A 57,019-nucleotide genomic window follows, 5' to 3' on the forward strand; every position below is an offset into this window, starting at 1 on the left:
AGCGGACAACGGGACGGCGGCGCTCCGGGGTGCGGCCGGGCCGGTCGGTCGCCGTGCGGTGCGTTGTCGGCGCGGCCCGTTACGCTCGCGGGCATGGCTGTCAACACGTCCGCGGACACTCCGCTCCCCGTCGGGGAGGTCTCGCGGCTCATCGGCGGATGGATCGACCGGCTGGGCGCGGTGTGGGTCGAGGGACAGATCACGCAGCTGTCGCGGCGGCCGGGCGCGGGGGTCGTGTTCCTGACGCTGCGGGATCCGTCCTACGACATCTCGGTCGGGGTCACCTGCTACCGGCAGGTGTTCGACGCCGTCGCGGACGTCGTCGGCGAGGGCGCCCGGGTCGTCGTCCACGCGAAGCCGGAGTGGTACGCCCCGCGCGGGCAGCTGTCGCTGCGGGCCGCCGAGATCCGGCCGGTGGGGGTCGGCGAGCTGCTGGCGCGCCTGGAGCAGCTGAAGAAGACACTGGCCGCGGAGGGGCTGTTCGCGCCGGAGCGCAAGAAGCCGCTGCCGTTCCTGCCGCAGCTGATCGGGCTGGTGTGCGGGCGGGCCTCGGCGGCCGAGCGGGACGTGCTGGAGAACGCGCGGCACCGCTGGCCCCACGTCCGCTTCGAGGTGCGCAACGTGGCCGTGCAGGGCGTGCACGCGGTGCCGCAGGTGGTGCAGGCCGTCAAGGAGCTGGACGAGATCCCCGAGGTCGACGTCATCGTCGTCGCGCGTGGCGGCGGCAGCGTGGAGGACCTGCTGCCGTTCTCCGACGAGCAGCTGGTCCGGGCGGTCGCCGCCTGCCGGACGCCGGTGGTGTCCGCGATCGGCCACGAGCCGGACAACCCGCTCCTCGACCACGTCGCCGATCTGCGGGCCTCGACGCCGACCGACGCGGCCAAGAAGGTCGTGCCGGACGTCGGTGAGGAGCTGGCGCGGGTGCGGATGCTGCGCGACCGGGCGCGGCGGTGCGTGGAGGGGTTCGTGGAGCGGGAGGAGCGCGGACTCGCCCACGCGCTGGCCCGGCCGGCGCTCCAGGATCCGCACCGCATGATCGACGAGCGGGCGGAGCAGGTGGCGTCCCTGACCGACCGCTCCCGGCGCTGTCTCGGACATCTGCTGGACCGCGCCGACTCGGAGCTGACGCACACGCACGCGCGCGTGGTGGCGCTGTCCCCCGCGGCGACGCTCCAGCGCGGGTACGCGGTGCTGCAGCGGGCGGACGGGCACGTGGTGCGGGCTCCGGGCGAGGTCGCGCCGGACGAGGCGCTGCGCGCGCGGGTCGCCGAGGGTGAGTTCACGGTCCGGGCCGACGGCCCGGCCGGACGTTGACGAATCGATGCATGGGTTGGGTGGATGACCGGCAAGGTGGACGAGGCGCTCGGGTACGAGCAGGCGCGCGACGAGCTGATCGAGGTGGTGCGGCGCCTGGAGGCGGGCGGTACGACGCTGGAGGAGTCGCTCGCGCTGTGGGAGCGCGGGGAGGAACTGGCGCGGGTGTGCCGGCGCTGGCTGGAGGGCGCGCGGGCGCGGCTCGATGCGGCGCTGGCCCGGGAGGAGGACGCGGCACGCGGCGAGGACGAGCCGGAGAAGGCCGGGTAGCACCAAGAACATCCCAGGTCAGGCGAGGTGTGACGACCCCCAGGGGCCTGGCGCCACCGGGGCACGGCGGCGGCACGAGGGGCACGGCGGCGAGGGCGCGGACGTCACGATGCGCGGGCATACCGCCGTCACGACATCGCCGTGCCACGGGGCACGGCGTCATCGCGTCGCCGGGGGACGGCGCCTCGCCGCCCGGGCACCCGGGCCGAGGTCGGCGTCACGCCGTCTTCAGCGCCGCGGCCATCTTCGTCAGCTGGCCGAACGAGGCCGTGCCCGTGACCACCGTCGTCGAGCCGTCGCCGTCGTCCTTCAGCACCAGGGCGTCGTACCGGCCGCCGGTGTAGCGGATCCAGGTACGGCCGGCGATCTCCTGGGTGACCTCGGTCTCCTCGGCGCCCTGGCTCGCGGTGTCGATGAACTCCGAGCGCTTCTTGGTGGACTGCTCGACCGCCACGTACTCCCCATCGGGTGCCTGGAAACCGAGGTGCCAGGCGTCGGAGTCGCTCCCCTTGAAGCGGACCGAGGTCGCCTTCCAGCTCTGCGGCAGGCCGTCAGGGGCGGCCACCGGGTAGGAGGCGGCGCGGCGCGCCGTGAGCAGTTCGACGCGGTAGTCGACCCGCTTGATGTCCGGTGCGTGATCGTCGTGCGGGATGAAGAGGTAGACCACCGCCGCCGCGATCATGATGAGGCCCAGGGAGAGGACCATGTCCCGGACCGTCTTCTGCTTGCCGTTCGAACCTGCCACGCCCCTATCGTCGCAGGTGCCCGGTGCGCTCATCCGTGGGGTCCCCTGCTCATTTTGTCGGACTGACGATAGAGTCATGGCCATTACCCTCATCCGGCCGTCGTCGTATCAGAAAGGTGCGCTCCGATGACCGAACATCACCATTTGCCGTCAGAGCTGGACGTCCCCTCCGAGGCCCCCGACCGCAACCTCGCCATGGAGCTCGTCCGGGTGACCGAAGCCGCGGCGATGGCTGCCGGCCGCTGGGTCGGACGAGGCGACAAGAACGGCGCCGACGGTGCCGCGGTGCGCGCCATGCGGACCCTCGTCCACACCGTGTCGATGAACGGCGTCGTCGTCATCGGCGAGGGGGAGAAGGACGAAGCGCCGATGCTCTTCAACGGGGAGCGGATCGGCGACGGCACCGGCCCCGAGTGCGACATCGCCGTCGACCCGATCGACGGCACCACGCTGACAGCCAAGGGCATGCCCAACGCGATCGCGGTCCTGGCCGCGACCGAGCGCGGGTCGATGTTCGACCCGTCGGCCGTCTTCTACATGGACAAGCTGGTCACCGGCCCCGAGGCCGCGGACTTCGTCGACATCGACGCGCCCGTCGCCGTCAACATCCGGCGCATCGCGAAGGCCAAGCGGTCCACGCCCGAGGACGTCACCGTCGTGATCCTCGACCGGCCGCGCCACGAGGACCTGATCAAGGAGGTCCGGGACGCGGGCGCCCGGATCAAGCTGATCTCCGACGGCGACGTCGCCGGCTCCATCTACGCGCTGCGCGAGGGCACGGGCGTCGACCTGCTGCTCGGCATCGGCGGCACCCCCGAGGGCATCATCTCTGCCTGCGCGGTCAAGTGCCTCGGCGGCACGATCCAGGGCAAGCTGTGGCCCAAGGACGACGAGGAGCGGCAGCGGGCGATCGACGCCGGGCACGACCTGGACCGGGTGCTGACCACCGACGACCTGGTCTCCGGCGACAACGTCTTCTTCGCGGCGACCGGCATCACCGACGGTGAGCTGCTGCGCGGGGTGCGGTACCGGTCCGAGACGGCGCTGACGTCGTCCATCGTGATGCGGTCGAGGTCGGGCACGGTACGGCGGATCGACTCCGAGCACCGGCTGAGCAAGCTGCGGGCGTACAGCGCGATCGACTTCGACCGGGCGAAGTGACGCCCGGAGGAGACATCTGACGCTGTGAGGGTGCGGATCGCCGGCGGTTGCCCGAACGCCGGCGGTCCGGACCTCGCCGCCACGGGGCCGTCCGTCGCAGGTGACACCCCTTTCCGGGGCCGTCTGTCGCCGGGCCGCCCGCCACGGGGGCCGTTCGTCGCCGGGGAACACCCTCGGTCGGCGGCTCTCCCCGCCGGATCGCCGGCCCCTGCGGGCTGCCGACCGCCGTCGGGCGGCAGCCCGGCACGGATCGCGCCTCCGCCACGGCACACCCCTGCGGGACCGCACCCCATCCGCGGGCCCCGTCCTGCGCCGATGCGTCGGCCGCCACGAGTGCCCCGTGGCGGAGCGCGCGGCTGCGAGCGCCCCCCCCTTGCGGCGCCGTCCCTCCGGCGTCGCACCGGCGGCGCCCCCGGTGCGGAGGGGGCGCCCCGGGGCCGGGGAAGGGAATCAGCCAGCGGCGGCTATCCGGCCTGCGGTACGGGCCGTCTTCTTCAGCTCCATCTCGCGCCGGCGGCGCCGGGCCAGGACCACGCGGCGTTCCGCCGCCGTCAGCCCGCCCCAGACGCCGTACGGCTCGGGCTGGAGCAGGGCGTGCTCCCGGCACTCCACCATGACCGGGCAGCGGGCGCAGACCCGCTTGGCAGCCTCCTCCCGGGACAGGCGAGCCGCGGTGGGCTCCTTGGAAGGTGCGAAGAACAGGCCCGCCTCGTCGCGCCGGCATACGGCCTCGGTGTGCCAAGGGGCGTCTTGGTCCCTGTCGCGCGCTGGCACCCGCTGGGCCGGAACGGCGGCTACCTGCAGGGACGAATGCGGCGGTTGCAGCACGGTCTACTCCTGACGACGGCTTCGCGAGCGAGCGACGATGCACCAAGGCCTACCCGCTGTACGCGCGCCTATGCACAGAGTTCCGAACCGGCATACCCACGCTTCACAACCGTCAACGGTCCAGGTGTTTGCGCAGCTTCCTGTCGACCTTGGCCTGCACCCGGTCCAGGATGTCCGCGACACGCCTGCCCCGCCGGGGCCGCGCCTCGACATTGCCCAGCACGGCCCACCCGTCGACGTACACCACGGGCGCGTCGGGTTCGCCGGAGTCGAGCGCGTCCACCTCGAAGTTGCCGAGGACGCCACCGCCGGTGCCGTGCAGCGAGACGTTCTCCGGGACGCGGATCTCGACGTCGCCGAAGACCGAGACCGCCTTGATCATGACCTGCTGGTACTCGAAGAGCGCCTCGCTGAGGTCGATCTCGACACTGCCGAAGACCGCGTACGCGTGGATGCGGCGCCCCGCCCGCCAGCGGCCCTTGCGGGAGGCGGAACTGAAGACGGCGACCACGTTGTCGTCGGGATCGACCGGGACCGCGCCCGCGGCCGGACGACCGGGGGTGGCACGGGCCGGGCCGGGCCGGTGCGCGGCGGGCAGGTCCCGGACGAAGACCTCCAACTCGCCGACGGTCTTGGCGGCGAGCACGCCCTCGACGCGATCGGCGTGCTCCTCCGCCGTCAGGCGGCCCTCGGCGAGAGCCTCGCGCAGGATGTCGGCGATGCGGTCGCGGTCGGCATCGGAGGCGCGGAGTTCGTCAACCGGCGCGGTCTGCTTCTGAAGGTCCACGGAAGCAGCGTAGCGAAACACGATAGATCGCGACAGTCCCCCGACCGGGGGATCCGGGCGGGGTCCGCCGGGCCTCCCCCCGCCACCACCGGCACCGGGCCTCGCCTCCGGGGCACTGAGCCTCACCTCACAGGCTCCGCGTCCGCCGCAGGTTCTACGCTGGAGGACGCTGCCGATGGAGGCCAGCCGCAGGCGAGTGCGCCTCGAAGATGCTGCCGAGTTGAGGAATGGGCGAGATGCCGCATAGTTCCCCCCCTGCCCGCCCCGCCGCCCCCGGGTTCGAGTACACCGAGCTGCTCCCCCAGGGCGAGGACACCACTCCCTACCGGCTGGTGACCGCCGAGGGCGTGTCCACCGTCGAGGGACCGGACGGCCGCACGTTCCTCAAGGTGGAGCCGGAGGCGCTGCGCAAGCTGGCCGAGGAGGCCGTCCACGACATCCAGCACTACCTGCGCCCCGCGCACCTGGCGCAGCTGCGCCGCATCGTCGACGACCCGGAGGCGAGCGCGAACGACAAGTTCGTCGCCCTGGACCTGCTGAAGAACGCGAACATCGCGGCGGCGGGCGTGCTGCCGATGTGCCAGGACACCGGCACCGCGATCGTCATGGGCAAGCGCGGGCAGAACGTCCTCACCGAGGGCGCCGACGACGAGCACCTCGCGCACGGCATCTTCGACGCCTACACCCGGCTCAACCTGCGCTACTCGCAGATGGCGCCGCTGACCATGTGGGAGGAGAGGAACACCGGCTCCAACCTCCCCGCGCAGATCGAGCTGTACGCCACCGACGGCGGCGCGTACAAGTTCCTGTTCATGGCGAAGGGCGGCGGCTCGGCCAACAAGAGCTTCCTCTACCAGGAGACGAAGGCCGTCCTGAACGAGGCCTCCATGATGAGGTTCCTGGAGGAGAAGATCCGGTCCCTGGGCACGGCCGCCTGCCCGCCGTACCACCTGGCGATCGTGGTCGGCGGCACCTCCGCCGAGTACGCGCTGAAGACCGCGAAGTACGCCTCGGCGCACTACCTGGACAACATGCCGACCGAGGGCTCGCCGCTCGGGCACGGCTTCCGGGACAAGGAGCTGGAGGAGAAGGTCTTCGAGCTCACGCAGAAGATCGGCATCGGCGCGCAGTTCGGCGGCAAGTACTTCTGCCACGACGTCCGCGTGGTCCGCCTGCCGCGGCACGGCGCGTCCTGCCCGGTCGCGATCGCGGTGTCGTGTTCCGCCGACCGCCAGGCACTGGCCAAGATCACGCCGGAGGGCGTCTTCCTGGAGCAGTTGGAGAAGGATCCGGCCCGCTTCCTGCCGGACACGACGGACGAGCACCTCCAGGCCGACGGCGACGTCGTCCGCATCGACCTCAACCAGCCGATGGACACGATCCTCGCCGAGCTGACCAAGTACCCGGTCAAGACGCGCCTGTCGCTGACCGGCCCGCTCGTCGTCGCCCGCGACATCGCGCACGCGAAGATCAAGGAGCGGCTGGACGCGGGCGAGGAGATGCCGCAGTACCTCAAGGACCACCCCGTCTACTACGCCGGGCCGGCCAAGACGCCCGAGGGGTACGCGTCCGGCTCGTTCGGCCCGACGACGGCCGGGCGCATGGACTCCTACGTCGAGCAGTTCCAGGCGGCGGGCGGCTCCAAGGTGATGCTGGCCAAGGGCAACCGCAGCAAGCAGGTCACCGACGCGTGCGGCACGCACGGCGGCTTCTACCTCGGCTCCATCGGCGGGCCCGCGGCCCGCCTGGCCCAGGACTGCATCAAGAAGGTCGAGGTGCTCGAGTACGAGGAACTCGGCATGGAGGCCGTCTGGAAGATCGAGGTCGAGGACTTCCCCGCCTTCGTCGTCGTCGACGACAAGGGCAACGACTTCTTCCAGGACCCGGCCCCCCAGCCGACGTTCACCTCGATCCCGGTCCGCGGCCCCGGCCTCGGCCGACCCCGTCACGGCACGTGACACGGAGCCCCCGGCGCGAGCCGGGGGCTCCGCGCGTCGGCCCCGCGTTCCCGCGACGGCTCGGGGCCGGGACCGGCTTGTCGGCGTCGGCTTCGGCCGTCGAGGCGACGGGCACGGCCGCGTCACACCTGCCCTCCTCAAGGTCTGCCCGCTCCCCGGCGGCTCGGAGAAGCGCACCGGTGGCCCGGACATCACCGCCTCCGGCCGTGCGGCGAGTTCGCGGGGGAACACGCGCCGGATCCCGGATGCTGTGACACACGGAGGTGATCGGCAGTGGCCGACGAGGAGCAGAGGTTTCGCATCGAGCAGGACTCCATGGGCGACGTCCGGGTGCCGGCCGAGGCGAAGTGGAGGGCCCAGACGCAGCGGGCGGTGGAGAACTTCCCGGTGTCCGGGCAGCGGATCGAGCGCGCGCACATCGAGGCGCTGGCGCGGATCAAGGGGGCCGCGGCCGGGGTCAACGCGCGGCTCGGCGTGATCGGCGAGGACGTCGCCGAGGCGATCCGGGAGGCGGCCGACGAGGTCGCCCGGGGGCGATGGGACGAGCACTTCCCCGTCGACGTGTTCCAGACGGGGTCGGGGACCTCGTCCAACATGAACGCCAACGAGGTGATCGCGACGCTCGCGAGCGAGCGCCTCGGGCGGGACGTGCACCCCAACGACCACGTCAACGCCTCGCAGTCCTCCAACGACGTCTTCCCGTCGTCCATCCACATCGCCGCCACCTCGGCCGTGCTGCGGGACCTGATCCCGGCGCTCGACCACCTGGCCGGTTCCCTGAGCCGCAAGGCCGAGGAGTTCGCGGACGTGGTCAAGTCGGGGCGGACGCACCTGATGGACGCCACGCCGGTCACGCTCGGGCAGGAGTTCGCCGGGTACGCGGCGCAGATCCGCCACGGGGTGGAACGGCTGAACGCCTCGCTGCCCCGGCTGGCCGAACTGCCGCTGGGCGGCACGGCGGTCGGCACCGGGATCAACACGCCGCCCGGTTTCTCCGCCGCCGTCATCGAAGAGGTGGCGCGGGCCACGGGACTGCCGCTGACCGAGGCGCGGGACCACTTCGAGGCGCAGGGCGCCCGGGACGGGATCGTGGAGACGAGCGGGCAGCTGCGGACGATCGCCGTCTCCCTCACCAAGATCGCCAATGATCTGCGGTGGATGTCGTCCGGCCCGCGCACCGGCCTCGCCGAGATCTCCCTGCCCGACCTCCAGCCCGGCTCCTCGATCATGCCCGGCAAGGTCAACCCGGTCGTGCCCGAGGCGGTTCTGATGGTTGCCGCGCAGGTCGTCGGCAACGACGCGGCGGTGGCCACCGCCGGCGCCGCGGGCAACTTCGAGCTGAACGTGATGCTGCCGGTCATCGCGAAGAACGTGCTGGAGTCGATCAGGCTGCTGGCGAACGCCTCGCGGTTGCTGGCCGACCGCACGGTCGACGGGATCACCGCCCACCGGGAACGCGCCCGCGAGTACGCCGAGTCGTCGCCGTCCGTGGTGACGCCGCTCAACCGGTACATCGGGTACGAGGAGGCCGCCAAGGTCGCCAAGCGGGCGCTGGCGGAGCGGAAGACCATCCGGCAGGCGGTGATCGAGGCCGGCTACGTCGAGCGCGGCGACCTGACGGCCGAGGAACTGGACGAGGCGCTGGATGTCCTGCGGATGACGCGCCCGTGACATCGGGCGGCGCGCGTCGCACCGGGGTGTGAACCGTGATGCGCGCCGCAGCGTCGTACACCCGTGACGCCTAATATCTGTGCATGGCGGACGGTGATGCGGTGACGGCCGATGCGGGCAAGGGCGGTGCGGGCAAGGGCGGTGCGACGGGGTTCTGGGCTCCCGGGAGCCGGATCCTGTGGCGGTACCGCGAGAACGCCGGTGCGCGCTTCCACATCGCGCGGCCGGTCACCGTCGTCCGCGACGACCCGGAGGTCCTCGCCGTCTGGATGGCGCCCGGCACCGAGTGCGTCAGGCCGGTGCTCGCCGACGGCACCCCGGTGCATCTGGAGCCGCTCGCCTCGCGCTACACCAGGCCGCGGACCGTGCAGCGCGACCGCTGGTTCGGCACCGGGGTGCTGAAACTGGCCAGGCCCGGCGAGCCGTGGTCGGTGTGGCTGTTCTGGGAGCCGGGCTGGCGTTTCAAGAACTGGTACGTGAATCTGGAGGAACCGCTGGCGCGTTGGGCGGGCGGTGTCGACTCCGAGGACCATTTTCTGGACATCTCGGTGCACCCCGACCGCAGTTGGCACTGGCGTGACGAGGACGAGTTCGCGCAGGCGCAGCTGGACGGGCTGGTCGGTGTCGAGTTGGCCGAGCGGGTCGGGCAGGCCGGGCAGCGGGCCGTGGAGGCGATCCGCGCCTGGGGCTCGCCGTTCTCGGACGGCTGGGAGCGCTGGCGGCCGGATCCGTCCTGGACGGTTCCGCCGCTGCCGGAGGACTGGGACCGTACGCCCGCGCGCATGTCCTCATGAGACCCTTGATGCGCCCCCGGGCGTGAAACGTAGGATCGTCCTCCGCAAGGGCGCACAGCAGCAACTCCCGGCGCATGCGCCGAGTCTGACCTAACGTCACCGAGGGGCGGCAGGACGTGAGCGAGGGGTACGAGGGCACCACCGGCCGGTACGAGCGCGGCCGGCCCACCGGTGACACGGGAACACCCCCTGTTCACGCCGGAATCCCGTTCCCCGGGCACGGATTGCGGGTATCGGCACTTCGGCGGGACGAACTGCACACGCGGCGCGCAGTCGCTGACGGATGGATTCGACACGCGTGACGGAGCACCCCACCTCCTACGAGCGTCCCCAGCCGGGCGTCGACCCCGCGGATCCCCGCGGGGCGCTTCTGCGTACCTCCACACCCGCGCACCCTCCGGGCACGGCGGCACTGCCGGCGCAGGCCCGGGGCGGCGACCACCAGCCGGGCGCGGCGGCCCCCTGCGCGCAGGGCCCGGGGTCCGACGGCGGCACCGGCCCCGAGCACTCCCAGCCGACGGCCGCCGAGGCGATGGGGGCGCCTCCCGCGCGGGCGAAGCCGAGCGAGGGCGACCACCGCCCGCGTCCCGCGCCCGAGGGGATTCCCGCGCAGCCGGACGCCGCCCAGGCGCGCCCCCCGGGCGGCGCCGTGCCCGCGGGGCAGGAGCGGCGCACCGGGCAGGGCCCGGCTCCGGGGCAGCCGACGCCGATGCGGAGGGACGGGGACCGGCTGCGGTTCGTGGGCGCCGCGACCCGGCGGATCGCCCGGGGGCTGGACCTCGACGAGATCGTGATGGGCCTGTGCCGGGCGACCGTGCCGACGTTCTCCGACGCCATCCTCGTCTACCTGCGCGATCCGCTGCCGGTCGGCGACGAGCGGCCCACCGGCCCGCTGGTGCTGCGGCTGCGCCGTACCGACCGGATACCGGTGGACCGGGACACCGACGCCGGTTTCGCGCCGCTGCCGCAGCCGGCGGGGCAGCCCGAGCCGTGGGAGCTGGCGGAGCTGTCCTCGGTGGCCGCGGAGCTGTGCGAGGTGCGCGGCGGCGGAGCGCTGGCCGAGGTGCTGCGCGGGGTGCGCCCGGTCTTCGCGGACGCCCCGGCGGCCCGCGCCGCCCTGCCCGAGCTGCTGGGCGCGGGCGGTGACCTGGTCGTGCCCAGCGGGCAGCGGGCGATCCTCGCGCCGCTGCGCGGCCGGCGCCGGGTGATCGGCGCCGCGGTGTTCCTGCGCCGTCCCGAGCGCATCGCCTTCGAGGCCGACGACCTGCTGGTCGCCGCCCAGTTGGCCACGCACAGCGCGCTGGGCATAGACAAGGCCGTGCTGTACGACCGCGAGGCGTACATCGCCGACGAGCTCCAGCGCACGATGCTGCCGGAGACGCTGCCCCGACCGACCGGGGTGCGGCTGGCCTCCCGCTATCTGCCGGCCGCGGAGACCGCGCGGGTCGGCGGGGACTGGTACGACGCCATTCCGCTGCCCGGCAGCCGGGTCGCGCTGGTCGTCGGCGACGTCATGGGGCATTCCATGACGTCGGCGGCGATCATGGGTCAGCTGCGGACGACGGCGCAGACCCTCGCCGGACTGGACCTGCCGCCCCAGGAGGTGCTGCACCACCTGGACGAGCAGGCGCAGCGGCTCGGCACCGACCGGATGGCGACCTGTCTGTACGCGGTGTACGACCCGGTGGCGCACCGCATCACCATCGCCAACGCCGGCCATCCGCCGCCGGTCCTGCTGCACCTGGGCGGCCGGGCCGAGGTGCTGCGGGTGCCGCCGGGCGCGCCGATCGGCGTCGGCGGTGTGGACTTCGAGGCCGTGGAGCTGGACGCGCCCGCCGGGGCGACGCTGCTGCTGTACACCGACGGGCTGGTCGAGTCGCGGTTGCGGGACGTGTGGACCGGGATAGAGCAGCTGCGCGAGAAGCTGGCCGCGACGGCGCAGTTGACGGGGCCGGACCATCCGCCGCCCCTGGAGGCCCTGTGCGACGAGGTGCTGGACATGCTCGGGCCGGGTGACCGGGACGACGACATCGCGCTGCTCGCCGCCCGCTTCGACGGGATCGCGCCCAGCGATGTGGCGTACTGGTTCCTGGAGCCGGAGGACGCCGCGCCCGGCAAGGCGCGCCGGCTGGCGCGGCGGGCGCTGGCCCGCTGGGGGCTGGAGGACCTGACCGACTCGGTGGAGCTGCTGGTCAGTGAGGTCGTCACGAATGCCGTGCGGTACGCCTCCCGGCCGGTCACGCTGCGCCTGCTGCGTACCGATGTGCTGCGCTGCGAGGTGGGCGACGACGTGCCGCAACTGCCGCGGCTGCGGCAGGCACGCGCCACGGACGAGGGCGGGCGCGGGCTGTACCTGGTGAACCGGCTGGCCCGGCGGTGGGGCGCGACGCGGCTGAGCACCGGGAAGGTGGTCTGGTTCGAGCTGAACCGGTCGCTGCACTGACGCCACAACAGGCGATGCTCGCCCCGTCGCGGCGCCCGGCACGCTCCCCCACCGCCCCGAGGGCGCGGGCGGTGCCCCCACCCACCGCACCGGCCGGAAGCCCGAGTACGCCCAGTACGAGGACTTCCGGCCGGCACGCCGGGAGCACGCACCGGACGCAGCTCCTCGACGGGCGAACGTTGCCTGCCGCGGCACCAGCGCCCGCGGCCGTACGTGCGAGGAGGGCGCCCCGTGTTCACGGGGCGCCCTCCTCGTGCCGTCACTGCCCTGGGGGGACCCTAGGGGTTCTGGTCGCGGATCTGCGGGTCGACCGGGGTGTCCGGGGTCTGGCTCGTGCTCTGTGACGGCGGCGGCGAGGACGAGGGCGGTGTCTCGCTGGGTGTCTCCGTGGGCGCCTCGGTGGTCGGCGTCTCGGTCGGCGTCTGCGTGGTCGGCGTCTCGGTGGGTTCCTCGGTCGTCGGGGACTCCGAGGGCTCCTCGGACTCCGTCGGCGACTCGGACGGCGTCTGGCTCACCGGCGGCTCGACCGCCGCGCCCTGGTCGGTCTCCAGGTCGAACTCGGTGACCTCGGTCTGCACGTCGAACATGTACTCGGCCCAGATCTTGGCCGGGACGTCACCGCCGTTGATGCGGGGCTTGCCGAGGACGTGGTGGAGGGAGACATGGCCGTGCGGGGGCTTGGGGTCCTCGCCGAACACGCCGACCGTGGTGACCAGGCTGGGTGTGTAGCCGTTGAACCAGGCGGTGACGTTGTTCTCGGCGGTGCCCGTCTTGCCCGCGACCTTCTGGCCGTCGCGGTCGGGGTTGTTGCGCACCGACACGCGGGCCGTACCGTCGTCGACCACTCCGGTGAGCACGGAGGTGACCGCGTCGGCGGCGTCGCGGCTGATGACCTGGTCACCGACCGCGTCGGGCAGGCTCACGGCACGGCCGTTGGACTCGACGGACTTGATCAGGGTCGGGGTGACCTTCTTGCCGTGGTTGTCGAGGGTGGCGTAGACGCCGGCCATCTGCAGCGGGCTGGCCCCCATGGTGCCGAGCGTCTGCGCGGGCACCGCCTGCAGCTTCTCGGTGTCCATGCCGAGCTTGCCACCGACGTCCAGCACCTTGCTCATGCCCACGTCGACGCCCAACTGCGCGAAGACGGAGTTGACGGACTGGTTCATGGCCGTCTGGACGGTGATGTCCCCGTAGTTCGTGTCGTCCTCGTTCTCGGGGGCGAAGCCGACCTTCCGGCCGTTGTCGACCACGGGCCGCCGGCTCTTGCCGTCGTAGACGGTGTTCGCGGCGATCTGCTCGCCGTCCTGGGTCTCGGCGCCCTCCTCCAGGGCGGCGGCGAGGACCACCGGCTTGAAGGTGGAAGCAGGCTGGTAGTCGGTGCGGGTGGCGTTGTTCGTGTAGTGGTCGAAGTAGCTCACTCCGCCGTACATCGCGACGACCGCCCCGGTGCGGGGATCGACCGACACCGCGCCGGCCTGGGCCTTGGTGTCGTCGGGGTCCTTCTTGTCGACCTCGTCCGTCAGCTGGTCCTTGACCGCCTTCTCCAGGGACGACTGCTTCTTCTTGTCGATGTTGAGGGTGATGGTCCAGCCGCCGCGCTTGATCAGCGCCAGAGCGTCCTTGGTGGTCTCCGCTCCGCCCTGCGCGACCAGTTGCCGGGCGAGTTCGGCGTTGGCCGCCTCCACCAGGTAGCCCTTCTGGCCGCCCAGGCCGGGCGTGGGCTTGGGGTCCTTGGGCACCGGGAACTTCATGGCGGCGCGCTCGCCCTGGTCCAGCCAGCCCTCCTCGACCATGTTGTTCAGGACGTAGTCCCAGCGCTTCTGGACCAGTTCCTTGCCGGTCGCGGAGGCGATGGCCCAGTCGTACTGGTTCGGTGCCTGGAGGAGCGCGGCGAGGTAGGCGCCCTGCTCGACGGTGAGCTTGTCGGCGTCGACGCGGTAGTAGGCCTGCGCGGCGGCCTGGATGCCGTAGGCGCCGCGGCCGTAGTAACTGGTGTTGATGTAGCCGGCGAGGATGTAGTCCTTCGACTTCTCCCGGTCCAGCTTCAGCGAGATCACCAGCTCCTTCAGCTTGCGGGAGACGGTCTGCTCCTGGCTGAGGTAGTAGTTCTTGACGTACTGCTGGGTGATCGTCGAACCGCCCTGGGCGCCCTTGCCGGAGAGGGTGTTGACCAGACCGCGGGCGGTGCCCTTCAGGTCGACGCCGGAGTCCTTGTAGAACGTCTTGTTCTCGGCGGCGACGAAGGTCATCTGGACCTTCTTGGGCACGTGGGCGAGGTCGACGATCTCGCGGTTGCGCTCGCCGTCGCGGGTCATGACCGAGCCGTCGGCGTACTTGTAGACGTTGCTCTGCAGTTGGGCGTCGGCGTTCCCCTCGGGGATGTCGATCATCATGTAGAGCACGATGAAGCCGCCGATCCCGAGCAGGCACAGGCCCAGGAACGTGCCGAGGATCTTCTTCCAGGTGAACAGCCGGCGTATGCCGCTCTTGCCGCCCGCCTGTGACGAGCGGCGGCGCCCGGTTGCCGCGCGGCGGCCACCGCGCTGCCGCGCTCGTCTCTCATCCGCTCGTCCCATGGTTCGGTTCGCTCCGCTTCGTCGTCGTCCGTCACAGGAGGGGTGCCGGGTGCAGGTCAGCTCAGAAAGCTAACACCGCTGTATGTGACAAAGGCCGTCCGATGCGGTCGTTACGGACGTGACAATGAGCACCCCTGCCACAGAGAACCGACGTGCGAACGGGGTCGAAAGTTGCCTCCGGCGGAAAAAGTGCTATCACTTAGTTAGAAGCACGTAAGCATGAAACGGGGGGATCCCATGACCAAGAACGCCGACGTACCCGAGATGCCCGCACCACGCGTACGGGAGTTCGCGGCGCACAGCATCGGCGGCGGACTGGCCCTGCTCCTGGGCCTGCTCGGTCTGCTGGCCGCGGTGGCGTCGTTCGTCGCCTCCTCGGCCGTGACCGCCGCCGGCGGCAAGGCCGGCCTCGTCGTGGGCGGCATCCTGCTGCTCCTGGCCGCGATCATCGCGATGCGCGGGCTGAACATGGTGGCGCCGGGCGAGGCGCGGGTCGTGCAGCTCTTCGGCCGCTACCGGGGCACGATCCGCCAGGACGGCCTGCGCTGGGTGAACCCCTTCACCTCGCGCCAGAAGATCTCCACCCGGGTGCGCAACCACGAGACCGCCGTCCTGAAGGTCAATGACGCCTACGGCAACCCCATCGAGCTGGCCGCGGTGGTGGTGTGGAAGGTGAACGACACCGCCCAGGCGACCTTCGAGGTGGACAACTACCTGGAGTTCGTCAGCACGCAGACCGAGGCGGCCGTGCGCCACATCGCCATCGAGTACCCCTACGACGCGCACGAGGAGGAGGGCCTGTCGCTGCGCGGCAACGCCGAGGAGATCACCGAGAAGCTCGCCGTGGAGCTCCACGCGCGCGTGGAGGCGGCCGGCGTGCAGATCATCGAGTCGCGGTTCACGCACCTCGCGTACGCGCCGGAGATCGCCTCCGCGATGCTCCAGCGCCAGCAGGCCGGGGCGGTCGTCGCGGCGCGCCGGCAGATCGTGGACGGCGCCGTCGGCATGGTCGAGGCGGCGCTCGCCCGGATAGCCGAGCAGGACATCGTGGAACTGGACGAGGAGCGGAAGGCGGCCATGGTGTCGAACCTGATGGTGGTGCTGTGCGGGGACCGCGCCCCGCAGCCGGTGCTCAACACGGGGACCCTCTACCAGTGACCTCGGAGTCCGAGGGGGCGACCCCGCGCCGTCGGCCGCAGCAGCGCAAGCAGGTGCTGCTGCGGCTCGACCCGCTGGTGTACGAGGCACTCGCCCGGTGGGCCGGGGACGAGTTGCGCTCGGCCAACGCCCAGATCGAGTTCGTACTGCGCAAGGCGCTGGCGGAGGCCGGACGGCTGCCGCGGGACACCGGACCCCTGCCGCGGCGGGGGCGTCCGCCTGTTTCGGAACCGTGACAATCGGCTCCGACCTGCCGTTCCGCACATCGTGCCGCGGACTGTGCACTCCACGTATACATGCGAGGTATACACGGTGTGTACAGTCGTGTCATGTCCATCGGTCACACCCTTCTGGGGCTCCTTGAGTCCGGGCCACGCCACGGCTACGACCTGAAGCGGGCCTTCGACGAGAAGTTCGGTCACGACCGGCCACTGCACTACGGCCAGGTCTACTCCACGATGTCCCGCCTGCTGAAGAACGGGCTCGTCGAGGTCGACGGCATCGAGGCCGGCGACGGCCCCGAGCGCAAGCGGTACGCCATCACCGAGGCCGGCGTCACCGACGTCGAGCGCTGGCTCGGCACGCCGGAGAAGCCCGAGCCCTACCTCCAGTCGACCCTGTACACCAAGGTCGTCCTGGCTCTGCTCACCCATCGCGACGCGGCCGACATCCTCGACACCCAGCGCGCCGAGCACCTGCGCAGCATGCGCATCCTCACCGACCGCAAACGCAAGGGCGACCTCGCCGACCAGCTGATCTGCGACCACGCCCTGTTCCACCTGGAGGCCGACCTGCGCTGGCTGGAGCTGACCGCCGCACGCCTCGACAAACTGCGGCAGGCGGTGGTGTCCGCATGACCGCCCCGGCCGGATCCCTGCTGGCGGCCCAGGGCCTGCGCAAGGCCTACGGTCCCACCCTCGCCCTCGACGGCGCCGAGTTCTCCATCCACCCCGGCGAGGTCGTCGCCGTCATGGGCCCCTCCGGGTCCGGCAAGTCCACGCTGCTGCACTGCCTCGCGGGCATCGTCACCCCCGACGAGGGGTCGATCACCTATGCCGGCCAGGAGCTCGCGACCCTGAGCGACGCCCGGCGCAGCGCCCTGCGCCGCTCCGAGTTCGGGTTCGTCTTCCAGTTCGGGCAGTTGGTGCCGGAACTGACCTGCGTGGAGAACGTCGCCCTGCCTCTCCGGCTGAACGGCGTCTCCCGCAAGGAGGCCGAACGGGCCGCGGTGGCCTGGATGGAGCGGCTGGAGGTCGACGACCTGCGCAGGAAGCGGCCCGGCGAGGTCTCCGGCGGGCAGGGCCAGCGGGTCGCCGTCGCCCGCGCCCTGGTCACCGGCCCGCGGGTGGTCTTCGCGGACGAGCCGACCGGCGCGCTCGACTCCCTGAACGGCGAGCGCGTGATGGAACTGCTCACCGACGCCGCCCGCTCGGGCGGTACCGCCGTCGTCCTCGTCACGCACGAGGCACGGGTCGCCGCCTACTCCGACCGCGAGATCGTCGTGCGGGACGGCAGGTCGCGGGACATGGAGCGGGCCGTATGAGCATCCGTCAGTGGTCACGGGACCTGTCCATGGGGGTGCGGTTCGCCTTCGGCGGCGGACGGGAGGGCTGGACCCGGGCCCTGCTGACGGCCGTCGGCGTCGGGCTCGGCGTGGCCCTGCTGCTGCTGAGCACCTCCGTCCCGAACGCCCTCGCGGTGCGGCACGACCGCGACAAGGCCCGCGCGGACCACACCTTCAGCCAGCCCGACCGGCCGAAGGCCGACAACACGGTGATCGTCGCGGACGCCAACACCACGTTCGGCGAACGGGACGTGCGCGGCCGGCTGCTGGAGCCGGAGGGCCCGCGGGCGCCCCGGCCGCCCGGCGTGGACCGGTTGCCCCGAGCCGGGGAGATGGTCGTCTCCCCGGCCCTGAAGGACCTCCTCGCCTCCGGCGACGGCAAGCTGCTGCGCGCGCGCCTGCCCTACCGGATCAGCGGCACGATCGGCGAGAGGGGCCTGGTCGGCTCCCACGAACTGGTCTACTACGCCGGCGCCGAGGGGCTGTCCGCGCGCCTCGACCGCAGCTCGGTGGCCCGCATCACCGCCTTCGGCGACACCGTCGCCGTGACCGTCGAGCGCACGGACCCGATCCTGATCCTGCTGATCCTGGTCGTGTTCACGGTGCTGCTGATGCCGGTGGCCGTGTTCATCGCCGCCGCGGTGCGGTTCGGCGGTGAGCGGCGCGACCGGCGGCTCGCCGCGCTGCGACTGGTCGGCTCCGACAGCCGCACGACCCGGCGGATCGCGGCCGGCGAGGCGCTCGGCGGCTCCCTGCTCGGCCTGGTCCTCGGCGCCGCCTTCTTCCTGATGGTGCGCCAGGCGGCCGGCTCGGTGGAGCTGATGGGCGTGAGCGCCTTCCCGAGCTACCTCACCCCCTCCCCCGCGCTCGCCCTGCTGGTGGCCGGCGCGGTGCCGGCGGCGTCGGTGCTGGTCACCCTGTTCACACTGCGCGGTGTCGTCATCGAACCGCTGGGCGTGGTGCGGACGGCGAAGCCGGCGCGCCGCCGGCTGTGGTGGCGGCTGCTGCTGCCGCTGGCCGGCCTGGCGATGCTCTACCCGATGGTCGGGCAGGGACGGGACAACGGCTACTTCAACCAGTACCTGGTGGTCGGCGGCGTCATGCTGCTGCTGGTCGGGGTGACCGCGCTGCTGCCGTGGATCGTGGAGGCCGTCGTCGGCCGGCTGGGAGCCGGCGCCCTGTCCTGGCAACTGGCTGTTCGCCGACTGCAGTTGAGCAGCGGGACGGCGGCCCGCACGGTCAACGGCATCGCGGTGGCCGTGGCCGGGGCGATCGCGCTGCACATGCTGTTCTCCGGGGTCGAGGGCGACTACACCAAACCCACCGGCCAGGACCTCCAGCGCGCGCAGATGCAGGTGTCCCTGGACCGCGGCGCCATCGGCGCCGTCGGCAAGTTCCGCTCCACCAAGGGCGTGCGCTCGGTGACCCAGCTCTCCGACATCGACCTCGGCGACCGGCGCGAGAACCCCGACCAGGGCGTTCCACTCACCATCGGCGACTGCACGGCGCTGCGCGAGCTGGCGTCGCTGCCCTCGTGCCACGACGGCGACGTCTTCGCGGTGACCGGCGCCGAGCCCGACGAGTCCTGGACCTCGACGGCCCGGCCGGGCCGCACCCTGTATATCGATCCGTCCTACGAGGGCTCCCCCGGGGAGGCGATCGCCTGGAAGGTCCCCGGGACGCTCCGGCACGGGACGTCCGTGGACGGGCTGCTCGGCTACCGCAGGGGCGGCCTGATGATGACGCCGGGCGCGCTGCCGCCCGGCGCCGCGGAGCGAGCCACCACCCAGCTGTATCTGCGGCTGGACCGGTCGGTTCCGCGCGCGGAGGAGTACGTCCGCAACACGACCGCCGGGATCGACCCGATGGCGGACGCGACTCTCTGGTCGTCCACCAGGGAGTCCAAGCGGTTCGCCTCGATCCGCACCGGCCTGTACGTGGGCGCCGCCTGCGTGCTCGGGCTGATCGGTGCGAGCCTGCTGGTGTCGCAGCTGGAGCAGCTGCGCGACCGCAGGAAACTGCTGTCGTCCCTGGTCGCCTTCGGCACCCGGCGGCGCACGCTGAGCCTGTCGGTGCTGTGGCAGACGGCGATCCCGATCGCGCTGGGCCTGCTGCTGGCCTCGGCGGTGGGCCTGGGGCTGGGCGCGCTGCTGCTGCGGATGGCCGCCACCAGCGTGCGGGTGGACTGGGCGAGCGTGCTGGCCATGTCCGGGATCGGCGCGGGCGTGGTCCTGGTGGTGACCCTGCTCAGCCTGCCGCCGCTGCTGCGCCTGATGCGCCCGGAGGGCCTGCGCACGGAGTGAGCAGCGGGCCCGTCACCCCCACGGGGTGAGGGGCCCGCCCGCCGTCAGAGGCTGTACTCCCGCACGACCCGCCGCACCTGGGCGAACAGCATGCCCACGTTCACCGACTTGCGGCAGACCACCACGGCGACGATGTCCTGCTGGTCGCTCAGGCGCACGAACAGGTGGGTGAGGTTCTCGCTGTTGACGAGGATCTCCTGGAAGAAGTGGTTCTCGGAGCTGATGCCGCGGCGCTCCTTGAAGATGTCCTCGATCATCACGACCGTGCGCCCCTGGAACAGGTCGAGGGTGGCGCCCGCGAGCAGGTCCAGTACCTCGGGCGGGTGGTTGTCGACGGTCTCGTAGGACAGCAGCATCCCGGTGGACATGTCGACCACCCCCGCCGCGACGCAGTCGGGCGCGTCCGCGCGCAGGGACTTGACGAGGCCGATCACCTGATCGGAGAAGCCGGGGGACATGCGCTTGGTGGCCATGGGGTCACACTCCTTCGGGGGCGGGGGCGGGGGCGGGGGCGGTCAGGATCGCGCCGATGCGGTCCAGGGCCGGACGGGTCGCGCTGTGCAGGCGGTCGACGTCCAAGCCCTCGTCACCGAGAACGACCATCAGCGCCGTGTCGCCGACCGCGTAGAAGGCCGCGCAGCCGTGGCTGCCGTAGGTCACGGTGCGGCTGAGGGTGCCGCGGTCGGTGACGCTCGCGGTGCGTCGGGCCAGGCCGAGCCCGGCCGCGGCGAGGGCGGCGAGGGACTCGGGGTCGATGGAGTCGGCGGTGTCGGCCGCGATGAGCAGCCCGTCGGCGGCTGCCACCGCCGTGTCGGTGATCCCCGTCACCTGTTCGCGCAGGCCGCGCATCTCCAGCGCGAGGGCCTTGTGGTCCATGGGCTCAACTCCTGATTGTTCTGTTCGCACGCGTTCGGCGTGGTGGTTCGTGTGGTGGTCCGTGTGTGGTCGCGCGCCCTTACTGCGCGGTCGTGTTCCGCAGCCGGAAGAACTCCTTCCAGCTCGCCCCGGTCCGCCGCTCCGCCAGCACGTCCGACTCGTCCCCGACGGGGTCCGTGAGGACGCCGGGGACCCCGGGGCCGACGAGGACGCCCGGGCTCCCGGACTCGACGGGAACCCCGGACTCCAGGGGTACTGCGGACTCGACGGGGACCCCGGGCTCGACGGGGGCGCCTTCGCCGGGGACGCCGGGGTTCCGTGCCGGCGGACCGGCGGCGTCCACCAGGGCCGGCCCGGCCACGCGACGCGGCCTCAGCGCCTCGGTGATCCCGCTGGCCCCGGGGCGACGGCGCGGCAGCACGGACGGCCCTGCGGGCTGCCGCGGCAGCACCGGCGGCGGAGCGGGATCCCGGGGCCGTACGCCCTGACCGCCGGGCGGCAGCCGGACCGGTATCGACTGGGGCGCGTCGGGGCACTCCAGCAGCCCCTCGCCGAGCATCCGGGCGACTTCGACGGTCACCGCGTACACCGCCCGCCCCGTGCGGAAGGCCAGATCGCGGGCGGTGCGACGGCCGTCGGCATAGGTGAGCAGCTCGCGCTGGAGCATCCCGAGCCGGTAGCCGGCGCGGGAGAGCTGCGCCGGGACGGGACGTTCCCGTTCGGGGCGCACGGGGTAGGGCAGCGCGACGACGGCGGCCAGCCGGCGGACCGCTTCCTCCAGCACCCGCCCGGGCGGCTCGCCGACGGCGAGCGGGGCACGGGGCGCGACCCCGTCGACGCGCTCGAAGGCGCCGATCCGGCCCGCGACGACGGCGAACGCGGCGTCCCGCAGGGCCAGCGCGCACACCAGGCGCAGTTGCGCGGCACCGGCCAGACCGTGCGCGGCCAGCGCGTCGGCCGGCCAGCTCGAACCACCCGACTGACGCACCAGCTCGGCCCACTGCTCGGCGCTGATCCGGCCCGAGCGCAGCAGCAGCGCGTCAGGCCCGGGCGCTCCGGGCGACTCGACCGCCACGACGAGTCCGTTCCTGAAGTGGAAGGCACCGCCGGGCGAGCCGGACACCCGGAGCGCGCCGGAGAACCTCTCGCGCTCGCAGCCCGCCAGCGCCCCGGCCAGGACGTCGTACCCGATCTGGCCGAGGCGATTCCGAGCGCCCTCCCCGATGCTCGCCATCACTCCCCTTGGACTTCGCACACACGCCTGACGCGTCACTCCGAGGGGGCATGTGTATCAACGGGGAGGCGAGGTTCGGCCGGTTGTCCTCTACCTGCCGTTACCTGACGGAAGTTGAGACGTCCGGCTGCGCAAACGATCCTTGTGCGGCGGCTATTTGACCAGTGTGAGCGCTTTCCGGAAAGGCCCTCAGGAGGGCGCGCCCAGCACCCGCACCGGCAGCGGCGCCATCGCCTCGCGCAGCGCGGCGGCCAGTTCCGCGTACTCCGCGCCGCGCGCCGCGCCCGTTCGCATGGCCAGGGCGATGCGCCGGGCCGGCGCCGGGTGGGCGAAGGAGCCGGTGAGCAGCCCGCTGCTGCGGGTGGTCTCCAGCTTCAGGGCGGTGCGCGGCAGCAGGGTGCAGCCGAGGCCCCCGGCGACCAGCTGCACCAGCGTGGACAGTCCGGCGGCGGTGGTGGTGACCGGGGCGTCCTCGCGTCCGGCCTCGCGGCAGATCTCCAGGGCCTGGTCGCGCAGGCAGTGCCCTTCGTCGAGCAGCAGCAGGTTGAGTTCCTTCAGCGCCTCGCGGGGAATGCCCTCCCGCCCGCCCAGCCGGTGGTCCAGGGGCGTGACGAGCACGAAGTCCTCGTCGAACAGGGGAAGTTCGGCGATCCCGGGCACACCGAGGGGTACGGCGAGCAGGAGCAGGTCGAGGCGGCCGGTGTGCAGTCCGTCGACGAGGCTGGCGGTCTGCTCCTCGTGCACCTGGAGGTCGAGAGCGGGGTAGCGCTCGTGGACGAGCCTGAGCACGGTCGGCAGCAGGTACGGGGCCACCGTGGGGATCACCCCGAGCCGCAGCGCGCCGGTGAACGGGGCCCGGACGGCCTCCGCCTCCTCCAGCAGCGCACCCACCGCGTCGAGCACGGCCTTGGCCCGCACCGCGAGCCGTTCGCCCGCCGGCGAGAGCAGCACCTTGCGCGTCGTACGCTCGAGGAGGGTGACACCGAGTGTCTCCTCCAGTGCGGACACGGCGCCGGAGAGGGCGGGCTGGCTCATCCCGATCGCGGCGGCCGCGTCCCGGAAGTGGAGATGCTCGGCCACCGCCGCGAATGCGCGGAGCTGGGAAAGGCTGGGCTGCCGCCGCTTGCTGCCGATGCTCACTCGACCCTCACTGATAGCTAGCTCCGATCAACATGACCGAGTATAGCTATTTCACTAATCAATGCACCCTGTGCCAACATCAACATCGTCCAACCCATGGGAAACACGGCCAAAAGCGGTGTTTCCTCGCTGCAAGGAGAGCGTGTGCTCACTGTCGGTGACAAGTTCCCCGAGTTCGAACTGACGGCCTGTGTCTCGCTGGAGACCGGCAAGGAGTTCGAGAAGATCGACCACAAGACCTACGAGGGCAAGTGGAAGGTGATCTTCGCCTGGCCCAAGGACTTCACCTTCGTGTGCCCGACCGAGATCGCGGCCTTCGGCAAGCTGAACGACGAGTTCGCCGACCGTGACGCCCAGGTCCTCGGCTTCTCCGGCGACTCCGAGTTCGTCCACCACGCCTGGCGCAAGGACCACGACGACCTGCGCGACCTGCCGTTCCCGATGATGGCGGACTCCAAGCACGAGCTGATGCGCGACCTCGGCATCGAGGACGAGGACGGCTTCGCCCAGCGCGCGGTCTTCGTCGTCGACCCGAACAACGAGATCCAGTTCTCCATGGTGACCGCCGGCTCCGTCGGCCGGAACCCCAAGGAGGTCCTGCGGGTCCTGGACGCGCTCCAGACGGACGAGCTGTGCCCGTGCAACTGGAAGAAGGGCGACGAGACCCTCGACCCGGTCGCGCTGCTGGCTGGTGAGTGACCCATGTCCCTCGACAGCCTGAAGGCCCGCGTACCGGACTACGCCAAGGACCTGAAGCTCAACCTGGGCTCCGTCATCGGCAACTCCGACCTGCCCGAGCAGCAGCTGTGGGGCACCGTGCTGGCGTGCGCCATCGCCTCGCGCTCCGCGATCGTGCTGCGCGAGCTGGAGCCGGAGGCGAAGGCGAACCTCAAGCCGGAGGCGTACACGGCCGCCAAGGCCGCCGCCGCGGTGATGGCGATGAACAACGTCTTCTACCGCACCCGCCACCTGCTGTCGGACCACGAGTACGGCACCCTGCGCGCGGGCCTGCGGATGAACGTCATCGGCAACCCCGGCGTCGACAAGGTCGACTTCGAGCTGTGGTCCTTCGCGGTCTCCGCGATCAACGGCTGCGGCATGTGCCTGGACTCCCACGAGCAGGTCCTGCGCAAGGCCGGCCTCGACCGCGAGGTCGTCCAGGAGGCGTTCAAGATCGCCGCGGTGATCCAGGCGGTCGGCGCGACGCTGGACGCGGAGGCGGTCCTGGCCGAGTCGGCCGCGTAACCCGCCCGGCCCCGCCACGCCACGGCCCCCGTACGCCCGACCACCCCCCGGGCGCACGGGGGCCGCTGCCTTCCCTCCCTCCGCCCCCCACGGCCCCTGCGGGGCGAGCGGCTTTGCCGGACCGCCCGCGGCGCCGGTGTCGGGGCGCCTCCCACACCGTCGAGGCCGTGGAGCCGCGCCCCGAGGCAGCCCCGGCCGGGACGTGTCCGGATCGCGTGGCACCGCAGGCGCGGTGCGGCCCCTCCGGGCGCCGCGAGCCGCCGCCCCCTCCCGGACGCGGCACCGAGCGGCCGGGCGATGCCCCCTGCGGTCGTACGGCGCCCGCAGGGGCATGGGGGACCGCGCGACCAGCCACGAGGGCGCCGCGGCCGGGCCCACCCGACACCACGGCGCTTGCCGTGGAGCGCTCCAGGGTGTCCCGTGATCCCCGGCGGTCGCGCGACGACGGCCGCGGCGCCTCGCCGTGTTGCCGGGTCGCCCGCACACGGCCGGTACGAGGACGTCCCTCCGCCTCGCGATGCACCGCATCCGGCGCCGCGCGCTGATCCACCGGGATCACGGGACACCCTTAGGCTGGAGTCGGGGAAGCCAGCTTCGCCCGAGGGAGGCCGGTCATGAGCGGACCCCAGGAGCAGACGCGGCAGGAGACGCCGTCCGGCCGTCCGGACCCTGTCACCGTCGTCGCCCCGGACGAGCGCCGTCCGGGGCCCGGGACGCCGGGGATGGTGCGGCAGGAGGCCTTCGCCACGGACCGCATGTGGTCGGGGCTGGTGCGCACCGAGCCGGGCATGGTCTCCGGCTGGCACCATCACGGCACCCACGAGACGGTGGTCTACCTGCTGTCCGGCGCCCTGCGCGTCGACTTCGGCCCGGACGGTGCCGAGAGCGTGACCGCCCGCCCCGGCGACTTCCTCCGCGTGCCGGCGGGAGCGGTGCACCGCGAGAGCAATCCGTCCGCCGAGCCCGCCGAGGCACTGGTGATCCGGGCGGGCACCGGGCCGTCCACGTTCAACGTCGACGGTCCGAAGCCCGCCTGAGACCCGCCGCGGACTCCCGCCGGCCGCCCGGCGGCCGAGGACGCGAGCGCGGCGACGCGCGGCGGAGCACGGCCTGCGGCGCGCCGAAGCGGCCCGGGCCGGTGCGGCTACCGCTCGGCGGCCGGCTGATTCACCGTCTGCCCGTCGCCCGCTGCCACCGCCGCCACCGGCGTTCCCGCCGCCGGCGCCGGTCCGGGTGCCGCGTCGGAGGAGGTGGCGCCCCTCGGGGCCGGGGACTGGCGCAGGGCGGGCCCGCGGGAGTAGGCCCGCAGATAGCCGACGACGGTGTTCGTCACCGCCACCAGCGGCACGGCGACCACCGCGCCGCCGATGCCCGCCACCATGCCGCCGGCCGCCACGGACAGCACCACGGCCAGCGGATGGACCCGCACAGCCCGGCCGAGGATGAACGGCTGGAGGATGTGGCCCTCGATCTGCTGCACCGCCAGGACGACCACGAGCGTCATCACGGCCGTGAACACACCCTGCGTCACCAGCGCGACGACCACCGCGAGCGCGCCGGAGGCGACCGCGCCGACCAGCGGGATGAAGGCGAACAGGAAGATGAAGACGGCGAGCGGGACGGCCATCGGCACGTCCAGGAAGTAGATGCCGAGCCCGATGAAGGTCGCGTCGATGAGCGCGACGATCACCGTGCCCCGCACGTACGCCGTGAGGGTGGCCCAGGCACGCGGACCGGCGCCGGCCACGCCCGGCCGGGCGACGGCGGGGACCAGCTTCAGCGTCCACTCCCAGATGCGCCGGCCGTCGTAGAGCAGGAACAGCGTCGAGAAGACGGCCAGCAGGATGCCGGTGAGCGCCTCGACGACGACCTGGACACCCTCCAGTCCGGCGGAGGTGATCTGGTCGGTGTTGGCGCCGATCGCGTCGCGCAGGTTCTTGGCGATCTGGTTGATCTGCTTGTCGGTGACGTGGAAGGGGCTGTTGAGCAGCCACTTGCGCAGTTCGTCGATGCCGTCCTGGACCTGGTCGGAGAGGTTGTCGATGTTCTCCATGACCTGCCAGGTCACGAACCAGCCGATCAGCCCCATGATGACGAAGCCGAGTATGGCGGTGAGCGCCGTGGCCGGCCCGCGCGGTACGCCGAGCCGCCGCAGCCGCGCCACCGTCGGCTGGAGCAACGCGGTGATCAGCAGCGCGGCGACGAAGGCGAGGACGACGAGTTGGACGGCGCTGATCACCCTCATCAGCACCCAGACCGTGCCCGCCAGCACCAGCAGCCGCCAGCCGGCCTCGGCGGCGACCCGGACACCCCAGGGAACCGCCTGCGCGGGGTCGGGGCGGTCGGCGGCCGCGGGAGGGTGTTCCTGCGGTGGGGGCACGTGCTCGGGCTCCGGCGCGGGCTCCGGCTCGGCGTGTTCCCGCTCGACCTCAGCGCGTCGCTCGTCCAGCCGCTCGCCCATCTCGGTCAGCCCGGCACCGAGCCGACCGAGCCACCCTGGCACTCGAGACATGATCCGTCCTCTTCCCCCGTCTCTCCTCACCACTCCCCCCAGGAGTCGTCTGCGTCAGACGGTACAGGGCGTGCGGACGATCACACGGCCGCAGCCCCTCCCCCTAGGACGGGGAGGGGCTGCGCAGGGTTGAGAACGGGGCCGCGGGAGGTGGTCCCGGGGCTGCCGGAAGCTCCTCAGTACCAGTGGTTGGCCTGCCAGAACGACCAGGCGGCACAGGGGCTGCCGTACCGGCTGTTCATGTAGTTCAGGCCCCACTTGATCTGGGTGGCCGGGTTGGTCTGCCAGTCGGCGCCGGCGGAGGACATCTTGGAGCCGGGCAGGGCCTGGAAGAGGCCGTAGGCACCGGAGGAGGGGTTGACGGCCCGGTAGTTCCAGCTGGACTCGTGGTTCACGATGTTGCTGAAGCACTGGAACTGGCTGCTCGTCACCATCTGGCGCGCCATGGACTGGATCTGCGCGATGCTGTAGGAGCTCTGGACGGGGAAGTCGGCGGAGCTGCGGCTCGCGGCCAGCTTGGCCTGCGCGCGCTCCTTGGCCTCCTCGGCCGCCTTGTCGGCGGCCTCCTTCTTCTTCGCGATCGCGGTCTCGGCAGCCGCCCGGCGGGCCGCCTCCTCGGCGTCCTTCTTGGCGGTGGTGTCCGCGGCGATGGCCTGAGCGTCGGCCTGCTGCGTCAGGGACGCGGCCTGGACCTGGGCCTGCTCGCCGACAGGTATGTCCGCGAGGAGTGTCGCGTCGGCTGCCGCCGCTTCGGCGTCGTTGTTCTGGGCGGCGGTGCTGCCCGAGGCAACGCCGACGACGCTTCCGACAGCGGTGACCGCGGTGGCAGAGGCCACTGCGAATCCCCGGACCGAAATCCGGCTCACACGGTTTCCTTCCAGCATCGCCCGCTTCGGTGACCCTGGCGGACGCAATCGTGCCCCTGGCACTGGCCTCCCCAACTGCGGGTCACGGAAGGCACGGGCCCGGTGGGCAACTCCCGGCACGGGAGCGCCGTGTGGTGCTCGGGCGGCATACGACGTTCGGTATGGAATTGGATGGTTCTTCTGGTGTGCCGCACCGCTGGGGGTACGGCTGTGTCGTATGCGGGGCCTGACAGGAGTGAGACTCTGCCGTAACCCGACGCCGCAAGGCAATTCTGCGTTGCGTGTGAAAGCTCACATCCCGTTTGGCCCTGGGGATTTCGGAGAAACGCCACGCACGAAGGCGCCGCCGGACTAGGCTCACTCACTTCGTCCGACGGCGCCAACTGACCCGCAACCCCTGTGAACTCGACAGAGCCGGTCAGGTCGCTCAGATGTGCCCTTCCTCCAGCATTTCGGTCACAAGTGCGGCGATCTGGGACCTCTCGGACCGGTTGAGCGTGACGTGCGCGAAGAGCGGGTGCCCCTTCAGCTTCTCGACGACGGCGACGACACCGTCGTAGCGGCCCACGCGCAGATTGTCCCGCTGTGCCACGTCATGGGTGAGAACGACCCGCGAGTTGGCGCCGATCCGGGACAGCACGGTCAGCAGCACGTTCCGTTCCAGCGACTGCGCCTCGTCGACGATCACGAACGCGTCGTGCAGGGAGCGCCCCCGGATGTGGGTGAGCGGCAGGACCTCCAGCATGCCGCGCGCGGTGACCTCCTCGATGACCTCGCGGCTGGTGACCGCGGAGAGCGTGTCGAAGACGGCCTGCGCCCACGGGCTCATCTTCTCGGCCTCGCTGCCGGGCAGGTATCCGAGTTCCTGCCCGCCGACCGCGTACAGCGGCCGGAAGACCATCACCTTCTGGTGCTGGCGGCGCTCCAGCACCGCTTCCAGGCCCGCGCACAGCGCCAGCGCCGACTTGCCGGTGCCGGCCCGGCCGCCCATCGACACGATGCCCACGTCCGGGTCGAGCAGCAGGTCCAGGGCGACGCGCTGCTCGGCGCTGCGGCCCTTGATGCCGAACGCCTCCCGGTCGCCCCGCACGAGGCGGACGTTGCCGTCGGCGGCGACCCGGCCCAGGGCCTTGCCCCGCTCGGACTCGATGGTCAGGCCGGTGTGCACGGGCAGGTCGGCGGCCTGGGGCACGTACACGTGTCCTTCCTCGAAGAGGATGTCCACCTGTTCGCCCGGCAGGGTGAGTTCGGACATGCCCGTCCAGCCGGAGTTCTCCGTGATGGCGAGTTCGGCCCGGTACTCCTCGGCGAGGAGACCGACCGAGGACGCCTTGATCCTCAGCGGCAGGTCCTTCGACACGACGGTGACGTCGAACCCCTCGGCCTGGAGGTTGCGTGCGACCGCGAGGATGCGGGAGTCGTTGTCCCCCAGGCGGTAGCCGGTGGGCAGCACGCTGGGGTCCGAGTGGTTGAGCTCGACCCGCACGGTCCCGCCGAGGTCCCCGATCGGGATGGGGGCGTCGAGGCGGCCGTACCGGACCCGGTAGTCGTCCAGCAGGCGCAGGGCCTGCCGGGCGAAGTAGCCGAGTTCGGGATGGTGCCGCTTGGCCTCCAGCTCCGTGACCACGACGATCGGGAGCACGACCTCGTGCTCGTCGAAGCGGTTCAGGGCGTTCGGATCGGCCAGCAGGACGCTGGTGTCGAGAACATAGGTGCGCCGGTCGGGCTTGCGACGCTTTGTGCTGGTCACCACGGAAGGACGTACCCCCTCGGATGAGGTCGGGGAGCGACGGGACGGAGCTGGACCGGTGTCCGGCCCTCGCGCGCGGCGGGCCGGACACCGGCCCGCCGTGGCTGCTTCCGTGCGGTGATCGCACGGTGGGGCTGGTGCAAAGGGCCTCCCGGGCGGACGGCCCCGTGCCGTCCGCTGAGATCCGACACCCGTGGTTCGGGCGTCGACCTGGTTGCTTTATGCCCTCGAACGTGCGATGCCATGCCGATACGCATGACGGCGCGCCGGTGAACTCCGTGTGACGTCCGGCCGGTAGGGGGAGACCTGGTGCTCCTCGTGGGGCCGATGGGGGTGTTCGCACGTCGGCCGGGGCCCTGCGCGCCGGCCGCCGGAGGCGGTCGCGCCGTGCCGTGGTCCCGGGTCGCCGGGGTACGGAGTCCTGCTGTCGCCCTCCGGCCGGTCCGCCCGCGCGTGCCGGCCGCCGCGTCCGCCGACCGCCGCGGGGGCCTGCGCCCGCCGGCCGCCGCGGTTCGGCCGGTGCGCGTCAGCCGCCGCGGCACGGCGGGGTGCGTCAGCCGCCGTAGCGGCGGTGGCGCGCGGCGTAGTCCCGGAGCGCGCGCAGGAAGTCGACCTTGCGGAAGGCCGGCCAGAAGACCTCACAGAAGTAATACTCGGAGTGCGCCGTCTGCCACAGCATGAATCCGGACAGTCGCTGCTCGCCGCTGGTGCGGATGACGAGGTCGGGGTCGGGCTGGGCACTCGTGTACAGGTGCCGGCCGATCATGTCGACGTCGACGGAGTCGGCGAGGCCCTCCAGCGAGGTGCCCTTCTCCCGGGCGTCCAGGAGCATCGAGCGGACGGCGTCGGCGATCTCCTGCCGTCCGCCGTAGCCGATGGCGACGTTGACCACTATCCCGTCGACGTGCGCGGTGGCCTCCTCGGCCTCCTTGAGGGTGCGCCGCAGGCCGTCGGGCAGCAGGTCGGTCGCGCCGACGTGGTGGACGCGCCAGCGCCCGTCCGCGGCGAGGGAGCGGACGACGTCCTCGATGATGCCGAGGAGTGGGACCAGCTCCTCCTGCGGCCGGTCGAAGTTGTCCGTCGACAGCAGCCAGAGGGTGACGACCTCGACGTCGGTCTCGGTGCACCAGCCGAGGAACTCCTCGATCTTGTCGGCACCGGCCCGGTGACCCTGCGCGGCGGTGGAACCCGCGGCCTTCGCCCATCGCCGGTTGCCGTCCATGATGACGCCGATGTGCTTGGGCACCTGAGCGTGGTCCAGGTGACCTTCCACCCGGCGCGCGTAGAGCCTGACCAGCAGGCCGCGCAACTTGTCGCGCAGGTTCACGTGATTGTCAGCCCCTCCGTACGGAACAGACCAGAGAGCGGTCCCCAGGGCGGAAGCCTACCGCTGTTCCCGGCAGGTGCCGCCAACGGGTGCGGGGCCCGGGCCGGGTTCGCGGGCCGGGTGTCCGCGGAGGATCGGGGGTGCGCGGCACCCGCGGATGCGGCGGGAGAAGGAAGGGGCGGGGGCCGGGCGGCGCGCCCCGGGAATGCCCGCCGGAACCGTTCCCGCGACCTCTGCCGGAAGGGGTTCGACGTGACGCGTGCCCGCACGCGGTGAAAGGGAGCCGGCGGATCCGCCGAGAAGAAAACGGGCCGGTCCGTGGGGGGGAGACGGACCGGCCCGAGGGGGGGGTTCCACCATAACCCTTTGTAAGGGCGGATGCGGGCATCGGCGTGCCACAACTACTCTCCGGAATCGGGCGGCGACGCGGTGGCGTGGAGATCGAATGGCCTCACAGGGCGGCGGGCCTGCGACTTCTCAGAAATCGAGGCACTCCGACGGGTCCGCACCGGCCGGGACGGCATCCGCCCCGGGTCCCTCTGACGGGCTAACCGCCCCGTATGCGCCCGCTTGACGGCGCCGACACCGCGCAGCCCCCTCCTCTGCGCGGTGCCGACCGCGCAGCTTTGCTCACGCGAATTGCCTTGGTCTGAACCTATGCGATCCGGCAGGCCGAAGACCAGCCATGGCCGATAACGATGTGGAAACCGTGTGGAGGAAGGTGCAGGAATGCCGCAAGGGGCGCGGCGCGACGCGTCTCCGCCGCAGATGGAGGTACCGGCGAAGCGAGAGGCGGTCGGCGGCGGGGGGCCGCGAGGTGGACGACGTACGGGCGCGGGCCGGTCGGGGGCCGTCGGCGGGAGGGTGTCCCCTGCCGGGGCATCTTCGGCGCGGTATGGCGTCGCCACGCTGCGGCGGACTCGCCGGACACCCGGGCTCGTCCGTTGACGGGGGCGTCAACCGCCGGGGGCGCGGCCCGACGGCGCGTCCTCGGCCGCCGGGCCCACGGACGCCGGGGGTGCGCGGCGGCCCGGGATGCGAAGGGACCGGGATGCGCGGGAGCCCGGGATGCCAGGGGGCCAGGGATGCCGGGTGCCGCCGGGTTCGTCAGCCGCCGGGCCTGCGGACGTCGAAGAGGTGCCGGGTGCTGTGCGCCACGAACGGCCCGTCGGCCTCGATCCGCTCGTGCAGCGCGCGCAGTCGGGGCTCGTACTTCTCGACCGTGAACCCCGGGACCATCCACACCACCTTGCGCAGGAAGTGGACGACCGCGGCGATGTCGTGGAACTCGATGCGCAGCTTCTCGGCCCGCAGATCGACGACCTTCAGCCCGGCGGCCTCGGCGTCGGCACGCTCCCGCTCGGGACGGCGGGCGGCGAGCACCTCCTCCGGCAGCGGTCCGAGGAAGTACTCCACGAGCTCGAAGACGCTCGCGGGCCCCACGTGCTGAGCGAAGTACGTGCCGCCGGCCCGGAGAACCCGCGCGATCTCGTTCCACTGCGGGCGCACGGGATGCCGGCTCACGACGAGGTCGAAGGCGCCGTCCGTGAACGGCAGCCGCGCGTCCTCCTCGGCGGCGACGACGGCGACACCGCGCGGCCGGAGCACGGCGGTGGCCTTCGCGACGTTCGGCGGCCAGCCCTCGGTGGCCACGGTGACGAGAGGCCTGCGGGCCGCGCGCCGCAGCGCGAAGTCGAGGACCTCACCACCGCCGGTCTGGAGGTCGAGCGCCGCCTCGGCCCCGGCCAGCCGGTCCGCCAGGGACACGGCGTACCCCCAGGACGGCCGCGCCTCCGTCGCCCTGCCCTCGAACCAGGAGAAGTCCCAGCCCTCCGTAGGGACGGCGACACCTTCGGCGACGAGCTCCTCGAACGTGCGGGCGGAATGCGGGCTGGACTGCATGGTCTGGATGATCGCAGGCCGCTGTCACTGGGCGCTGCTAATTTTCGCGGCATGACGAACTCCGACACCCCGCCTGCCGCGGGAATGCCCTACCAGGGCGACGAGAAGGACACCCTGCGGGCGAGCCTGGACCGGCACCGCGACGCGGTGCTGTGGAAGCTCGACGGCTTGGACGACGACCGTCTGCGGCGCCCCATGACCCCCTCCGGCACGAGTCTGCTGGGCCTGGTGAAGCACCTGGCGTCCGTGGAGTACGCCTGGTTCGTCGAGACGTTCGGCCGCGAGGGGGAGCCACTGTGGTTCGACCCCTGGGAGAACGAGGACATGCGGGCGACCGAGGACGAGACGGCGGAACAGCTGACCGCCTTCTACGCCCGTGCCCGAGCGGCCGCGGACGCGGTCATCGCCGAACTGCCACTGGACGCCGTCGGCAAGCCGTCGTGGCACGCCGGCCGCACGGTCTCCCTGCGCTGGGTCCTGGTCCACATGATCGAGGAGACGGCACGGCACGCGGGCCACATGGACATCGTCCGCGAACTGATCGACGGCGCGACGGGAGACCACCGCCCGGCCTGACCTCTGCCCGGCTCTTCACCACGGAGGGCCGGCCCCTCCCTCACGTCCCTCGCGCACCGCCGACGCTCCTCGACGCAGGACTCCGCCTCCGTGGACTCCGAAACGCCGCGGTCGCACGCCTGCCCCTCGGCGGCAGACCGAAGGCGGTACCCCCTCCGACAGAGCCCCTTCCTCGGCTTCACCCGCGGACACCGACGCGTACTTCGAAGGCGGCAGGCACCCGTATCCACGGCCCGGGACAAGCAAGTCGGTAACTGCTCGACGCAGCGCTGACCGGACGCCCCCCCCTCCCGCATGACTCCGGACCCGACCACAACCGCGTAGGACTCGTAGGCGGTGCGGGACACACAGGGCACGTAGACGGAAGAGACGCCGTGTGCCGTGTCAAACCTGACGGGGGCGCAATTCCACCCTTGGAGGCATGACCCGCCATGCGGGCTCAAGGCGCGAACGTTCTCATGATCCGGTCTTGATGTGGTCGAGTGCGTGATCGGGGTGGGACCGGTAGTTGGGCCAGGTCGCCGATATCCGCAAGCGCAGGCGTCGGCCGCCGCGGGTGAGGCGGGCGGCGACGTGCAGCAGCCGGTAGCGGAGCTTCTTCGGCTCGGCAGTGGCCAGCTCCCCGTCCAGCAGCAGGACGCGCGTCCAAGCCGGCAGATCGATCGCCGCCAGGCTGAGTTCGAGCCAGACGGCGTTGACGGCGAAGTCGCGGGAGGGGAAGCGGCCGAAGCCGGTGCTCTTGCCGCACCGGACATGGTCCTCGACGGTGGCGTGACCGCGGTGGCGGACCTCCAGGAACTGGGCGGATCCGCCACCGGAGTACGGGGTGTCGGTGAGGAACACCTGATGGCGCAGGCCCTCGTCCTCGTCGAACAGGGACAGCTGGGCTCCGGGATGCGGCCTCTCCCGGCGCACGATGATGCGGGTGCCGGTCGGGTAGCACTCCAGATCGACCATGCCGGTCAGCTCGGCCACCTCGGCGCCATCACGCAGGGTCCCGTCCTGGTCCAGGGCGGGATGCAAGAGGCGGACGGGCACGGCCCGGACAGCTCGGCGGACCGCCTCGGTGATGGAGTGTCCGACCGAGAAGAAGGTACGAATTCCTCGTCTCCGCAGGTCGCAGACGCGGGCGAGGAAGGCTTTCGTGGATCCGGCGCTGTCGGCGCGGATGAGGATGTCGGTGCCGTGCCGGTGAGCGTCGGGGATCTGCGCGAGCGCCTGGTCGAGCACGACGATGTGATCGGCAGCAGTGTTGGCTCCGGAGTCCCGGGCCGCAGCCGCCCCGACACGGCCTCGCCCGTGTTCGCGAGGAAGCACAGCAGCGGGTGGAAGCCGAAGCCGCCCTTATAGGTGGGTGCGGCCTGTTCCTTCTCGGAGTGGCAGGTCACCAGTGTGGCGTCGAGGTCCAGAACCAGGCCGGGAAGTTCTCGTCCGCCGGCCCGAGCAGCAGGTATGCCCTCGCCGGTCTCGGCGGCCTGCATCCAGGCGACTTCCCGGGCTGAACCGCGGGCCGCCCGCAACGAAGCGAGTGCAGCCTCGTCGGTGTCGGCAACCAACCGCCAAGCGGTGGGCGTGCAGGCGACCGGGCCGAACACCCCTGCCTGGTCCCGCAGCACGGCCAGATCCGCGATCGTCTCACCACCGTGGGCGAGCATCACCGCCAGATCGGTGGCGACCCGGCCCGGATCGTGTCCGGTCCCGCGCGGCCGAAGCGACCTGAGGGCGGCGGAGTACGCGGCGGTCAGCCCGGTGGCATCAGCGAGATCCGCCAGCAACCGTGCCCCGGCATGCCCGACCACCCCCGAACCATCGGCACTGACATGGACCTTGGGACGCAACCCGATAGCCTGCCACGTAGAGAGTGCCCTCCGCCTGGACCGACAGAACCCCTCAGCAAGGTTCATCGTCCCAGGTCAGGAAGGCACTTTCGCTTTCCACCCCAAAACCAGCCGTACCCAAGTGAGACGGCAAGGCTAACGCGGACCGGTTCGGGCCTTCCCACCCTACGGCGCCGTCGGCAACGAAAATTACCCTTCATTCATCACTCTGATAGCGGGGCAACTCCGACGGAAAGTCACGATGCCCCTGACATTCAGCCAACCCATAAGCATGCTTGGCTTGTTCGTAGGCAATGTCCGTCAAGATCTGCAGAAGCAAAGCACCCTTTGCCTTGGTATCGCCGCCAACACTCATCGATGTCAATACAGCATAGTTCGGCGAGGAATTGCGGAGGAGTTCCGATCTAGGCGTACAGGGCACATACACGGCGGCTTCCTCAGTGTCAATCTCAGCCAAAGCCTCAATATCACCGACCGCTGCACGAACGATCCGACCATTGTGCCCTTTCACCCAGTCGACCTTCGAAACGGGAGACAAATGTGTCTGTCCCCAGAGAACCGAATCGCCGCTGGTGACGACACGGCAATTCCAAGTGAAGTCTTCACTCGTACTGGAGTTCACAGCTCTTTCCCTGGCATCCCTGGACGGCGGCAGCGCCTGAACAACCAAGTCACGCTCTACCGCACCATCACACACCCTCGCAGGAAGAGTTTCCAGGCCACGCGTAAAAAACTGCACATATCCGTACCAGCCGGCGACACACAGAAGGGCGAAGCCAACCAGAATCAGCAAGAAATTCTTCGCAGTGTACTGGGTCTTTCTAGAGCCAATCAACGGGGAACTCCTGAATAATTCCGAAATTCAAAACCCTGGGTTCCGGACGATGATGCAAAACAGGGGAGCACCCTCCCACAAACTCCGTACGCCAGCGATTACGGCCGATCCTTGACATCACTCAGGAAAGTACTGGCAGAATCCCAACCTCGATGCACAGCACCATTGATCGTGACACCGATACTTTGCTTGGGAAGGTCAACATGGTAGCGATCAATGGCTTCATCAGCCGCCCACTCGGTTTACCGACTGACCGAAGCGCGGGAATCGTACAGATCTCCCGCGCTCTGATACAGGGCTTCGTCCCGAGCGCCACTCATCTTCTGCCCGTCCAACAAATGGTCCACAGCAGCTGAGGCCACGGCCCCAATGCCTCCTCCGAGAAATCCTCCCATCACATCTCCTCCGAGCCGTTCCGGCACCTTCAAAAATGTCATTCCGGTAGAAATCCAGGTTTTCGCATAGTCACCCTTTGCCTTCAGGTCTTCATTGTAGGCATTCTGACCTTCAACGGCATCTCGCACTTCACTATCTGCGACAGAATGAGCAACGATACCCTCAATGAGGCCGGCATTGCTTCCGATGGACTCGAGGACCTGCCTGTCGGGACCATCAAACAACGACGGATCCGAAAGATGAGTTTCCATCAGACCACTGGTGTAAATACTTTCACCCAAAACAATGCCTGCCCTACCCGCAGGATCCTCGGACACGGCGGAGAGGAATCTTCCTACATCTTCAGGTCTTCCGAGGCCACTAGGATCTTCACTGTTTGTAAGAAAAATGTATTTCGCGGAATCACCGTCGTAGAGCTTCTGGCTGATCTCAGGCATGTAAGCAGCAGCCATATTGCCGAAGCTGTCCCCCAGGCCCTTGTGGACGAGATCGACGCCGGCCATGGATTCCCCTATGCCCCCACCCGGCTGCGCCACAGCATGCATAATGTTCGCCATAATGTGCACCTGGGTTGCGCTGTGCGGTGGAGCAATCGAGGTGCTGTCGCCATCGGCGAGGCCCGTGACTGCAGCCTGCAGAGCAGGACCGAGGTATTTGCCGCGATCGGTGTACCTTGTGGTGTCGAGCATGTGATCCAAGTCAGGCTTGGATTCGAACGCATGTACAGCGGATTCAGGGTTGTGGGAGAGCCCCTGGAACAGTCCCTTCAACGGATCGCGACCGTCATCGTCACCGAAGACCAGATCGAGGCCGTTGTGTCCCTTGACCCACAGGTCGTCGGTGCTCGACTCCCCCGCTCCCTTGTCCGCCTTGAAGAGCCAAGGGCGCCGACCGGGTTCGGGGAGGCCTGAGCACGGAAGTTCGTGTTGCTCTCGGCGATGAGGGCCTTCTTCCAGCCCTTCATTGCGTCGGAGTCCGAGAAGGATGCCGTGGCGAGCGTCAGACCGAGGTTGGCCTGAAGATCCTTCATCGTCTGGAGTTCCGAGCCTCTGGCTCCGGCATGGTTGTAGCTCATCTCGGCCCAGAACCGGAGCGTTCCCTTTGCTCCCAGGCGCTTTGCGAACTGCTCCGCGAACAGCGGGTCATCGCGGTACTTCTCCATGGTGTGGTTGAAGGCGACGATGTCGTCCAGGCTCATATCGGCCGGGTCCTTGGCCACCTTCGCCAGCTTGTCCGCAGTCGCGACAGCCTCCGCCGCCTCGTGCTGGGCCGTGGTCGGCGAGACCTGGAAGCGTTCCGCGGCGCGCCTGAGGGGCCAGTTGTCCTCGACCACGCAGCGGGCCAGACGCAGATGCCCGGTCTCGGTCAGGGGTGCATTACGGTGTGGCGTGAGGGCCTTCTGATCGTTCGGTGGAGATGTCGCAATCCACACCGAACCTGGAAGGCCCTCACCCATTCAAGATCCCTCAGCCGAGACCTGCATCCCCCGTCCACAACCTCCCGAACACCTAGGCCTCAGCCTCCACTGCACCTCACCGGTGATATCCGCCTTGGTGGGGCGGGCCACCGCCTTGCGGTGTGCCGTCGGGGCCGGGCTGGGTGAACTGCCAGCTGCCGTGAGGGGGCTGGTGCATGGGGGCGCCGGGCGGTGGCGGCGGCGTGGTCCGGTTCCGGCGCTTACGGGCGACGGCTACGGCCGCTGCGGCGACGGCGAGGAGCACGGCCGCTCCGACGCCGAGCACGATCCACAGGGTGCCGCTGGAGTCCTTTGCCGCCGAGGTGCTGGAGCCGGCGCCCTCGTCGCCCTTGGCCGGCGCTCCGCCTCCCTGCGCCTCGGACGCGCTCGCCGAGGGGGCCGGTGACTTCTCCGCCGCCGCCTTGAGGTCGGGGAGGGGGTACACGTCCGCCGGGCCCGGATCGCCGGGGTTCTGCAGGGCGATGCGGGGGCGGACGATGCCGTAGCCGATGGAGTCGTTGCGCTTGGCCCCGTCGGTCGGCGCGCCGATCGTGTTCAGCATGACGCGCAGGATCTGGTTGTTGGTCCAGGTCGGATGCTTGGACCAGATCAGGGCAGCGCTGGCGGAGGCGAGAGCGGTGGCGTCACTGGTGCCATTGGCGCTACAGAGACCCGTCTTCCCTCCGCAGGCGTGGACCATGGCCTCGCCCGGAGCAGCCATATCCACTTGGGGTCCGAATTGAGAGAAGGAACTCCGCCGGAGGTTCTTACCCACCGAACCCACACCGACCACGCCGGGGGTGGCTGCCGGATATTCTACGGCATTGTCCTTGTCGCCACTGTTGCCGACGGCCGCGAAGAGTAGCGAACCGTGGTCCAGCGCGTACTTCACTGCCCGATCCAGCTCAGGGCTGTGGGCAGAGGTGCTCATAGAGATATTGATGACTTGGGCGCCGGAGTCTGTTGCGTAGCGAATCGCCCTACTCAGATATGTCGGTCCGGCGAATCCGCTCAAGTCGTCCACATCTGGCATGCGGACGGGGAGGATCTCCGTGCCTGGGGCCAGGCCGAATGCACCCTTGCCGCCACCGTAGGCCCCTGTGCCAGCGATAAGCCCAGCCATGCCGGTGCCGTGACCTTTGAAGTCCGTGTGTTCGTCACCTTTTTGGAATTTTGAGGCCAGGTCCAAGCCGTCGAGCACTCTGCCCTTCAGGTCGGGATTGTTCGGATCCACTCCCGTATCGATCACCGCGACGGTGATCCCTTTGCCCGTGCTCGTCTTCCACATCTCTTCGGCGTGCATGGCATCCAGATGCCACTGCAGGGATCGCGTCGAGTCGGCGTGAGCCACCGTGGCCGCAGTGCCCACCAGTAGGAGACCGGTGACCATTGTGGCCAAAGCCCGAAGCCGACCGCCTCTCATCTTGGTGGGCATGTGTGTCTCTCCGATTTCTCTCTGCGTCAATCGGTGGCCGACGGCTTGCCGGTCTGCTGCTCAGACTGTTGCTTCTTGCGCTGTTGACTGCTGTTCGGCGTCCCCGCGGCACGACGCCCGCTTCCACGGTTGCCGCCCTCACTTGGCGTACCCCCGGCAATGCCGTCTCGCGTCGGAGCGGATACCGGTGCGCCAGTACGAGCAGGTCCGCGGCCCGTCTGCTGTGGGGCCCCACCGACCACACCACTCTGCGGGGTGGACGCGGGGCGTCCGGCGTTTGCTTTCCCTCCGGAGCGTGTTGCGGACGCGGATCCCACCGATCCTGCTGACGGAGTGCCGCCTGTCGAAGGGCGATTTGCAGCTGGCTCACTCCCTACGACCGTCCCACTTGGCAATCGGCCTGATGATCTCCTGGCGGCAGGTGTCGAGGTCGGCCGTCCCCCTGCAATGCCCTGGTTGGCGGGACGTCCCCCCGGCGATCCAGGGCCTGCAGACCGTCCGCCGGTGGCACCAGGTCCCGTCGGACGTCCACCCGTAACGCCGGGACTCGTCGGACGTCCGCTGGTACCAGTGGCGGATGGAAGGCTGCGGCCAGGGTTTTGACCAGGAACGGCCCTTCCGGCTGCCGTGCCGGACGTCGGCCCGTGGGGGAATTGCCCACTTCCCGCCAGTCCACGACCACGAGGAACTCCGGTGTTTCCCTGACCGGGCCCGAGGGATGCCCGCCCTCCGGCGGTCTGCCTTCCTCCCCCGCCTGGGACGGTGGGCATACGTCCGGCACGACCGGAAGTCGGTGGCATCATTCCAGTGGCAGACGGCGGAAGAACCGGCTCAGGACGACTCGGTGTGGCCGGTCCCACAACCGGCTCGGGCCCCGTGGCGGGACGAGAGATTTCAGGGAGCGTGTTGACCGAGTTGATCTCGACATGCGCCGGGCTGTCGATGTTGACCTGATGGTGCGGTTCAGAGGGCACCGGCCGGGGCGTGGCCCCCAGGTCGCCGACGCTCCCCGATGTAGCAGAATGCCTTGTCGCCGCTGCTGCGGATCCTCCGGACACGGGTGTGACCCCACCGTTGCTCGCGCCACCGGAACGTCCGGGACGGGCGAGGTCTGACATCTCATCACGAGGCGGTACGAAGCCTTGGGGCGGCGGTGGGAACTTGGGGCGTTCCAAGGTGTCCATCTGGGTCGAGGACACGTCGTACGCGGAGGCCAGCTTTCGCATTTCGCCGGCGGCCTCCTGGCGGACCTTCTCCTTGCTCGCCGCCAGTGCCGCGAGATCCGCGCTGGCCTTGGACCCGACAGCGGCGGCGTCGGGGTCGTTGTGGTGGGCGCGGGCCGCGGCGAGGTTGGCCGAGGCGCTCGGCTCGTCGCGGGGGATGGACGCCTTCGCCGTGGCGATGGCGTCCGAGGCGTGGGACATCCACTTCGCGGAGTCGTCACTGAAGTCGGCAAGCCGCAGGACGGAGTTGGCGAGGTCCCCGGCCCAGGTGCGGAAGGCGTCCGCGCCGTCGCCCTTCCACTCCACCCACTGCGGACGGATCTTCAGTTCCGCCGCGATCTTGCGGATCTCCTTCGCCGCGCCGGTCAGCTTGTCGGCGGCACCCTGGACCGTGCCGCTGTTGGCCTGATCCAGCCACGCCAGCATCTGCTCGTGGCTCATCCCGTCGAAGGACGTGCCCCCGCCGGACCCGTTGCCTGCCATCAGCTGTCTCCCCGTTCCCGTCGTCCCTGCATCCGCGTCAGATCGTGCCGCCCGAGTCGCCGGCGGGCGGCTTCTCGCCGCTACCCGCGCCGCCGCCCTGGGCGCCGTGGTTCTTGGAGTGCTCCGGGTCGTACGAGCCTCCGTAGTGCTTCGTCATCTCCACGTCGATCGCGGCCATGCGATTGCGAACGTCCTGGTCCATGTTGTCGTAGCCCTTGTGCGAGGCCAGGACCGCGATGGACATCGCCTCCATGCAGTCCGACATCAACTTGGAGAACGTCTCCAGGTCGGTGATGACCTTCTCGTACGACTTGTGCAGGCCGGACGCTTCGACCCACGATCCGTCGCCTCCGCCGAACTGGTGGCGGACGACCTGGTCCTGGCCCACCTGCTTGGTGCCGGCCTGTGACTCCTTGAGGTCGCGGATGAGTTCGTCGATCCGTTGCCGGAACTTCGTGAACGACGTGAACTCGACCTCGATGTCGTGAGCCGCGTGCTTCGCTGTGTCGAAGATGTTGGACAGCCAGGACGAACCCGTCGCGCCCGACGATCCGCCGCTATCGCTCGGCAGCACTGGTACCTCCCCGTTCCCCGTTCGGTCTTCGGATCAGAGAAGACCGCAGTCATTACTTTAGCGATCAGCTGTGACAGTCGTGTGGCGGGTGCTGTGGTGAGCGGTGAGCATTCGGCCACCGCGGTCGGGTTCCGGCTCCTCCACACCAGGTCTACCAGTGATGCCGCACCGGCGTAACAAAGTGGCTACGGTCGACTCGTGGACGGTACACGAAGGAGGTGGTGGGGTTGACGCGCCAATGGGGCGACGGGCAGGGCACGTTGGTCGTCGAAGGAGGTGCGGACCCGGTGCGTGAGGTGCCTCTGGAGATCGCGGCCTCCTACCGTGCGCGCGCCAAAGGGCTGCTCGGGCGGACCTCGGTCGACGGGGCGATGCTGCTGTCGCCGGCGAACAGCGTGCACACCTTCCGCATGCGGATGGCGATCGATGTCGCCTATCTCGACCGCCGGCTGAACGTCGTCGCGGTACGCACGATGCAGCCCGGGCGGCTCGGGCTGCCCCGGCTCCGGGCCCGGCACGTGCTGGAGGCGGAGGCGGGGGCCATGGCGGGGTGGGGAGTGCGCGTGGGGGCGCAGGTGCGGGTCGAGGCGGTTCGGCAGCGCTGAGGGGTGATCTCGCGTGCGCTCGGCGGTTGTCCTCGGTTCCCGCGTGGTCGGGCTGCGGGAGCGTTCAGGTGTCCTGGAGTGCCGTTGGGAGTGCCTTCTGCCGGCGCGCTCAGCCCTCCGTGCGCGGGAAGGTGACCTCCACCCGCCGGTTCTTCCTGCGGCCCTCCTCCGTCGCGTTCGAGGCGATCGGGTACTGCTCGCCGTAACCGCGGACCTCGAAGATGACGCTCGGGTCGTTCAGGTCGTCGTCGAGTGCGTCCTGCACGGCGTTCGCCCGCTGCTTGGACAGCACGTCGCCGTGGGCGGAGGAGCCCAGGTTGTCGGTGAAGCCGAAGACCCTGATCCGTGACGGGTTCTGCTTCTTGATCTCCTGCGCGATCGTCCTGATCCTGGCCCGCGCCTCACCGCTCAGCCTGGCGCTGTCCTTGCCGAACAGCACCTCCGCCTGCAGGGCGAACTTCACGTCTGCGTTGGTGTCCTCGCGGCGCTCGTCGCCCGACTGGTCCTCGACGACCGACTTGATGTCCAGGACCTTCGGCACGGCGAGCGTGGCCCCCTCGGGAAGCTTCAGATCCGGGTCGGTCGGGTCGACCTTCACGGGGGCGGTGGCGCTCGGCTCGGTGCCCGGGGGGACACCGGGGGTGTCGTCGGCGTGGGCGGGGGCGGTGCCGCCGCAGAGGGTGACTGTGAGCAGGAGGGTCGCGGTCACGCCCAGGGGGACGGTACGGGTGCGGGTCATCTTCGGCTCACCCGGAGATCTGGATGGTGGCGGCAGCGAACGTCGGGAGCTGGAAGGTCACTTCGGTGACATCTGCGGGGGGCGCCGGAAACTGCATGAAGACGGCGAGGCTCTCACCGGCCTTGATGAGGGAGATCCCGGTGGTCGTCAGCGGCCGACCGTCCGTGTCGCGCAGTACGTAGTACCGCTTCCTGCCCTTGGGATCGACCATCGTCGCGCCGCCGAGTGACCTGCCGTGCTGGAGTACCTCCGTCTCGTCACCCCGGACGGCACCGGGCACCATCACGCTCTTCGCACCGTCGTTCTTCAGGTTGCCGTTCACCGTGACGAAGCCACCTGAGTCGCGGGTGGCCGAAGTGATCTGGAGGAGAAGCCCGTCCGAGCCCTTGAGCTCGGCAAGTGGTGTGTCCGATTGCCCTTCCTGGGTGCTCGGCCTGGACCCATCGTCACCGACGGGGGCAGAGGACGATTTCTCCGAACGCTCGTCGTCACCGCCCCCGCCGCCGCACCCGCCCGCACCGACGGCGAGTCCTGCCGCGACAACCAGCGCGACCAGCACCCTGCGGGTCCTCCCAGTGAATCGAATACTCATTCCTGTGCTTCCTTCATCACTCGTCGCCCGCTTGTGGGTCGGCCAGATGGACATCGAAGAGATCCTGTGGCTCGGGGAGGTCGGTGAGGTCGTCGGGGTCCAGATCCCAATCCCTGTCCCTGCATACGAGTTGTGGCAACGCTTTGCCGTCCGCGCCCTCGCCGGGGACGTCGAACGTGCAGAGCGGTCGGATCACAGCCTTGGCGGTGGCGGTCGCATGGAGGCTCTCCGTGCCCGGGACAACCGAATCTCCGACGGACTTGTTCGTCTCGACCTGGACCTCGTAGCCCAGCGGTCCCTTCGGTGCACAGAATGCATGTGCGCCGTTCTGATCGGCGAGCTGATGGGCACGCCAGCACGACGGTGCCACCGCTGCTTCCCCGTGGAAGATGTCCTGCCATTTGGTCGGATCGCGCACATCCAGCTTCCACTGGTCGGCCAGTTGGTCCCTGGTGTCCAGCGCCGCCGCGAGCGCCGCGGCGTCGGCAGCGGTTTGAGCGCCGTTCCGGATGGCCGCGGCCTGGCCGACGGCGAAGTAGGCCAACGCGAGCAGGAGCAGGCCCCCCACCACGGTGATGTAGATGGGAAAGGCCTGCCCCGAGTCGTCGTACTCTCGTCGGCCCGTCAGCCGCCGACGACTTCGGCGATCTTCGACGTGATGGCGTCGTAGATCGTTGTGCCGATGTCCGTCCCCGTGATGGCCAGGACGATCGCCACGACCACCGCGATGATCCCCAGATACTCCACCGCGGTCTGCCCCGCGTCCTCGCGGGCGGCCCGGGCGGTGCGGACGGCGCGGGTCTGGAGGTAGGTGACCGTGGAGTTGATCCAGTTGCTCATGGTGTTCCCCTCCGGGTGTCTCGGCTTGCGCACCGTAGGCGGGGACGCGGGTGGGTGTCGAGGGCCCCCGGGCCCAAAGGCGGGCCCAGTTACGGGTGTTCCGGGGTGTGCTGCGGTCGCCGTTCACGTCGTCCTCACCCCCGTGCCGTTCCGAGCCACTTCGCCGTCGCCTGGGCGCGGCTGGTGCTGTCGAGCTTGGCGAAGATGCGGTTGATGTGGTTCTTGACGGTCTTCTCGCTGATGAAGCAGGCGGCGGCGATCTGCTGGTTGGTCATGCCGGAGGCGATGAGGTCCATGATCTCCGCCTCCCTCGTGCTGAGTCGGCCCCGGACGGCCCTCGACGACTGTCCCACAAGCCGTTGCATTAGCGAAAGCGGTTTGAGGGAAGTGGCTGTTTGTAACGCACCTGACGGGATATCTGCATGTGCAGTTGCACTCCGATCGTCCCTCAGGTGGGCCAGGAGCGCCAGGGTCGCCGTGGGGGTGACGTGGGGGCGGCCCCGCGTCACGTCCCGTACCGCCGTGATCAGCTGGTCGGCCGTGAACTCGCCGTGCACCAGGTAGCCCCCGGCGCCCAGGCGGAGGGCTTCCCGGACGGTGTCCGACTCGCCGCTGTAGGTCAGCATCAGGACCGGGGCGACGGACACCAGGTGGGGCAGGGCGGTCAGGCCGTCCATGCCGGGCATGCGGACGTCGAGGAGGATCACGTCGGGGCGGTGGCGATCGGCGGCCCGGCAGGCTTGGCGGCCGTCCGCGGCCTCGGCCACGACCGTGAGACCGGCCCGGCCGGAGAGCAGGGCGGTCAGGCCCGCGCGGACCACGGGGTTGTCGTCGGCGACGACGACCCTCAGGGGGGCGCTCATCGGGGGTCTCCTTCGCGGGAGGGCAGGGGGAGTTCCAGGCGGACCTCCGTGCCCGTGGGACGCCGGCCGGGGCCGATCCGGATGCGGGCGCCGACCGAGGCGGCGCGTTCGACCATGCCCAGCAGGCCGAAGTGGCCCGCCCGGCGGAGCTGGTCGAGGGTGGTGCCGGGCGGCAGGCCGCGGCCGTCGTCGCGGACACCGATGTGGAGGATGCCGTTCTCCACGCCGGCAGTGACGTCGACGTGGGTCGGGGCGGCGTGGCGGTGGGCGTTCTCCAGGGCTTCTCCGGCGATGGCGAGGAGCTGGCGGGTGACGCCGGGCGGGAGGTGGGGTGCGGGTTCCGGGCCGGTGAGGTGGTAGGTCGTCGGTACGCCCGTGGTGGAGGTGAAGCGGCGGGTGAGGGCGGCCAGGCGGTGCAGGACGTCGGGGTCGGTGACGTGTGCGGGGTCGTCGTGGGCGGCCTCCGCGCGCAGGTCCCTCAGCAGGGCCCTGGCCTCGGCCGCCGCGCGGCGGGCGGAGCCGGCGATGACGTGGGCCTGCTGCTCCACCGCGGCCGGGTTCACGCGGTCGGCGGAGGCCGCGAGGCCCTCGGCGGCCAGTGCCACGCCGTGGAGGGTCTTGGCCACCGAGTCGTGCATCTCACGGGCGAGCCGGGCCCGTTCGGCGCTGACGGCCTCGGTGACGGCCAGCCGGGACTGCACGGCGGTGAGGGCCTGGGTCGCGGCACCGAAGCGGAGGAGGAGGTTGCGCAGGGTCGAACCGAGCGCGCCCGTGATGACGCACAGGCCGGGCAGGAGCAGGGCCTCGGCCGGTGCGGCCGCCCCGCCCTGCACGCCGTGGACCAGCAGGAGGATGAGCGCCTGGAGGGAGGCGAAGCAGGCGGCGCCGCGCCAGCTGTAGACGATGCCGGCGAGGAGGGGAGTGCAGACGCTGACGTAGGCGAGGGTCGTGTCGGGGCCCGCGGAGATCAGCAGCAGGGAGCCGAGGAGGCTGTCGACGGCGAGGAGGCTGGGATGGCGCAGGAGCAGGGGGCCGAAGCGCTCCCAGTCGCGGAAGAGGGCGTACGACGCCATGAAGGTGACGACGACCGCCGCGGCCACCAGGCGCACGCCGAGGCCCGGGGCTGCGTTGAGGAGCGCGGAGGGTGCGGCCAGGGCGATCATGGCCAGGCGGAAGCCGAAGACCTGGCGGCACATCGCCTGGAGGGCGCCGCGTTCGGGCTGCGGCGCCCGCCCGACCGTCGCCGGGGGCGCGGGTGACCGGAGGCCCTCGGCGGTGTCCGGGCTGCCGTACCCGCCCGGCGTGCCGGCGGGCCGGGCGGGTGCGAGCGGCTCCCCGAGGGTCCGTCGGCCGTCGGTGGCCCTCCTCCGGCCGCGCTGCGCTCTCGCCACGGTCAGTGCCATCTCCCCTCCCCTACTCCCCGGTGAGGGACCCGAAGTCGGTGCCCGATCCCAGCAGGAGCCCGGCGCCGAGCAGCAGCATCGTCGCGGGGACCATGAACGTGGTGATCATCAGCGTGGCACGCGGGACGGCGCGGGCCGCCTTGCGGCGGGCGTTCTGGGCGTCGGTGCGGCGCATGTCCTTGGCGAGGGAGACCAGCGTCTCGACGATGGGGGCACCGAGTTCCTCGCCCTGCTGCAGGGCGGTGACGAACATGGCGACCTGCTCGGAGTCGTTCCTCCGCCTGAGCTCGGCGAAGGCCTGGCGACGGCTCATGCCGAGGTCCATCTGGCGGAGGGTGATGCGGATCTCGTCGGCCCAGGGGCCCTCGTAGTGGGACGCGACGCGGTCCAGGGCCTGCCGGAAGTTGAGGCCGGCGCTGACCACGACCGCGAGGACGTCGAGGAAGTCGGGCAGTGTGCGTTCGATGACGTCCTTGCGGACGCGGACGGCCGCCCAGATGCCGACCTCCGTCCAGAACGCCCCGAAGGCGAGCAGGAGCAGTGCCACGAGGTAGTTCCCGCGCAGGAGGAACACCAGGAAGCCCAACGCACCCAGGGCGCCGTACACCGCCCTGCGGGCCGCGTAGCGGTCGATGGTCAGGCCTCCGGGGTTGCCCGCCAGGTCGATGCGGCGGCGGACGCGGGCCACCAGCTTCGGTCCCATCAGGCGCTGCACGGCGGGGGCGTAGCGCATGCCCATGCGGTCGATGAGCGAGTCGACGGCGCTCGTGCGGGTGGCGCCGACCTCCAGGGCGAGCGCGAGGTCGTCGGGGAGTCTGGCGTCCGCCCGGTACATGCGGATGCCCGCGAAGACGCCCCACACGCTCAGGCCCGTCAGCAGTGCGAGCAGCAGGCCCGCCGTTCCCAGGTCCATGTCCGTCCTCCCCGTCAGACGTCGATCCGCGACATGCGGCGGATCAGCACGAAGCCCACCGCGTACAGGCCGAACGCCACGATCACGCAGGCCTGGCCGACGGGCGAGCCCGTCATGCGTGCCAGGGCGCCGTCCTTGACGCTGTCCATCAGCAGCAGCGACCCGATGCCGAGCACGGGGACGGCGTACGACGTCATGTTGACCTGGGAGAGCTGGGTGCGGATCTCCCTTCTGGTCTCCTTGCGCTCCTCCAGCGTCCGGGTGAGGTTGCGCAGGGCGCCGACGACCTGGCCGCCCGCCCGGTTGGACAGGACCAGGGTCGTGACCAGGACGACCAGTTCGCGGGAGGGCAGGCGGTCCGCCAGCTCGCCGAGCGCGTCGTCCATGGGGATGCCGATCGCCAACTGGTCGGCCACCTTGGCGAGTTCCTCGCCGGCGGGGGCCTCCAGCTCCTCCGCGGCCATGCCGATGGCGGTGCGCAGGGCGAGGCCGGCCTGGGTGGCGTTGGCCAGGATGCGGGCCAGTTCGGGGAGTTGGTTGATGAACCTCTCGATGCGTTTCTGCCGCTGCCAGTTGAGGAACTGGACGGCCGCCCACAGTCCGAGCAGGCCGGCGATCGGCCCGAAGAAGGGGGCGAGTGCCGCCTGGCCGATCAGCCACAGGGCGGCGACCGCGGCGAACACGGCGACGACGAACTCGGCCGGGGTCGCGTCCAGGCCGGTGGCCACCAGCTTCAGTTCGAGCTTCCGGCCCAGCCGGGTGCGGCGCAGCCTGCGGTCCAGGTGGCGGAAGCGGCGTCGGCGGCCGGCGGGCGGGAGCTGGTGGGTGTGGGTGAGGCGGTCCACCAGGGCGGCCCGCTGCGCCCGGCCCCGGGCGTAGGTGTGCACGCCCAGGACGGCGAGCAGGCAGGTCAGCAGGGTGACGCCGACGGTCAGCGTGATCAGGGTCTGAAGTTCCATGGGAGGTGTCCGTCCTGCCTGTCCTACCTGGCCTCGCGCAGGGCCAGCTCGTCCGGGGAGTACGCCACTCCGAAGGCCTGCGCGACGGGCTGGCCCGCCAGATGGAGGCGGTCCGCGGTCCGGCGCGGGAGGGGGAAGTGGCGGAAGGCGCCGTGGACGCGCCCGTCGTGTGTCATCGGTTGCGCCTCGAACCGGGCCACCGTGGCCAGGCGGTACGGCTCGCCGCCGTGGCTGTCGAGCAGGGCGATCTCGGTGATGCGGCGCGCGCCGTCGGGGAAGCGGGTGAGCTGGGCGATCACGTCGACGGCGCTGTTGATCTGGTCGTGCAGGGCGGCGAAGGGGATCTCGACGTCCGACATGGACGCCAGGGTCTGGAGGCGGGTGAGTGCGTCCTCGGCGCTGTTGGCGTGGACGGTGGCGAGGGAGCCGTCGTGGCCGGTGGACATGGCCTGGAGCATGTCCAGGGACTCGCCGCCGCGTACCTCGCCGACCACGATCCGGTCGGGACGCATGCGCAGCGAGTTGCGGACCAGGTCGCGGATGCTGATCCGGCCCTGTCCCTCGACGTTGGCCGGCCGGGACTCCAGGCGGATGACGTGGTGCTGCTGGAGCTGGAGTTCGGCGGAGTCCTCGATGGTGATGATCCGTTCGCCGTCCGGGATCAGCCCGGACAGGGCGTTGAGCAGGGTCGTCTTCCCGGTGCCGGTGGCGCCCGAGACGATGACGTTGAACCTGGCCTGCACCAGGCCGGCCAGCAGGAACAGCATGTGCTCGTCGAGCGAGCCGAGGCCGATGAGCTCCTGGAGGGTGAAGGAGCGGGGGAACCGGCGGATCGTGAGGATCGGCCCCGTCAGGGACAGCGGCGGGATGATGACGTTGACGCGCTCGCCGGACGGGAGGCGGGCGTCGACCATGGGGTTCGACTCGTCGACGCGCCGGTTGACGGTGGAGACGATGCGTTCGATGGTCTGCATCAACTGGTCGGCGGAGGCGAAGCGGAGGGGCAGCTGCTCGACCCGGCCGGCCCGTTCCACGAAGATCGCGTCCGGGCCGTTCACCATGATCTCCGTGACGGAGGCGTCCTCCAGCAGCGGTTCGAGGATGCCGAGCCCGAGCGCCTCGTCGACCACCCGGCGGATCAGCTGGGCGCGTTCGACCGTCGACAGGACCGGGCCCTCGCGGCTGATGATGTGGCCGAGGACGCGCTCCAGCCGCGCCCGGCGCTCGGCGGCGGCGAGCGCGCCCATCTCCGCGAGGTCGATCTCCTCCAGCAGCTTGGCGCGGTAGGAGGCGACCAGGTGGCCGTCCTCGCCCCGGCTGCCCTGCTCCTCGGGGGAGTTGATGCGTGCCCGCAGGCTCATCCGTCCGGTCCTCCTCGGTCGATGGTCGGGGTCGGGGCCCGTCGATCGCTGATCGTCGGGTGGGGGCGGGGTGGAACGTCGGGTCGGCGGGGGGCGGGCGGCTTGGTCGGTCTGCCGCCCGGTCGCCCGGCGACAGGGCCGGGGTCAGTGGTCGAGCGGCATGGTCGCCGTCCGACGGGCCTGCCCGAAGTCCCAGCCGGGGACCAGGGAGGGGATGTCGATGTCGGCGGTGACCTGGACCTCCTTGCCCAGTTCGGCGGAGGAGCAGTGGGTACCGTCGGCGAGCCAGTCGCTGACGGCCCGGGTGCAGCCCTGCTGGGCGCCGTGCTGGAGGGAGGCGCTGCGGGCACCGGCGCGGGCCGCCGTACCGGCCTGCTGGGCGGCGTAGGCGATCAGGCCGAGTTGGACGCCGGCGAGTGCGACGAGCAGCAGGACGGGCACGAAGCCCAGGTACTCCAGGGCGGCCTGCCCCCGGTCCCCTCCGCCGCGCACGAGCCGGGCGGTACGGCACCGCAGCCGGTGATGCCCGCGATGCGGCCCGCCGGGACGGCCCCACCGGCGTGGGACGCGGTCCGGGATCCGGGCGGTACGGCGCCGCGGCCGGGCGCCGCCGCCCCCACCGGATGTCCACGTGCCCCGGTCCCGCCGCCACGCGCCCCGGTCCCCGGGTCCCGCGGCCCGGGCCCACAGCCGGTCGCGCCCGCCGCGCGGTTCGGCGCTCCGGCTCCGCCGCGCCCCCGTCCGGTCCGTCTCCCCCGCCACCTCGTCAGGTGCCATCTCGGTCCGTCACCTCCTCCACCGCTCCCGCCGAGCCGTGCACCCTGAACGGGAAGCCGATCACGCCAGGGAAGAGGACGGGGACGCCCAGGGAGACGGAGGCCCTCACATAGCCGCCACCGGTCGTGCAGGTCACGTCCGCGTCCCCCCTCCAGGCACCCGACAGCGTGTCGAGGCCCGCTCGTTCGCACACCCCGTCGCGTGCCCCCGGTTCGGCGGCGGTCGCCGCGCGGACCGCCTCGTCGGCAGCGTTCCCCGCGAGCGTGTAGGTGTACCCCAGGAGCACGAACTGCCACAGCAGCACCAGGGTGACGACGATGAGCGGGACCATGCCGAGGAACTCGACGGTGACCTGGCCCCGGTCGGACGGCGGGCGCCTCATCCCCCGCCCTCCCTGCGCCGCCGGAAGCCTCCCGGCGCCCGGTCGCCGCGCAGCCGTCCCCCGGCGCGGTGCCCCTCCGGGGCTCTGACCAGGCCGAGTTCGCCGGCGAGCGCCCACAGGGCCTGCTTGACGGTGCCCTTGTGGTCGAGTTCGTGCAGGCGGCCGGCGTCCACGGCGGCCTGGAGTTCCTTGTACGCGGCGGGGATCGCGGTGGCGGCGATGCCGGTGCCGGTGATCTTCTGGACGAGCGGCGGCTGGATCTCCGTACCGCGGGTGTGGCGGTTGACGACGACGGTGGTCTCCTCCGCCTTGCGGATCTGGAGCCGGTCCCACATGCGGACGACGCGTTTGGCGCCGCGGACCGCGACGACGTCCGGGGTGGTGACCAGCAGGGCCCGGTCGGCCATCTCGACGGCGGTGGCGCCGGCGCCGCCGAGCTGCGCCCCGCAGTCGATGACGACGACCTCGTAGCGGGAGCGCAGGGCGGTCACGAGGTGGCGGGCGGCGCGGTCGGTGACCTCCTCACCGCGTTCGCCCTCGGCGGGGGCGAGGAGGAGGGAGACGCCGGTGTCGTGCTGGAAGACGGCGTCGGCCAGGACGCGGGGGGTGATGTCGGTGATGGTGGCGAGGTCGACGACCGAGCGGCGGAACTGGACGTCCAGGTAGGAGGCGATGTCGCCGGTCTGGAGGTCCAGGTCGACCAGGGCGGTGCTGTGGCCGGAGGCCTGGGCGGCGAGGGCGAGCTGGACGGCGGTGACCGTGGCGCCGACGCCTCCCTTGGCGCCGCTGACGGTGACGACGGTGCCGCCGGCTCCGGTGAACACGTCGCCGCCGTGGCCGAGATGGCGCCGGACGCCCGCCGACCACTGGGCGACGGCCTGGACGCGGCTGGCGAGTTCGTCGTAGGACAGCGGCAGGGCGACCAGGCCGCGGGCGCCGGAGTCCATGGCGGCGGAGAACAGGCCGGGTCCGGCGTCGGCGGTGACGAGGATGACGCCGACGGCCGGGAAGCGGACGGAGACCTCGCGGATCAGTTCCAGTGCGGGGACCGGGCCGATCCGCTCGTGGACGACGACGACCTCGGGCAGCTCGCCCACCGACTCGGCGGCGAGCCGGGCGAGGGTGTCGACGAGTTGGGTGGAGTCGACGACGGGGGCGAGGGGTTCGACGTCAGGCAGCTGGCCGAGCAGGGTGGTGATGGACCGGACGGCGTCCGCGTCGCCGACCGCCGGGAGGATCCTCGTGGTCATGCGGGCCTCTCACTTGTCCTTGGCGAGTTCGTACGTCCGGTCCTGTGCGGGGACGCCGCCGTCGCCGCCGGGTGCGATCAGGGCGAGGCGGACCCGCTTGGCGAACGACTCGGCGTAGGTGATGCGCTGGGCGTCGATCGCGGACAGCGCGAAGGTGATGGGGACGGCCTCGGTGGACCGGGTACGGCGGTCCGCGTCGGGTTCGAGGGCGGTCAGCTTGCCGACGTCGAGGACGTGGGCGCCGGTCACGATGACCCGGGACTGGTCGGGCTGCCCTTTCTTGTCGCCCTCGAAGGTGGCGTAGACGTTGACGGTGGCGCCCGGGGTGATCTTGCCGGCCACGCCGGTCGCGGCGTCGATCATGATGGCGACCTCCTGCTGACCGGGCTGGAGGGCGGGCCGGTCGACGATCATGTCCCGCTGGAGCAGGGACCCGGCGTGCAGTGTGGTGACGGCGATCTTGCCGCGGATCTCGGACAGGTCGGTGACGGCGGTGTCCGACAGCCAGCGCTCGGGCACCCGGATCTGCTTGAACTGGTCCGCGGTGAGCGAGGTGTAGGGCTTGATGTTGCCCTTGAGCCGGTACGCGGTGACCTCGGGGCCGACCTTGGACTTCACGTCGCTGATGACGGAGAGCACGCCGGCGAACGCGCCGAGGGCGCACAGGACCGACACGAGCAGGAGGATCACGCCGCGGCGCTGACGGGAGTTCATGGACCGTGCAACCTCATCGGGGGGGGGTGGGCGGGGCGGGGACGGGGCGCGGTCAGCCGACCGGGAGGCGGCGGCCGTACGGTTGCGGGTCGCCGTACGACCGCCGGCCGCCGTACGGCTGCAGTTCGCCGTGGACGGGCGGCATGGCGGAGCAGAAGACGCAGCGGTCGCCGATGACGTCGAGGCCGCACCAGTGGCAGGGGTTCTGGCGTACGGAGGCGACGAGTTGGTAGAGGACGGACAGGTCGGGCAGGTACGCGCAGAACTCGATGGCCTTGCCGGTGCCCCACCAGTCGGCGGACTCGGCGGGCAGGGGCGCCTCGCGCAGGCCGCGCGCCTGCCAGGCGGGGGCGAGGGTGGTGCCGACCCAGTCGGACTGGAGCTGCCCGCGGGCGACGAGCAGGGAGGTGCCGAAGTCGGGGCCGGGCAGGGCGGCGTCCGGGGTGCCGAGCCGTACGACGCGGGGTTCGGGGTGGGCGAGGACGGCGAACTGGCTGCCGGGCACCCAGGAGCGGGCGTGCGCCTTGAGGTCGACGGGGACGCGGTCGAGGCGGGCGAGGGAGCCGAGCAGGGCGCCGGCGTGGAGGTAGTGGGTGAGGAGTCGGCCGGCGGAGGCGAGGACGCCGGGGCCGAGGTCGCAGGAGGCGAGCTGGCGCAGCTGGCGAGCGAGGACGGCGACGGCCAACGGCGGTAGGTCGTCGGGCCGGAAGAAGGCGATGCGGTCGCTCTCCAGCAGGGAGCGGATGGTGCGCAGTCTGTGCTCCACGCCGGGCGGTGTCGCCCGCGAGTACACGACGACGACGTGCCCGTGCTGCTCGACGAGGGTCTGCACGGCGAGGAGCGCCTGCTCCAGCGGCTGTCGGTCGATGTCCCGCAGGACGGCCGCGGGCAGGGTTCGCTCGTCCTGCGCCGGCAGTGCCAGGTCGGCACCGGTCACGGCAATGGCAGTTGGCACGCGCAGCTCCCCATCCACGCCTGTCGATGGCCGGGTGTGACGCCGGTGCATCGAGATGACTTCACTGCGTGACTACCTGAGCACTGTAACCACGCGTCTGTGACCGGAGAACAGCCTTTCCGCAGCTCCGCGCGAAACACCGGCGCACAAGTCGCTTCAAATCGGGGCAGGTTGCGCAGACATCCGGCGCAGCGCCGGCTCGGCGGGCGGATTCGACCCGAACCCCTTGACAGTTGAATTGGTCTGGACCAACTTGATACGTCGACGGTGGCCACCGTGTCCCTACCCCCCTCTCCCTCCCCGGAGGCACCAGTGGACCGCGCACCAGCCCTGCCCAGACGCGTCTGGGCGGGAACCCTCGTGGCAGCCCTCGCCTTCTCCTTCGCGGGCGCGGGCCAGGCCTCGGCCGCCGACGTCAACAATGTCGAGAACGCGGGCTTCGAGTCGGGCCTGGCCGGCTGGACCTGCTCCGCGAGCAGCGGCACGACCGTCTCCTCCCCCGTGCACGGCGGCGCCGGCGCGCTGAAGGCCACCCCCGGCGGGCAGGACAACGCCCGGTGCACCCAGACGGTGGCCGTCCAACCCGACTCCACCTACACGCTGAGCGCATGGGTGCGGGGCGGGTACGCCTACCTGGGCGTGACGGGCACCGGCACGACGGACGTGTCGACCTGGACCCCCGACACCTCGGCCTGGAAGCAGCTGACGACGAGCTTCACCACGGGGGCGGCCACGACCTCGGTCACGCTCTACACCCACGGCTGGTACGCCCAGGCCCCGTACTACGCCGACGACATCTCGGTCCACGGCCCCGACGGCGGTTCCGGCGGCGACCCCGCCCCGACGGTCCCGGCCGCTCCCACCGGCCTGGCGGTCGCCGGGACGACGTCCTCGTCGGTGTCCCTGACCTGGGGCGCGGTCTCGAACGCGGCGTCCTACAACGTCTACCGCGACGGCACGAAGGTGGCGTCGGCGACGAGCGCCTCGGCGACGGTGTCCGGCCTCGCGGCCTCGACGTCGTACAGCTTCCGGGTGACGGCCGCGAACACGGCGGGCGAGTCGCCGAAGTCGGCGCCGGTGACGGCCACGACCGAGGCCTCGGGCGGCGGCGGTGGAGGGGGAGGCACGGGTCTGCCCCAGCACGCCGTGACCGGCTACTGGCAGAACTTCGACAACGGGGCGACCGTCCAGAGGCTGTCCGACGTGCAGTCGGCGTACGACATCATCGCGGTGGCCTTCGCCGACGCCACGACGACCCCGGGCGCCGTCACCTTCAACCTCGACACGGCCGGCCTCGGCGGCTACACCGTCGACCAGTTCAAGGCGGACATCAGGGCCGAGCAGGCCGCCGGCAAGAAGGTCGTCGTCTCGGTGGGCGGCCAGAACGGCACCGTCTCCGTCAACGACCCCACCTCCGCGACGAACTTCGCGAACTCCGTCCACACACTGATGCAGACGTACGGGTTCGACGGCGTCGACATCGACCTGGAGAACGGCCTCGACGCCACCTACATGACGCAGGCGCTGCGCTCCCTGTCGGCGAAGGCGGGCCCCTCGCTGATCCTGACGATGGCTCCGCAGACCATCGACATGCAGTCGACGTCCAACGCCTACTTCCGGACGGCCCTGAACCTCAAGGACATCCTCACGGTCGTCAACATGCAGTACTACAACAGCGGTTCCATGCTGGGCTGCGACGGCAAGGTCTACAGCCAGGGCTCGGTCGACTTCCTGACCGCGCTCGCCTGCATCCAGTTGGAGGGCGGCCTCTCCCCGTCCCAGGTCGGCCTGGGCCTGCCCGCCTCGCCCCGCGGCGCGGGGAGCGGCTACGTGTCACCGCCCGTGGTCAATGCCGCCCTGGACTGCCTGACCCAGGGCACCGGTTGCGGCAGTTTCAAGCCATCGAAGACGTACCCCGGTCTGCGGGGCGCGATGACGTGGTCCACGAACTGGGACGCGACGGCGGGCAACGCCTGGTCGAACGCCGTCGGCGCGCACGTGCACGCGCTGCCGTAGCCGTCCCGACGCGCCCCGGTCCGGCCCTGACCCACCCGGTCCGGCCCGGTCCGGCCCGATCCGGCCCGGCGCGTGGCCCCGGCCGTCCTGACCCGGCCGGGGCCACGCGCCGCCGCGCACGGCGGGGTTCGGTCCGCTGCGGGACTCCCGGCGTCCGCACGGACCGGGCCGGGGGCGGGACGACGCACATCGGGGCGGTCCGAAGCGACGAGGCCCGTGACCGATACCGCACGGCCGACTCACTGCGGCGCCACCAACAGGTCTGATTCATCGGATCGTCGCACTACATTCGCCTTCATGCTGAAGGTGAAACGTCCCGTCCCGACCTGTGTCCTGAGCGACACCGCTCCCCCGCACACGAGCGGAGGACACGCCGTCGACCGCTTCGTCGAGATCGGATCCTTCACCAAGGTGCTCACCGGCACCGCACTGACGCAGCTGGCGGCCGCGGGGACCCTGACGCCGGACGACCCCCTGGACCGCTGGCTCCCGACACCCCCGGGCACGGGCATCACCCTCCGCCACCTCGCCGACCACACCTCGGGCCTGCCCCGCCTGCCGCCCGGCACCGGCACCCCTCGCCGCGACCCCTACGCCCCCTTCGACGAGGCCGCCCTGCACCGGCTGCTGCCCCGTCTCGACACTCTGACCCTCGCCCCTCCCGGGCAGACCGAGGAGTACTCCAACCTCGGGTACGCCGTCCTGGGCGCGGCGTTGACGGCCGCGGCCGGCATGCCGTACGAGCAGCTGGTCACCGAGCGCGTCCTGCAACCGCTGGACGTCCGCGAGGTCACCGCGACCCCCGACCCGGCCCGACGCCTCCTCGCCCCCGGCCGGTTCGGCAGGCCCCGCACCCCCTGGACGACGACCGGCGCGATCCTCCCGGCCGGCGGCCTGTGGGCCACCCCCCGCGCGGTCGCCGACCTGGTCACCCGCCTCCTCCTGGAACGCCGCCTGGGCCCTCCCGCCCCCTCCTGGCAGACCGCCGGCCCGCTGCACTGGCACAACGGCGCCACCCGCCACGCCTCCCTCTTCGCCGGCGCCACCGAAGACGGCCGCTGGGTGGTGACCCACCGCCTCAACGCCCGTCCCACCACGACGGACGCCCTGGGCATCGAGACCCTGAAACGGCCCCGGAAGGCGACGTGACCGACACCGGCCCCCGCGGAAACGCGGACCGGCAGGACGGAGGCGCCGGCCCCTCGGGACGTCCGGCACCGGGAGTTCACGGTCACCGAGCCGCCCGACGAGGCGGCTACCGCGGCTATGAGATCGGCGCCGATAGGCTTTCTCCGAAGTGATTCACTCCATCAATATCGGCGATCCGGATTTCTGCCTCAGAGTACTTTCGGATCTTGACCTCATCGTTGAACATCTCCAGCAAGTACCCCTCCCGCAGGTGCGATCTGA

The 57,019-nt window shown here is 71.1% G+C and carries 52 protein-coding genes and 1 pseudogene; 20 read left to right on the forward strand and 33 right to left on the reverse strand.

Going from position 1 to position 57,019, the window contains the following annotated elements:
• Positions 1–93 precede the first annotated feature (93 nt).
• Both xseA and JS756_RS14315 read left to right on the forward strand, forming a co-directional pair.
• Entirely contained in the window at positions 94–1,314 is a 1,221-nt protein-coding gene (gene xseA / locus JS756_RS14310; RefSeq protein ID WP_205383468.1) for an exodeoxyribonuclease VII large subunit, read from the forward strand.
• 24 nt (positions 1,315–1,338) lie between these two features.
• Positions 1,339–1,584 (forward strand): exodeoxyribonuclease VII small subunit, encoded by a 246-nt coding sequence (locus tag JS756_RS14315; protein WP_205383469.1) that lies wholly within the window; start codon positions 1,339–1,341, stop codon positions 1,582–1,584.
• Between the two features lie 217 nt (positions 1,585–1,801).
• Here the strand turns inward: JS756_RS14315 and JS756_RS14320 are convergent, their stop codons facing one another.
• Entirely contained in the window at positions 1,802–2,329 is a 528-nt protein-coding gene (locus tag JS756_RS14320) for a DUF4245 domain-containing protein (protein WP_205383470.1), read from the reverse strand.
• A 126-nt stretch (positions 2,330–2,455) separates the two neighbouring features.
• Here JS756_RS14320 and glpX point away from each other — a divergent pair, with 126 nt between their 5' ends.
• Positions 2,456–3,490 carry a class II fructose-bisphosphatase gene (gene glpX / locus JS756_RS14325; protein WP_205383471.1) on the forward strand — a complete coding sequence of 345 codons (1,035 nt, stop codon included), beginning with the start codon at positions 2,456–2,458 and terminating at the stop codon, positions 3,488–3,490.
• A 450-nt stretch (positions 3,491–3,940) separates the two neighbouring features.
• On the opposite strand, the gene JS756_RS14330 is transcribed toward glpX, so the two are convergent.
• Together JS756_RS14330 and JS756_RS14335 are read right to left on the reverse strand one after the other, a co-directional pair.
• On the reverse strand, positions 3,941–4,318 hold the full coding sequence (locus JS756_RS14330; RefSeq protein WP_205383472.1) for a WhiB family transcriptional regulator: 378 nt from the start codon (positions 4,316–4,318) through the stop codon (positions 3,941–3,943).
• A gap of 112 nt (positions 4,319–4,430) precedes the next feature.
• Positions 4,431–5,105: a DUF1707 SHOCT-like domain-containing protein gene (locus JS756_RS14335; protein ID WP_205383473.1), complete on the reverse strand. Its 675-nt coding sequence runs from the start codon at positions 5,103–5,105 to the stop codon at positions 4,431–4,433.
• 236 nt (positions 5,106–5,341) lie between these two features.
• Here JS756_RS14335 and JS756_RS14340 point away from each other — a divergent pair, with 236 nt between their 5' ends.
• The 4 genes from JS756_RS14340 to JS756_RS14355 all read left to right on the forward strand — a co-directional run bounded on the left by JS756_RS14340 (position 5,342) and on the right by JS756_RS14355 (position 11,971).
• Positions 5,342–7,063: a fumarate hydratase gene (locus tag JS756_RS14340; protein ID WP_205383474.1), complete on the forward strand. Its 1,722-nt coding sequence runs from the start codon at positions 5,342–5,344 to the stop codon at positions 7,061–7,063.
• Between the two features lie 273 nt (positions 7,064–7,336).
• Positions 7,337–8,734 carry a class II fumarate hydratase gene (locus tag JS756_RS14345; RefSeq protein WP_205383475.1) on the forward strand — a complete coding sequence of 466 codons (1,398 nt, stop codon included), beginning with the start codon at positions 7,337–7,339 and terminating at the stop codon, positions 8,732–8,734.
• 83 nt (positions 8,735–8,817) lie between these two features.
• Positions 8,818–9,528: a cytidylyl-2-hydroxypropylphosphonate hydrolase gene (gene fomD / locus JS756_RS14350; RefSeq protein ID WP_205383476.1), complete on the forward strand. Its 711-nt coding sequence runs from the start codon at positions 8,818–8,820 to the stop codon at positions 9,526–9,528.
• A 283-nt stretch (positions 9,529–9,811) separates the two neighbouring features.
• Positions 9,812–11,971 carry an ATP-binding SpoIIE family protein phosphatase gene (locus JS756_RS14355; protein WP_205383477.1) on the forward strand — a complete coding sequence of 720 codons (2,160 nt, stop codon included), beginning with the start codon at positions 9,812–9,814 and terminating at the stop codon, positions 11,969–11,971.
• Positions 11,972–12,249: 278 nt separating this feature from the next.
• On the opposite strand, the gene JS756_RS14360 is transcribed toward JS756_RS14355, so the two are convergent.
• The gene (locus JS756_RS14360) at positions 12,250–14,547 is read right to left on the reverse strand and encodes a transglycosylase domain-containing protein (protein WP_205383478.1); all 2,298 of its coding nucleotides are present in this window, start codon (positions 14,545–14,547) and stop codon (positions 12,250–12,252) included.
• Between the two features lie 237 nt (positions 14,548–14,784).
• On the opposite strand from JS756_RS14360, the gene JS756_RS14365 reads away from it, so the two are divergent.
• From JS756_RS14365 to JS756_RS14385, 5 genes are all read left to right on the forward strand, one after another.
• A complete protein-coding gene (locus tag JS756_RS14365; RefSeq protein ID WP_438817315.1) occupies positions 14,785–15,705 on the forward strand; it encodes an SPFH domain-containing protein in 921 nt (306 codons plus the stop codon).
• The gene (locus JS756_RS14370) at positions 15,702–15,941 is read left to right on the forward strand and encodes a type II toxin-antitoxin system antitoxin (RefSeq protein ID WP_205383480.1); all 240 of its coding nucleotides are present in this window, start codon (positions 15,702–15,704) and stop codon (positions 15,939–15,941) included. Before JS756_RS14365 ends, JS756_RS14370 begins: the two co-directional genes overlap by 4 nt.
• Positions 15,942–16,034: 93 nt before the next feature.
• On the forward strand, positions 16,035–16,562 hold the full coding sequence (locus JS756_RS14375; RefSeq protein WP_205383481.1) for a PadR family transcriptional regulator: 528 nt from the start codon (positions 16,035–16,037) through the stop codon (positions 16,560–16,562).
• Positions 16,559–17,248 carry an ABC transporter ATP-binding protein gene (locus tag JS756_RS14380; RefSeq protein ID WP_205383482.1) on the forward strand — a complete coding sequence of 230 codons (690 nt, stop codon included), beginning with the start codon at positions 16,559–16,561 and terminating at the stop codon, positions 17,246–17,248. The genes JS756_RS14375 and JS756_RS14380 overlap by 4 nt, the downstream gene beginning before the upstream one ends.
• On the forward strand, positions 17,245–19,572 hold the full coding sequence (locus JS756_RS14385) for an ABC transporter permease (RefSeq protein WP_205383483.1): 2,328 nt from the start codon (positions 17,245–17,247) through the stop codon (positions 19,570–19,572). The genes JS756_RS14380 and JS756_RS14385 overlap by 4 nt, the downstream gene beginning before the upstream one ends.
• Positions 19,573–19,616: 44 nt before the next feature.
• Here the strand turns inward: JS756_RS14385 and JS756_RS14390 are convergent, their stop codons facing one another.
• The 4 genes from JS756_RS14390 to JS756_RS14405 form a co-directional block, all read right to left on the reverse strand.
• Positions 19,617–20,045, reverse strand: a complete 429-nt coding sequence (locus JS756_RS14390) for a hypothetical protein (RefSeq protein WP_205383484.1) — start codon at positions 20,043–20,045, stop codon at positions 19,617–19,619.
• A gap of 4 nt (positions 20,046–20,049) precedes the next feature.
• Complete coding sequence (locus JS756_RS14395; RefSeq protein ID WP_205383485.1) at positions 20,050–20,448, reverse strand: roadblock/LC7 domain-containing protein; 399 nt, start codon at positions 20,446–20,448, stop codon at positions 20,050–20,052.
• Positions 20,449–20,527: 79 nt separating this feature from the next.
• Entirely contained in the window at positions 20,528–21,682 is a 1,155-nt protein-coding gene (locus JS756_RS14400) for a DUF4388 domain-containing protein (RefSeq protein WP_307790635.1), read from the reverse strand.
• A gap of 189 nt (positions 21,683–21,871) precedes the next feature.
• A complete protein-coding gene (locus JS756_RS14405; RefSeq protein WP_205383580.1) occupies positions 21,872–22,816 on the reverse strand; it encodes a LysR substrate-binding domain-containing protein in 945 nt (314 codons plus the stop codon).
• 150 nt (positions 22,817–22,966) lie between these two features.
• On the opposite strand from JS756_RS14405, the gene JS756_RS14410 reads away from it, so the two are divergent.
• The 3 genes from JS756_RS14410 to JS756_RS14420 all read left to right on the forward strand — a co-directional run bounded on the left by JS756_RS14410 (position 22,967) and on the right by JS756_RS14420 (position 25,104).
• The gene (locus JS756_RS14410) at positions 22,967–23,521 is read left to right on the forward strand and encodes a peroxiredoxin (RefSeq protein WP_205383486.1); all 555 of its coding nucleotides are present in this window, start codon (positions 22,967–22,969) and stop codon (positions 23,519–23,521) included.
• Between the two features lie 3 nt (positions 23,522–23,524).
• On the forward strand, positions 23,525–24,067 hold the full coding sequence (locus tag JS756_RS14415; RefSeq protein ID WP_205383487.1) for an alkyl hydroperoxide reductase: 543 nt from the start codon (positions 23,525–23,527) through the stop codon (positions 24,065–24,067).
• Between the two features lie 614 nt (positions 24,068–24,681).
• Entirely contained in the window at positions 24,682–25,104 is a 423-nt protein-coding gene (locus JS756_RS14420) for a cupin domain-containing protein (RefSeq protein WP_205383488.1), read from the forward strand.
• A 107-nt stretch (positions 25,105–25,211) separates the two neighbouring features.
• Here the strand turns inward: JS756_RS14420 and JS756_RS14425 are convergent, their stop codons facing one another.
• From JS756_RS14425 to JS756_RS14445, 5 genes are all read right to left on the reverse strand, one after another.
• Complete coding sequence (locus tag JS756_RS14425) at positions 25,212–26,579, reverse strand: AI-2E family transporter (protein WP_205383489.1); 1,368 nt, start codon at positions 26,577–26,579, stop codon at positions 25,212–25,214.
• Positions 26,580–26,755: 176 nt separating this feature from the next.
• Entirely contained in the window at positions 26,756–27,445 is a 690-nt protein-coding gene (locus tag JS756_RS14430; protein WP_205383490.1) for an aggregation-promoting factor C-terminal-like domain-containing protein, read from the reverse strand.
• Positions 27,446–27,872: 427 nt separating this feature from the next.
• On the reverse strand, positions 27,873–29,198 hold the full coding sequence (gene phoH2, locus JS756_RS14435) for an RNA 5'-3' helicase PhoH2 (RefSeq protein WP_205383491.1): 1,326 nt from the start codon (positions 29,196–29,198) through the stop codon (positions 27,873–27,875).
• Between the two features lie 550 nt (positions 29,199–29,748).
• Positions 29,749–30,522, reverse strand: coding sequence for an isoprenyl transferase (locus JS756_RS14440; RefSeq protein ID WP_205383492.1), 774 nt, complete (start codon positions 30,520–30,522; stop codon positions 29,749–29,751).
• Positions 30,523–31,629: 1,107 nt separating this feature from the next.
• The gene (locus JS756_RS14445; RefSeq protein ID WP_205383493.1) at positions 31,630–32,424 is read right to left on the reverse strand and encodes a methyltransferase domain-containing protein; all 795 of its coding nucleotides are present in this window, start codon (positions 32,422–32,424) and stop codon (positions 31,630–31,632) included.
• 51 nt (positions 32,425–32,475) lie between these two features.
• Between JS756_RS14445 and JS756_RS14450 the strand changes: the two genes are divergently transcribed.
• The gene (locus JS756_RS14450) at positions 32,476–33,000 is read left to right on the forward strand and encodes a DinB family protein (RefSeq protein ID WP_240203742.1); all 525 of its coding nucleotides are present in this window, start codon (positions 32,476–32,478) and stop codon (positions 32,998–33,000) included.
• Between the two features lie 456 nt (positions 33,001–33,456).
• On the opposite strand, the pseudogene JS756_RS14455 reads toward JS756_RS14450, so the two are convergent.
• From JS756_RS14455 to mycP, 5 genes and pseudogenes are all read right to left on the reverse strand, one after another.
• Positions 33,457–34,904, reverse strand: a pseudogene (locus JS756_RS14455) (IS1380 family transposase).
• A gap of 130 nt (positions 34,905–35,034) precedes the next feature.
• Positions 35,035–35,631, reverse strand: coding sequence for a hypothetical protein (locus JS756_RS14460; RefSeq protein WP_205383494.1), 597 nt, complete (start codon positions 35,629–35,631; stop codon positions 35,035–35,037).
• Between the two features lie 284 nt (positions 35,632–35,915).
• Entirely contained in the window at positions 35,916–36,839 is a 924-nt protein-coding gene (locus tag JS756_RS14465) for a hypothetical protein (RefSeq protein ID WP_205383495.1), read from the reverse strand.
• A complete protein-coding gene (locus JS756_RS38565; protein WP_438817318.1) occupies positions 36,836–37,402 on the reverse strand; it encodes a hypothetical protein in 567 nt (188 codons plus the stop codon). Before JS756_RS38565 ends, JS756_RS14465 begins: the two co-directional genes overlap by 4 nt.
• A gap of 199 nt (positions 37,403–37,601) precedes the next feature.
• Positions 37,602–38,960 (reverse strand): type VII secretion-associated serine protease mycosin, encoded by a 1,359-nt coding sequence (mycP, locus tag JS756_RS14475; RefSeq protein WP_205383496.1) that lies wholly within the window; start codon positions 38,958–38,960, stop codon positions 37,602–37,604.
• A 1,161-nt stretch (positions 38,961–40,121) separates the two neighbouring features.
• Between mycP and JS756_RS14480 the strand changes: the two genes are divergently transcribed.
• Positions 40,122–40,592: a hypothetical protein gene (locus JS756_RS14480; RefSeq protein ID WP_205383497.1), complete on the forward strand. Its 471-nt coding sequence runs from the start codon at positions 40,122–40,124 to the stop codon at positions 40,590–40,592.
• Between the two features lie 111 nt (positions 40,593–40,703).
• Here JS756_RS14480 and JS756_RS14485 read toward each other — a convergent pair whose 3' ends face one another.
• Positions 40,704–41,240, reverse strand: coding sequence for a DUF2563 family protein (locus JS756_RS14485; protein ID WP_307790638.1), 537 nt, complete (start codon positions 41,238–41,240; stop codon positions 40,704–40,706).
• Between the two features lie 227 nt (positions 41,241–41,467).
• On the opposite strand from JS756_RS14485, the gene JS756_RS14490 reads away from it, so the two are divergent.
• The gene (locus JS756_RS14490; RefSeq protein WP_205383498.1) at positions 41,468–41,845 is read left to right on the forward strand and encodes a DUF192 domain-containing protein; all 378 of its coding nucleotides are present in this window, start codon (positions 41,468–41,470) and stop codon (positions 41,843–41,845) included.
• 109 nt (positions 41,846–41,954) lie between these two features.
• Here JS756_RS14490 and JS756_RS14495 read toward each other — a convergent pair whose 3' ends face one another.
• The 14 genes from JS756_RS14495 to JS756_RS14560 all read right to left on the reverse strand — a co-directional run bounded on the left by JS756_RS14495 (position 41,955) and on the right by JS756_RS14560 (position 53,575).
• Complete coding sequence (locus JS756_RS14495; protein ID WP_205383499.1) at positions 41,955–42,584, reverse strand: OmpA family protein; 630 nt, start codon at positions 42,582–42,584, stop codon at positions 41,955–41,957.
• A 7-nt stretch (positions 42,585–42,591) separates the two neighbouring features.
• On the reverse strand, positions 42,592–43,176 hold the full coding sequence (locus tag JS756_RS14500) for a hypothetical protein (RefSeq protein WP_205383500.1): 585 nt from the start codon (positions 43,174–43,176) through the stop codon (positions 42,592–42,594).
• Positions 43,177–43,192: 16 nt separating this feature from the next.
• Positions 43,193–43,804 (reverse strand): pilus assembly protein TadG-related protein, encoded by a 612-nt coding sequence (locus JS756_RS14505; protein WP_205383583.1) that lies wholly within the window; start codon positions 43,802–43,804, stop codon positions 43,193–43,195.
• Complete coding sequence (locus JS756_RS14510) at positions 43,801–44,016, reverse strand: hypothetical protein (RefSeq protein WP_205383501.1); 216 nt, start codon at positions 44,014–44,016, stop codon at positions 43,801–43,803. The genes JS756_RS14505 and JS756_RS14510 overlap by 4 nt, the downstream gene beginning before the upstream one ends.
• Before the next feature lie 134 nt (positions 44,017–44,150).
• A complete protein-coding gene (locus tag JS756_RS14515) occupies positions 44,151–44,879 on the reverse strand; it encodes a response regulator (protein ID WP_205383502.1) in 729 nt (242 codons plus the stop codon).
• On the reverse strand, positions 44,876–46,282 hold the full coding sequence (locus JS756_RS14520; protein WP_205383503.1) for a sensor histidine kinase: 1,407 nt from the start codon (positions 46,280–46,282) through the stop codon (positions 44,876–44,878). The genes JS756_RS14515 and JS756_RS14520 overlap by 4 nt, the downstream gene beginning before the upstream one ends.
• A gap of 10 nt (positions 46,283–46,292) precedes the next feature.
• Positions 46,293–47,195 carry a DUF5936 domain-containing protein gene (locus JS756_RS14525; RefSeq protein ID WP_205383504.1) on the reverse strand — a complete coding sequence of 301 codons (903 nt, stop codon included), beginning with the start codon at positions 47,193–47,195 and terminating at the stop codon, positions 46,293–46,295.
• 14 nt (positions 47,196–47,209) lie between these two features.
• Positions 47,210–48,154 (reverse strand): type II secretion system F family protein, encoded by a 945-nt coding sequence (locus JS756_RS14530; RefSeq protein WP_205383505.1) that lies wholly within the window; start codon positions 48,152–48,154, stop codon positions 47,210–47,212.
• A gap of 23 nt (positions 48,155–48,177) precedes the next feature.
• Positions 48,178–49,515, reverse strand: a complete 1,338-nt coding sequence (locus JS756_RS14535; RefSeq protein ID WP_205383506.1) for a TadA family conjugal transfer-associated ATPase — start codon at positions 49,513–49,515, stop codon at positions 48,178–48,180.
• A 144-nt stretch (positions 49,516–49,659) separates the two neighbouring features.
• A complete protein-coding gene (locus JS756_RS36775) occupies positions 49,660–50,007 on the reverse strand; it encodes a TadE/TadG family type IV pilus assembly protein (protein WP_307790640.1) in 348 nt (115 codons plus the stop codon).
• A 274-nt stretch (positions 50,008–50,281) separates the two neighbouring features.
• On the reverse strand, positions 50,282–50,674 hold the full coding sequence (locus JS756_RS14545; protein ID WP_205383508.1) for a TadE family protein: 393 nt from the start codon (positions 50,672–50,674) through the stop codon (positions 50,282–50,284).
• Entirely contained in the window at positions 50,671–51,924 is a 1,254-nt protein-coding gene (locus JS756_RS14550; RefSeq protein WP_205383509.1) for a CpaE/TadZ family protein, read from the reverse strand. Before JS756_RS14550 ends, JS756_RS14545 begins: the two co-directional genes overlap by 4 nt.
• A gap of 9 nt (positions 51,925–51,933) precedes the next feature.
• Entirely contained in the window at positions 51,934–52,638 is a 705-nt protein-coding gene (gene cpaB, locus JS756_RS14555) for a Flp pilus assembly protein CpaB (protein ID WP_205383510.1), read from the reverse strand.
• A gap of 52 nt (positions 52,639–52,690) precedes the next feature.
• Positions 52,691–53,575, reverse strand: a complete 885-nt coding sequence (locus JS756_RS14560; protein WP_307790657.1) for a hypothetical protein — start codon at positions 53,573–53,575, stop codon at positions 52,691–52,693.
• A 330-nt stretch (positions 53,576–53,905) separates the two neighbouring features.
• On the opposite strand from JS756_RS14560, the gene JS756_RS14565 reads away from it, so the two are divergent.
• On the forward strand, positions 53,906–55,609 hold the full coding sequence (locus JS756_RS14565) for a chitinase (protein WP_205383512.1): 1,704 nt from the start codon (positions 53,906–53,908) through the stop codon (positions 55,607–55,609).
• A gap of 297 nt (positions 55,610–55,906) precedes the next feature.
• Complete coding sequence (locus JS756_RS14570) at positions 55,907–56,758, forward strand: serine hydrolase domain-containing protein (RefSeq protein ID WP_205383513.1); 852 nt, start codon at positions 55,907–55,909, stop codon at positions 56,756–56,758.
• The last annotated feature ends 261 nt before the right edge of the window (positions 56,759–57,019 follow it).

The sequence above is a fragment of the Streptomyces actuosus genome, assembly GCF_016921115.1.
In the GTDB taxonomy this organism is placed as follows: Bacteria; Actinomycetota; Actinomycetes; order Streptomycetales; family Streptomycetaceae; genus Streptomyces; species Streptomyces actuosus_A.

Excerpts from the sequence above, each read along its gene's own strand:
- xseA (WP_205383468.1), top strand. The coding sequence starts at position 94 with ATGGCTGTCAACACGTCCGCGGACACTCCGCTCCCCGTCGGGGAGGTC.
- JS756_RS14315 (WP_205383469.1), top strand. The coding sequence starts at position 1,339 with ATGACCGGCAAGGTGGACGAGGCGCTCGGGTACGAGCAGGCGCGCGAC.
- glpX (WP_205383471.1), top strand. The coding sequence starts at position 2,456 with ATGACCGAACATCACCATTTGCCGTCAGAGCTGGACGTCCCCTCCGAG.
- JS756_RS14340 (WP_205383474.1), top strand. The coding sequence starts at position 5,342 with ATGCCGCATAGTTCCCCCCCTGCCCGCCCCGCCGCCCCCGGGTTCGAG.
- fomD (WP_205383476.1), top strand. The coding sequence starts at position 8,818 with ATGGCGGACGGTGATGCGGTGACGGCCGATGCGGGCAAGGGCGGTGCG.
- JS756_RS14355 (WP_205383477.1), top strand. The coding sequence starts at position 9,812 with ATGGATTCGACACGCGTGACGGAGCACCCCACCTCCTACGAGCGTCCC.
- JS756_RS14360 (WP_205383478.1), bottom strand. The coding sequence starts at position 14,547 with ATGGGACGAGCGGATGAGAGACGAGCGCGGCAGCGCGGTGGCCGCCGC.
- JS756_RS14365 (WP_438817315.1), top strand. The coding sequence starts at position 14,785 with ATGACCAAGAACGCCGACGTACCCGAGATGCCCGCACCACGCGTACGG.
- JS756_RS14375 (WP_205383481.1), top strand. The coding sequence starts at position 16,035 with ATGTCCATCGGTCACACCCTTCTGGGGCTCCTTGAGTCCGGGCCACGC.
- JS756_RS14380 (WP_205383482.1), top strand. The coding sequence starts at position 16,559 with ATGACCGCCCCGGCCGGATCCCTGCTGGCGGCCCAGGGCCTGCGCAAG.
- JS756_RS14385 (WP_205383483.1), top strand. The coding sequence starts at position 17,245 with ATGAGCATCCGTCAGTGGTCACGGGACCTGTCCATGGGGGTGCGGTTC.
- JS756_RS14390 (WP_205383484.1), bottom strand. The coding sequence starts at position 20,045 with ATGGCCACCAAGCGCATGTCCCCCGGCTTCTCCGATCAGGTGATCGGC.
- JS756_RS14395 (WP_205383485.1), bottom strand. The coding sequence starts at position 20,448 with ATGGACCACAAGGCCCTCGCGCTGGAGATGCGCGGCCTGCGCGAACAG.
- JS756_RS14400 (WP_307790635.1), bottom strand. The coding sequence starts at position 21,682 with ATGGCGAGCATCGGGGAGGGCGCTCGGAATCGCCTCGGCCAGATCGGG.
- JS756_RS14415 (WP_205383487.1), top strand. The coding sequence starts at position 23,525 with ATGTCCCTCGACAGCCTGAAGGCCCGCGTACCGGACTACGCCAAGGAC.
- JS756_RS14420 (WP_205383488.1), top strand. The coding sequence starts at position 24,682 with ATGAGCGGACCCCAGGAGCAGACGCGGCAGGAGACGCCGTCCGGCCGT.
- JS756_RS14425 (WP_205383489.1), bottom strand. The coding sequence starts at position 26,579 with ATGTCTCGAGTGCCAGGGTGGCTCGGTCGGCTCGGTGCCGGGCTGACC.
- JS756_RS14445 (WP_205383493.1), bottom strand. The coding sequence starts at position 32,424 with ATGCAGTCCAGCCCGCATTCCGCCCGCACGTTCGAGGAGCTCGTCGCC.
- JS756_RS14450 (WP_240203742.1), top strand. The coding sequence starts at position 32,476 with ATGACGAACTCCGACACCCCGCCTGCCGCGGGAATGCCCTACCAGGGC.
- mycP (WP_205383496.1), bottom strand. The coding sequence starts at position 38,960 with ATGCCCACCAAGATGAGAGGCGGTCGGCTTCGGGCTTTGGCCACAATG.
- JS756_RS14495 (WP_205383499.1), bottom strand. The coding sequence starts at position 42,584 with ATGACCCGCACCCGTACCGTCCCCCTGGGCGTGACCGCGACCCTCCTG.
- JS756_RS14500 (WP_205383500.1), bottom strand. The coding sequence starts at position 43,176 with ATGAGTATTCGATTCACTGGGAGGACCCGCAGGGTGCTGGTCGCGCTG.
- JS756_RS14510 (WP_205383501.1), bottom strand. The coding sequence starts at position 44,016 with ATGAGCAACTGGATCAACTCCACGGTCACCTACCTCCAGACCCGCGCC.
- JS756_RS14515 (WP_205383502.1), bottom strand. The coding sequence starts at position 44,879 with ATGAGCGCCCCCCTGAGGGTCGTCGTCGCCGACGACAACCCCGTGGTC.
- JS756_RS14520 (WP_205383503.1), bottom strand. The coding sequence starts at position 46,282 with ATGGCACTGACCGTGGCGAGAGCGCAGCGCGGCCGGAGGAGGGCCACC.
- JS756_RS14525 (WP_205383504.1), bottom strand. The coding sequence starts at position 47,195 with ATGGACCTGGGAACGGCGGGCCTGCTGCTCGCACTGCTGACGGGCCTG.
- JS756_RS14530 (WP_205383505.1), bottom strand. The coding sequence starts at position 48,154 with ATGGAACTTCAGACCCTGATCACGCTGACCGTCGGCGTCACCCTGCTG.
- JS756_RS14535 (WP_205383506.1), bottom strand. The coding sequence starts at position 49,515 with ATGAGCCTGCGGGCACGCATCAACTCCCCCGAGGAGCAGGGCAGCCGG.
- JS756_RS14545 (WP_205383508.1), bottom strand. The coding sequence starts at position 50,674 with ATGAGGCGCCCGCCGTCCGACCGGGGCCAGGTCACCGTCGAGTTCCTC.
- JS756_RS14550 (WP_205383509.1), bottom strand. The coding sequence starts at position 51,924 with ATGACCACGAGGATCCTCCCGGCGGTCGGCGACGCGGACGCCGTCCGG.
- cpaB (WP_205383510.1), bottom strand. The coding sequence starts at position 52,638 with ATGAACTCCCGTCAGCGCCGCGGCGTGATCCTCCTGCTCGTGTCGGTC.
- JS756_RS14570 (WP_205383513.1), top strand. The coding sequence starts at position 55,907 with ATGCTGAAGGTGAAACGTCCCGTCCCGACCTGTGTCCTGAGCGACACC.